We start from the raw sequence: 57671 nt of genomic DNA on the forward strand, positions 1-57671 counted from the left end.
CACCAGCGTCGGCAGGCGGCGTAATCCATTCTCGTCGCCCTTGCGCAGATAAAACTCAATCAGCTCGGTTACGCCCACAAACGACGTAACGGGGCCGCGCAAATCGTGCGCTACTACGGCGTAGAGGCGGTCTTTGGAGGCGGCTACTTCGCGCAGCTCGCGGGTGGCCTGGTGCAGCGCCACGTTGTTGGCGGCCAGAGCGGCCCGGCTTTGGCGCAGCTTCAAGTACAGAAAAAACACCCCGCCCAGGCCCAGCACCAACGCGCCTACCACCGCCCACAGCTCTTGGTTGCGCAGGTTCTGCAGCTCGCCCTGCTGCGTGAGCAGCCTGATCTGGTGCTCCTTGCCCTGGGTTTCGTAGCGGGTCTGCAGGGCGGCCAGGGTTTGCAGGCGCGAGCGGCTGTTGAGCGAGTCGTTGAGGTCCCGGAAACGGTTTTGCCATTCAAACGCCTGCTCATACTGGTGGCGGCTGGCGTTGATTTCGGCCATCAGGTTGTAGCCATCCAGAATGCGTTCCTGCGAGGCGGTCTGCCGGGCTAGGCGCATGGCGCGGCGGGTGAGGGTTTCGGCCTCGTCGAACTGGTCTTTCAGCAGCAGCACAATGGCCAGCATTTCCAGGTGGCCGGCCTCGATACGGTAGCTGCGCAGGGGCTCTACCAGCGTAATGGCTTCGCGCAGCAGGCCCTCGGCCAGATCGAGCTGGTTCTGCTGGTAGTAGTGCGTGCCCAGGTGCGCCAGGTACAGCGACTCGCCAGCCTTATCGCCGTTGGCGCGGGCTAGCTGCAGGGCCCGGCGCGTGTACAGCAGCGCCTGCGAGTAGCGGCCCAGGTAGGAGTAGAGGTTGCCCAGATTGCCGAACAGCATGAGCTGGGTGCGCGTCTTCACGCCTTTGCTGTAGACTTTCTCCAGCGCCCACTGATAGTTGCGCAGGGCATTCAGGGTGTCGTTGCGCTCGTGGTGGATGCCGCCGATACCGGTGTAGGCCCGCACAATACCGTCGGTGTCGCGCAGGCGCCGTGCCAGCGTGAGGGCCTGCTGCTGCAGGCGCAGCGCGTGCGGCCCGTCGGAGAGGTTGGCGTAGCAACTGCTCAGGTTAAGCAGGGCGTGCAGCTGGCCGGGCTGGTCGCGGAGGGTGGTGGCCAGGGCTACGGCCTGTTCGCCGTAGCGCAGCGCTCTGGTCGGGTCGGAGTCGTGCAGCTCGTAGCAGAGCGCGGCCAACAGCCGGATGCGGCCGGTATCGGGCGGCTGCACTACCAGGCGGCGGAGCAAAGTGGCTTCCGCTGAGCTCGGAGGTGCTTCGGCCGCCCACCCTGCGGCAGGCACCCCAAGACAAATCAGGAGCAGAAGACACGATGAGAAAAGCCGAATCACGACGAAATACAAAAATACTGTCAGCAAATATAGCTATTGAAAAACAATAGCCACGAAATCGTTTCCTGAGCAGAGGGGTAAAATACTGGATATACGCTTAAATAAAAGCTAATTATGGTAGTTTAGGACTTTTTTAAGGGTGAATCTTATAAAGCTCTGTTTCCGGGGCGTGCAATTCTTTATCGTTGGATTATACAAAACCACTTATCCCGGGTGCGGAAGTTGGTATTGCGCAAAAAGGCCGCCAAGGGGGCCAGTTTTAGCATCAGCGAGGAGAGCGTGAGCACCTGCCCGCTCCGCAGATGCAGCTGCAGGTATTCGTAATTGCTCCAGAACAGCCGCTGGGAGCTACAACGTACGTACTCCACCTGCAGTATGTCGGCGCGCTCGAACGGGATGCGCTGGCCGTGCTCGTATACTTCTAGCTGATTGTGCTTGGGCTCGAAAACCAGGGCCGTGGCGTGGTTGCGCAGGTAGTAGTGCAGGTGCAGCAACAGCGCTGGCGTGGCAAAGCCCAGTACCAGCGCCGAAAATACCAGCAGCAGCACCAACTCGAAGCCCGACAGAGTGCCCGCAAACAGGAAGGAGGCCAGAAATGGCAGCCCCATGCTCAGGCATAGCAGCGGCCAGAACAGCAGCGCCAGCTGCCGCCCAAACGTGACCTGATACGTGGCGCGCTTGGTGCCAAACAGCCCGGTAACCACGCGCAGACCCACGAGCAGCAACAGCAGGGCCCCGCCAAATTCCAGCAGGGGCCGCAGCAGCGAAATGGTTTTCATACAGTGTTACCGAACCTGAATCCAGGGCTCGTCGGCCGTGTGGGCGCGCAGGGTGCCAAACGGCTGCAGCGCCAGTCCGTGCTGCCCGAACACGGCTTCCACCTTGGCGCGGCCGGCTGGGTCAACGCACACCAGCAGGCCGCCCGAGGTTTGCGGGTCGCAGAGCCAGGCGCGCTGCTCGTCGGTGACGGGGCCGATTTTGTGGCCGTAGGAGTCCCAGTTGCGCACGGTGCCGCCCGGAATGGACTTCTGGGCGTAATACTCGGCTGCCTCTGGCAACAGCGGCACTTTGCTGAACTCGATTTCGGCCGTCAGACCGCTGCCTTCGCACACTTCGGCCAAGTGGCCCAGCAGCCCGAAGCCCGTCACGTCGGTCATGGCGCGTACGGCTTCTAGCCGGCCCAGCTCCTGCCCGATTTTGTTGAGCTGCATCATGCTGCGGGGCGCAATCTGCTCGTGCTCGGGGCGCAGAATGCCGCGCTTCTGGGCCGTGGTGAGCATGCCCACGCCCAGCGGCTTAGTCAGGTACAGCTCGCAGCCGGCGGTGGCAGTGTCGTTTTGCTTAAGGTTTTTGATGTCGAGCAGACCCGTGACGGCCAGCCCGAAGATGGGCTCCGGCGAGTCGATGCTGTGGCCGCCGGCCAGCGGGATACCGGCTTCGGCGCAGATGCTGCGGCTGCCTTCAATCACGCGGCGGGCCACTTCCGGCGCCAGCTTGTCGATGGGCCAGCCCAGCACGGCAATGGCCATGACGGGCCGCCCGCCCATGGCGTACACGTCGCTGATGGCGTTGGCCGAAGCAATACGCCCGAAGTCGTAGGCATCGTCCACGATGGGCATGAAGAAGTCGGTGGTGCTGATGATGGCCTGCCCGCCGCCGATGTCGTACACGGCCGCGTCGTCGCGAGAGGAGTTGCCGACGAGCAGCTGCGCATCGTGCGGCTGCGGGATGCTGGTGTGCAGAATCTGGTCGAGGACTTTGGGCGCGATTTTGCAGCCGCAGCCGGCGCCGTGGCTGTATTGGGTGAGGCGAATCTGGTCGGACATATCGTTGGAGAGTGGTTGCGCGCAGTGTACCGTGGAAAAACGGCCACCGCGAAGCACTACGTGAAAATTACAGGGAAGAAGCGGCCCGCAGCACCAGCTCGGCATTTACGGCCGGGTCGCAGGTGTCAGAAGGGACGCGGAGCGGGTTGCGCGGGCCGATGCCGTGAGTGTACGTTTTGTCATAATAGTCGAGCACAAGGCTGACCATCTTTTCCATGTCGTCTTCGGCAATGGCGGCCAGTGCCTCTTTGGTGGCCAGGCCGCCCAGCCGCTTACGGATGCGCAGAATGGAGGTGGCCAGCGCGCCGGCGTCTTCGCGGCCATACTCCGCAGCCAGCTTCTGCACCCGCACGGCTCTTGGGATTTCCAGCAGTACCAGCGGTGCGGCCTGCATCTGGGCAAAGAAGGGCGGCGGCACGTGCACGCTGCCGATAGTGCGGCTCTCGTCTTCCACCCACACCGGCGCACTGACGGGCAAATCCACCAGCAGCCAAGCAAGCTCGTTCTCGAACTGCTCCTGCGTGGGCTGAGCCGGCTGGCCGATGCTGCCAAAGGCCGAGCCTTTGTGGTGGGCCAGGCCTTCGAGGTCGAGCAGGGGCTGCTGACGGCGGGCCAGCTCGTGCAGCACGTCGGTTTTGCCGGAGCCGGTGAGGCCGCCCAGCACCAGCAGCGGCCGGGGCTGCGCAAACTCGGCCAGCGCGAAGTGGCGGTAGTCTTTGTAGCCTTTGTTGAGGAGCTGCACCTGGAAGCCGGCCAGCTCCAGCAGCCACTGCACGGCTCCGCTGCGCATGCCACCGCGCCAGCAATGCACCCGCACCTGCTTGGCCGGGGCCAGCTTCTGGGCCAGCTGCACCATGCGGCTCATCTTGGGCCCAAACATATCCAGGCCCATCAGCACCGCTTTGTCGGGGTTTACCTGCTTGTAGGTGGTGCCGATGCGGGCCCGCTCCTCATCCGAAAACAGCGGAAAGCTCACGGCCCCCGGAATGTGGCCCTGCGCATATTCCAGCGGGGCCCGCACGTCCAGCAAGGGAATATCGGGAGAGGTGTGCAGGAAGTCCTGAAGGGAAAGACGCGGCATGTAGCATAGGCTTCAGCCTGTGCCGCCAACCAGACGAGGCAGCGAGGGCGAAGCGTGAAATGAAAAATAGGAAAGCGGCGGGCGGCACAGGCTAACGCCTATGCTACACTACGCCAATTGCCGCCGATACAGCTGAATCGTGTTTTCCAGACCCAGGTACAGCGCGTCGCACACCAGCGCGTGCCCGATACTTACTTCAGCTAGGCCCGGCAGGTTTTGCTTGAGGTAGGCCAGGTTGTCGAGGTCGAGGTCGTGGCCGGCGTTGAGGCCCAGGCCGAGCTGCTGGGCCATTTCGGCGGCGGCGCGGTAGGGCCGCAGGGCGGCTTCCCGGTCGTGGTGGTAGAGGCGGGCGTAATCTTCGGTGTAGAGCTCAATCCGGTCGGTGCCGGTAGCCACGGCAGCCTTCACCATCTCGGGGCTGGGGTCGAGGAAAATGCTCACGCGGCAGCCCAGCGCTTTCAGCTCCTGCACCACGCCAATCAGGAAAATCTGGTGCTGCACCGTGTCCCAGCCGGCGTTGGAGGTAATAGCATCAGGCGCATCGGGCACCAGTGTCACCTGCTCGGGGCGCACCTCGCGCACCAAGTCCAGAAAGTCCGGGGTGGGGTTGCCTTCCACGTTCAGCTCGGTCGTGACGATGGCCTTCAGGTCGCGCACGTCCTGGTAGCGGATGTGGCGCTCGTCGGGGCGGGGGTGCACCGTAATGCCCTGTGCGCCGAACCGCTCACAGTCGCGGGCCACCTGCAGCAGGTCGGGGCGGTTGTGGCCGCGGGCGTTCCGCAGGGTGGCTATTTTGTTGATATTTACGCTGAGCTTGGTCATGCTGATCGGCTGGCTTGGGGGTGGGAAGGCAGAAAGTCAAAGATACACCCCCAAACCGCGTACTCCTTTTTCTGTTGCCGCCATGGCCCAATCCACTACCGTTAGTTTCCGGCCCGCGCTGCTGTTTGGCGGTCTGCTGCTGCTGGCGCTGCTGATCGAGTACACCATTATTCAGCAGCCCGCTTTCCGGCTGCGGCCCGAGCTGCCGGCGGCCGTTGCGCTGGATCTGCTGGTGGGGATTCCGCTGCTGTTTTACGGGCTGGTGGTGCGCCGCTACCGGCTGCCCGCTACCACGGTCGGGGCCGTGTTCAGCGCCATGCTGGCCGTGGGCTTCTGGCTGGTGCCGGCAGGCCAACAGCAGTACCTGCAGTGGGGCCGCCACCTGCTGGTGCTGCCCGAAGGCCTGGCCGTGGTGATGATGGCCGTCAATATCCGCCGCCTCCTGCGGGCCTACATCCACGCCACCCAGTACAGCGCCGACATCGTGGAAAACCTGCACGCGGCCTTCACGGCGGTGTTTCGGCGGGCGTGGGCGCCGCTGGTGTCCGAGCTGGCCATGTTCCGGTACGCGCTGCTGAGCTGGCGCGCCCGGCCCGAAGTAGGGCCGGGGCAGCAGGCGTTCAGCACCAGCCGCGAGTCGGGCTTCCGGGCGCTGCTCCTGACGGTAATGGGTGTATCGGTGGTGGAAATGGTGGTGGCGCACCTGCTGCTGAGCCGCTGGAATGCCACGGCGGCTCTGGTGGCGCTGCTGCTGAGTGCCTACACGCTGCTGTTTCTGCTGGCCCACCTGCGGGCCGTGCCGCTGCGTCCGGTGCTGCTGGATGGCCGCCGCCTTATCGTCCGGACGGGCTTTATGTGGCGGCTGGAAGTGCCGGCCGAAGCCGTGCTGCGGCTGCAGTTGCTCTCGGATACGCCCGCACCACGGCGGCATCTGCTCAACCTCGCCAAGCCGCTGCTGACCGCGCCCAACGTGCTGCTCACCTTCAGCCAGCCCGTAGCAGTGGCGGGCCTGTATGGGCTGCGGCGCACCGTGTGGCAGGTAGCGCTGTATGTAGATGACCGGGCGGCGTTTGCGCGGCAGTTGCAGGCTGCCACCCGCGCCGATTAGCCGTATACGCTCCGGCTAGCGCCAAAAACCGTAATCTTGCACCTCATTTCCCCTGAACTATGGCTCTCAAAGAAACCATCGACGCCGACATCAAAAAGGCCATGTTGGCCAAAGATAAAGTCCGTCTGACCACGCTGCGCAGCATCAAGTCGCAGATTCTGCTGGCCGAAACCGCCGAAGGCCAGCACGGCGCGGCCCTCACGCCCGACGCCGAAATCAAGCTCCTGACCAAGCAGGCCAAGCAGCGCCGCGAAGCCGCCGATACCTATAACAAGCAGTTCCGCTCCGACCTCGAAGAAGTGGAGCTCAACGAGCTGGCCATCATCGAGGAATACCTGCCCCAGCAGCTCACCGAAGCTGATATCGTGGAGCGCATCGTGGGCATCATCCAGCGCGTAGGCGCCACCGGCCCTTCCGACCTGGGCAAGGTGATGGGCGTAGCCGCCCGCGAGCTGGCCGGCCAGGCCGACGGCCGCGTGATTTCGCAGGTGGTTAGCAACCTGCTGAATAACACGAACTTGTAGTAGAACAATCGGAAAATACTGTTATCCTGAGCTTGCGAAGGACCTTGCCACGGTTGATGCTGACATTATTGTGCTGCCGTAATAAGGTCCTTCGCAAGCTCAGGATGACAGTATTTCCTCTAAGCCTCCTTCAACAATGTCCGCTTTCGATATTCTGCTGCTGATTCCGCTGGCGGTGGGGGCCGTGAAAGGCTTCCGGCGGGGGCTGGTGCTGGAAGTGGCGTCGTTGCTGGCCTTTGTGCTGGGGGCCATCGGCGGGCTGGTGCTGCTCAACGACGCCATTCCGCTGGTGCGGCACTACGTGGGGGAGGCCTTCGGGCTGCTGCCCCTGGTGTCGTTTATACTGGTGTTCGTGGCCATTGTGTGGGGCGTGCACCTGCTGGGCGGCTTCATCAAGAAAGCCGTGCACCTCACCCCGCTGGGCGTGCTCGACAACCTGGGCGGCGGGCTGGCCGGCGTGCTGAAGTGGGTGCTGGCCCTGAGTTTGCTGCTGCACGGCATCGGTATGGCCGGTCTGCAGCTGATTTCGCCCACGCTCGTGGCCGACTCGCAGGTCCTGCCGGTGGTGCGCCAGGCTACGCCGTTTGCGCTGGAAATCGTGGGGTTCGTAATGCCCTTCGCCAGCACGCTGCTCGATAAGCTGAAAACGGTGTTTTAAATGGTTGTATGGCTGCATTGTTGAATGGCTGAGTGGATGCAGTGCTGAGCAGGCCCGTAACGGGATGTTTCTGAAACAGCCGCTCAGCCCTCCAAAAATTCAGCCATCAAACCAGTCAATCATTCCCATATGCGCCTGCTGCTGCTCGACAACTTCGACTCGTTCACCTACAACCTGCTGGACTACTTTCGGCAGCTGGGGTGCGAGGTGGAGGTGGTGCGCAACGACGTGCCGGCAGCCGCCCTGCAGGAGCGGCAGTTTGATGCGCTGGTGTTGTCGCCGGGGCCGGGCACGCCGGCGGCGGCCGGCAATATGCCGGCCGTGCTGGCGCATTGGCACCAGCGTGTGCCTATCCTGGGCGTGTGTCTGGGGCATCAGGCGCTGGGCGAATTTTTCGGGGCCACGCTCGGCCGCGCCGTGCGGCCCATGCACGGCAAAGTCACGGAGCTGAACGTGGATACCACCGATCCGCTGTTTCGGGAGCTGCCGGCCCGGCTGCCCGTCACGCGCTACCACTCGCTGATAGTGAAGGACCTGCCCGCCACGCTCCGCCCGCTGGCCCACACCGCCGACGAGCACCACGAAATCATGGCCCTGCGCCATACCACGCTGCCGCTGGTGGGCGTTCAGTTTCACCCCGAAGCGCTGCTGACCCCGCACGGGCTGGCCATGCTGCGCAATTGGGTTCGGTATTGTATCATTGTAGAAGAGGGCCGGCCGGCTGTTGCCGGGCCGCCTGTCGCCTGAGCACATGGAATTGCAGATCAAACAACGCGGAGAGTTTCAGTACGTGGATGAAGGCACCGGCCCGGTGCTGCTGTTGCTGCATGGCCTTTTCGGCGCCCTCAGCAACTGGCACGACGTCGTGTCGGAGTTCCGCCAGGATTACCGGGTGATTATTCCGTTGCTGCCCATCTACGAAATGCCCCTGACCCAGGCCGGCGTGCCCGGCCTGGTGAAATACGTGGAAACCTTCGTGCACACGATGGGCCTGTCCGAGGCCTGCACCGTGCTGGGCAACTCGCTGGGCGGCCACGTAGGGCTGGAATACACGCTGCGTAACCCCGGCCGCGTGGCGCGGCTGGTACTCACGGGCAGCAGCGGCCTCTTCGAGGATGGCATGGGCGGCTCGTTTCCGAAGCGCGGCAACTACGGCTACGTGCAGGAACGGGTGGCCTACACCTTCTACGACCCCGCCGTGGCCACTCGCGAGCTGGTGGACGAGGTGTTCAACGTCACCAATTCCAACGCCAAATGCCTGCGCATCATCAGCATTGCCCGCTCGGCGCAGCGCCACAATATCGGCAAGGAGCTAAGCAAGATTGCCGTGCCCACGCTGCTGGTCTGGGGCCTCAACGATACCATCACGCCGCCGCTGGTAGCGCATGATTTCAACCGCCTCATCCGCAATTCCGAGCTGCGCTTCCTCGACCACTGCGGCCACGCCCCGATGATGGAGCGCCCGCGCGAATTCAACGTGCTGCTCCGCCAGTTCCTGCAACGGACTGCGCTGGTAGCCGTTTCGTAGCGGGCCGCCGGTAGCGGTTAGCACAGTTGTTGCGGGTCCTGCGGAACTGGCCTGATAGCCGGGCTGCAGGCTGCGTAAAACTTTTTGTCGTACAAGGCGCTTCCTACAGGCCAACGCGGCCCGCTTTTCGTACCTTATTTGCCAACTCGGGCTCTGTGGGGCTGCCAGCCGCGCAGATCCGGCCGCTGCTCCTCACTTTTCCTCACCTCCGCCGATGCATTCCATGATTGCTGAAGAACTGCTCAACCAGATGATTCCGCCCCTCAAGGTGTCGGATACTGTGGGCAAAGCGGCCAAGTGGCTGGAGGAATTCCACGTCGGCCAATTGCCTGTCCTCGACGACCGCCAGTACCGGGGCCTGGTCACGGAAGCCGACCTGCTCGACTACGAGCTTGCCGATAACAGCGGGCAGCTGCTGGCCGGCCTGCCCCTGGGCTACGCCGATGTGCACGTGCAGTCTGACCAGCACTTCTACAGCATCATGGAAGTAGCCATCCAGAACAAGGTGCAGCTGGTGCCGGTGCTGAACAAGGAGCGCGAGTACGTGGGCGTGGTAACAATAAGTGACACGCTGGCTGCTTTCGGCCAGCCGCCTATCGCGGCCGGCCAGGGCGCCGTGCTGGTACTCTCAATGGAGGAGCGGGACTACTCCTTGTCCACCATCAGCCGCTATATCGAGGAAAACGGCTCCAAGGTGCTGAGTGCACACGTCGCGCAGGACGAGCATGATCCGTACCGCATCCGCCTCACCATCAAAGTAAACACGCCCAGCCTGACGAGAATTGTCGCCACGCTGGAGCGTTTCGGCTATGCCATCACGGCCCAGTTCAGTGGAGTGGGCGAGCTGGGGGAAAACGAGCAGGAGCGCTACGACGCGCTGCTCAAGTACCTGAGTCTGTAAGGGCCGATCGGGTGAAAAAAAAGTACTGCTGGTGGCTGATGCTTCTGGTGCTGTGCGTAGTGCGGCCAGTTTTGTCGTGTTCCCAGCCGGCTTTGGTCGCCGGGCAATTCGCGCTGGATTCTGCGCGCCGTAGCGCGCCGGATAGCCTGTTGCGGGCACAGTGCCCCAACTATCCAGTGCTCCGCGTGGCTTCCCTGCTGTTTGTCGGCAACGATGTCACGAAGGAGCAGGTGCTGCGGGCCGAGCTGGATTTCCGCGAGGGCGACACGCTTAGTGCGGCCAACCTGAGCCGCCGCCTGGAGGCCAACCGCCGGCGGCTGTTCAACCTGCAGCTGTTTCACCAGGTGCTGGTGCAGCTGGCGTGCCGCAACGGCGAGCTCACCGTACTCTTCAGCGTGCAGGAGCGCTGGTACACCTTCCCCATTCCCATCTTCTCGCTGGCCGACCGCAACCTGCGCGCCTGGGCCGACCGCCCCGATAAGTGGCGCCGCGTCGACTACGGCCTGCACATCACCCGGCGCAATTTCCGGGGCCGCAACGAGGAGCTGATTGGCAATCTGCAGCTGGGCTTCAACCGCAAATATGAGCTGTTCTACGAAGCCCCAGGCTACGGCCCCCGGCGCCGCATCGGGGTAGGGGCCGGGCTGTCGTTCTACCGGGCCCGGGCCTTGGATTACGCTACGCAGCAGGACCGGCTGGTCACTTTTCGGCCGATTAACGGCGACCCTATCAGCCGCACCTACGCCACCGTAGGCCTGCGCTGGCGGCGCACGGTGCAGGCGCTGGCCGCCTTCGACGTGAGCTTTCATCAGGAGCAGATTTCCGATTCCGTCAACCTGCTGAACTCAGACTATTTTCTGGGCCGAACCCGGCGTCAGTTTCTGGATGCCGGCTTATCCGCTGTACTCAACCAGCGCAACACGTTTGCCTATCCGCTCACCGGGCGCTACGCCCGGGCCAGCATCGTCTACCGCCACTTCCTGACGCCCGGCGCTCCTCCTCAAGTGCTAGTGCGGGGGCGATACGCCCGGTACGTGGCGCTTGGCGGCCCCTTCTACTACAGTGCCGCAGCGCAGGGGCAAATGCGGTTCAGCCGCCGCCTCAGCTACGCCGACAACCGCGCCCTGGGCTACGAGTCGCTTGTGCGGGGCTACGACCCCTACGTAATCGATGGCCGCCATTACGCCCTGCTGCAGCAAGGCGTAAGCTACCGGCTCTTCGACGCGGGCAAGCTGCAGCTGCAGCCGCTGGACAACCCAAAAATTAATACCATTCCGTTGGTGCTCTATTTAAATACCTTTGCCGATGCCGGTTATGTAGGCGCGAACACCAGGGGCTTGCCCAATGAGCTGCCCGGGCGTCTGCTGGCATCAGTCGGGGTGGGCCTGCACCTTGTTACCTACTACGACCGGGTATTCACCTTGGAATACGCGCGTACCCTGCGGGGGCAGGGCGGGTTCTTTTTCCGCTCCGAATTTCCCATCTGACCTTATTCTCCGCTTCGGCGGATGCTGCCACACCTATGAAAATCGCCATTCTCGGAAAGCCTTTCCAAGATGATAACCTGTCTTTCGTGCAAGGTCTGCTTGATAACCTAAGCAATCGGCAAACCGAGATTATCATTGCCGAACCGTTCTACGAGTACCTCCACCCCCGCCTGCAGCTGCCTGAAGGCACCCAAACCTTCCAGCGTGGCGATGCGCTGCTTGGCGTCCAGTTTGTGCTCAGCATCGGGGGCGACGGCACGCTGCTGGACACGGTAACCTACGTGGGTAGTGCACAGATTCCGATTTTAGGCATCCATACCGGCCGGCTCGGGTTTCTGGCCACCATCACCCCCGACCAGATTACGCAGGCTCTGGATGCGCTTTTTAAAGGGCACTTCGTGATTGAGGAGCGCAGCCTGATTAGGGTGGATACCGATCCGGAGGCGTTCGGAGGCATCAATTTTGGCCTCAACGAGTTCAGCATCCTGAAGCGCGACACCTCTTCCATGATTGTGGTGCACACCTATATCGATGGAGAATACCTGAATTCCTACTGGGCCGATGGGCTGATAGTGGCCACGCCCACGGGCTCTACCGGCTACTCGCTCAGCTGTGGCGGGCCGGTTATGCTACCTCAAACAAACAATTTTATCATTGCTCCCGTATGTCCGCACAACCTCAATGTGCGACCCCTCATCGTCTCAGACCGCAGCGTGATTTCCTTCGAAATAGAAGGCCGGAGCAACCAGTTCCTGCTTTCTCTCGATTCGCGCTCAGTAGCCGTAGACGCCGGAATTCAGATTGCGGTTCGTCGGGAAAATTTCACAGTTCGCCTAGTAAAACTCAATCATGTTAACTTCCTGAGTACCTTGCGGAGTAAATTGAATTGGGGCCTTGACCGGCGTAACCCGTCCGGAATCCCAGTATAGTGGAAGTGCTTTTTTTGCCATAAGTTTTTTAAGTTCCCTTCCTCTCTTAATTTTGTCGCTGAGTGCGCCTGTCTCGTTTTCAGCACATTCGCTCATCAAACCCGTTGATATCCCTAAACCATTGCTCCATATGAAGCAGATCTTCACCTACACTCTGGCGCTGGCTTCTGTCCTGTCGCTGGTAGCCTCCGAGGCTAGCGCACAGCAGTTCAGCAAGCGAAAGCAGTACAATTCGGTGGGCGTTAGCGTCAACGCAATGAACTACTTCGGCGACATCACGCCGAAACCTAGCATTCCCAGCCTGCGTTTCGGAGCGACCCGTCCTAACATTGGAGTGAACTTCACGCACCGCTTTACGCCCCGTATTTCGGCTCGCGCTGCTCTGGCCTATGGTCGTATCACCGGCGACGATACCAAAGCAGCCGACAAGAACGATCAGGACGCGAAGTACCGCTACAACCGCAACATGAGCTTCCGCAATGATCTGGCGGAAATCTCCGTTGTTGGTATCTTCGACTTGATTCCAAACCGGAACACCTACATCAAGCGTCCTGACCTGGTACCTTACGTATTCGGTGGTATTGCTGCTTACTCGGGCAACCCTAAGGGCCTCGTAGGCGATAATGCTCCAAGCAGCCTGTCTAAAGGTTCGTACGTTGCGTTGCAGCCACTCAAAACCGAAGGTGTCGACTACAACAAAGCCGGCATTGCCATACCTTTCGGCGGTGGTGTTCGTTACAAGGTGAACAAGAGCTTCGACGTAGGTCTGGAAGTAGGTTTCCGCAAAACGTTCAACGACTACCTCGATGACGTAAGCACGAACTACATCAGCCAAGCCAGCCTTTCTTCCGATGCAGCCAAGTATTTTGGTGGCGGCAACGTACTGGTTGTCGGCGGTGAATTCCCTAACTTCAACGCGCCAGGCAGCCAGCGTGGCAAGTCTGACGAGGACGACTGGTACGTTACGACCGGTCTTACCGTAAACTACATCCTGGCTCCGAAAGTGAAGAGCCCGAAATTCCGCTAGTCAGCAGCCGCTGGCTAGTTTCATCCATAGCCAGTCGTAATGACCAAAGCGAATCTCATCAAAGCACTCCTTGTCTGCTCCGTGCAGGTAGGGAGTGTTTTTTTTGCCCAAAAGGCCACAGCTCAATACACCAGTGAAGTAGGAGTAGGCCTCGGGGGCCTGAGCTACCGCGGAGAACTTTCTCCTGGCTACCAGTTCAAGAATAATCGACCGGCCCTGACGGCTTTTTATCGCAAGGATATTTCGGCGCCTATCACGTTGCGTGGTGGGCTGATGGCGGGTCTGCTACGTGCTGATGACGGCAACGTGCAGGGCTTCAACGGGGCCGTGCCTCCGCTTGCTGCCTATCGCCAGGCTAACATGAAAGGCAGCCTTTACGAGGCTTCCGCGATAGTGGAATACAACTTCTTCAATTATCATTATCGCAAGGCTAAGGTGCATTTCACGCCTTATGTTTTCATTGGGCTGGCCGGATTTGTGGCCAACACTACCACCGCCACAGGTAACGCCGGCTTGCCTGCACTTGATAAGAAAGGCGCTATGCTAGGACTGGCTGTGCCGGCTGGCTTCGGGTTGAAATACGCCGTTTCCACCCATTGGAACTTGGGTTTGGAAGCAGGAGCGCGCAAAGCCTTCACCGACCAGATCGACCATATAGATGGCAAGACGGGCGGGCAGAATGACCGGGTAGGCAATCCGAATGACCAGGATTGGTACTTCTACAATGGGCTGAGCATTTCCTATACCTTCTATAAGATCAACTGCCCACCGCACTACAAAGACAATCCGAAGCTGCTGCGCTAGCAGATTGCGGGCGGAAAAGAGACGAATGCAACCATTTACGTACCTTGCAGCCTCTTTACGCAAAAAGCAGCAATGGCCGTCCGGTCCGAAATTGACCCCCAGAATATTCCCGCCCACGTTGCCGTAATCATGGACGGTAACGGCCGATGGGCCAAGCAGAAGGGCGGCCTCCGCATCTTCGGGCACCAGAGTGCCATTACGGCCGTGCGCGACACAGTGGAAGGCGCCGCCGAAATGGGCGTGCGCTTTCTGACGCTCTACGCCTTTTCCACGGAAAACTGGTCTCGGCCAGCCTATGAGGTGACGGCGCTGATGCAGCTGCTGGTGCACACCATCCGGCAGGAAACCCCCACGCTGCTGAAGAACAGCATCCGTCTGCAGGCTATCGGGCAGATTGAAAACCTGCCAGCCTCCTGCCAGCGGGAACTGGCCGAAGCCATTGAAATCACCAAGGCGGGCACCCGCATGACGCTGGTGCTGGCCCTGAGCTACAGTGGCCGGTGGGACCTGACTCAGGCCGCTAAGCGCATGGCCACCGACGTAGCAGCCGGGAAACTCCGGGCGGAAGACGTACAGGAAAACACCATTACTCAATACCTGGCTACTGCCGGTATTCCAGACCCCGAATTGCTGATCAGAACCAGCGGGGAGCAGCGGATCAGTAATTTCCTGCTGTGGCAGCTGGCTTATACCGAGTTATATATTACTGATCTGCTGTGGCCGGATTTTCGCCGGACGCACTTTGAAGAGGCAGTCCGGGCGTATCAGCGTCGGGAACGGCGTTTTGGGAAGACAAGTGAGCAGCTCACCGTTTCGTAAGGTTTCGACGACAGAATGAATTTTTCTTTGCACACAGTGGGCCGGGTTGCGGCCGTAGTACTGACTCTGGGCGTCGGGTTTCCGATAGCCGGTATGGCGCAGGTTGCGCCTGCGGCTGCCGGAGAAGAGCCGAAACGGTATGAGTTAGGCGGCATTACCATTAGCGGGGCCCGCTACCTGGATGCTAATACGCTGATTGGCCTTACTGGTTTGCGCGTAGGCGACCCTATTTCGGTGCCGGGCGAAGAAATTGGCAAAGCCATCCGCAAGCTTTGGGACCAGGGCATTCTGGGCGACGTTAGTGTGTCGATTGCGCGCACTGAAGGCAACCGCATCTTCCTGGACTTCAATCTGAAGGAACGCCCGCGGCTGTCGAAGTTCGAGTTCGTCGGCATCAGCAAGAGCCAGGCCGACGACCTGGGGAAAAAGATCAAGCTGATCCGGGGTAAGGTAGTGACGGATGCTCTGCTGAGTAACACGCGCACCCAGGTCCGGAAGTTTTATACCAACAAAGGCTTCCTCGACGCCAAAGTTAACATCACGCAGCAGCCGGACTCGAGCCTGTCGAACAGTGTGGTGCTGAAGATCAACGTAGACAAAGGCGGCAAGATCAAGGTGCGCGACATTGCTTTTGAAGGCAATGAGGCGTTCAAAGACAGCAAGCTGAAAGGCAAGCTCAAGAAAACCAAAGAGAAGAAGTTTCCTAAAATTCTCAACTCCGGTAAGTTTCAGCGCTTGGAGTTCGATGAGGACAAGAAGAAGCTGATTGAGTTCTACAACGCCGAAGGCTACCGCGACGCCATTGTGGTGTCGGATACCCTGATCCGGACGGAGGACGGGTTGGCGCTGCGCATCAAGCTGGACGAAGGCCCGAAGTACTACTTCCGCAACATCAGCTGGGCTGGCAACTACCTCTACGACGACAAAACGCTGGCTTCGGTGCTGGGTATTAAGGAGGGTAGTGTGTACAGCAAGGAGACGCTGGATAAGCGCCTCAACTACAACCCTACGGGCCAGGATATTACGTCGCTCTACATGAACGATGGCTACCTGTTCTTCTCCATTGACCCGGTGGAAACCAAAGTGGAAGGCGACTCGATTGATATCGAGATGCGCATCACGGAGGGTGTGCAGGCCCGCATCAAGGACGTGAACATTGCCGGCAACACCAAGACGTCGGACCATGTGCTGCGCCGCGAACTGCGCACGCTGCCTGGCGACAAGTTCAACCGGGAGCTGCTGATTCGCTCGCAGCGCGAAATAGCCACGCTGGGCTACTTCGACCCCGAAAAAGTAGGCATCAACCCGGTGCCAAACCCGGCTGATGGCACCGTAGACATCAACTACACGGTGGTGGAAAAGCCGTCGGACCAGATTACGCTGTCGGGCGGCTGGGGTGGCTACGCGGGCTTTATCGGGACCGTGGGCTTGGTGTTCAACAACTTCTCGCTGCGCAAAGCCAACGATTTCCGCAACTGGACGCCTGTGCCGGCCGGCGACGGCCAGCGGTTGGCTCTGAACGTGCAGGCCAACGGCACGCAGTACCAGGCCTATTCGTTCTCGTTCACGGAGCCGTGGCTGGGTGGCCGCAAGCCCAACTCGCTGTCGTTTAGCCTCAACAAGAGCATTCAGCGGGTAGGTCAGGCTTTTGACGCTAACAATGAGCAGTCGATTAAGGTGAACAGCGCCTCGCTGAGCCTGGGCCGCCGCCTGCGCTGGCCTGATGACTACTTCACGCTCAGCAATTCGCTGTCAGTGAGCCAGTACAAGCTGAGAAACTATCCGTTTATTCAGGCTTTCGCTGATGGTAACGGCACGGCCAACAACATCACGCTGAACACCACTTTGTCGCGCAACAGCATCGACAACCCGACCTACACGCGTCGAGGCTCGTCGCTGGCGCTGAGTGTGAACCTGACCCCACCATACTCGGTGTTCAAAGGCTCGCACCCGAACGTGAACGAGTGGGTGGAATTCCACAAATGGATGCTGGATGCCTCATGGTTTACGCCGATTGTGGGCAAGCTGGTGCTCAACACCCGCGCCCACTTCGGCTTCATCGGCACCTACAACAGCTCCCGGGCCATCGGGCCGTTTGAGCGCTTCAAGCTGGGCGGCTCTGGCTTGGCAGCCGGTGGCAGCAGCAACTTCTTGGTGGGTACCGAATACATCGGCCTGCGTGGCTACGCCGACCCACAGGACCCCAACGCCATTCCAACGGCCCGCCAGAACGATAACGGCGGCGTGGTGTACAATAAGTTTGTGATGGAGATGCGTTATCCGGTGTCGCTGAACCCCGCGGCTACGGTATACATCCTGAGTTTCGCGGAAGCCGGCAACTCTTTCAACAGCTACACCGACTACAATCCATATAAATTGTATCGTTCGGCTGGTTTTGGCGCCCGAATCTTCATGTCGGCATTTGGTTTGCTGGGCTTCGACTACGGCCGGGCGTTCGACCTGATTCCGCGTACGAGCGGGACGCAGACGGCGCAGGACCGCAACCAATTCCACTTCATCATCGGCCAGCAGATCCGCTAATACGGGCGGGAGCTGGCCAGTCATTCGATTCGTTAGGTATGAAAAAGCTGCTCTCCGCGCTGGCTGCTACGCTGGTGCTGCTGTGTGCCACCGGCACCACGGTTTCCGCTCAGAAATTCGGCTACGTCGATTCTGAGTTTATTATGGGCAAGATGCCAGCGTACGCGCAGGCCCAAACCGAAATCAACACACTGTCGGGCAACTGGCAGAAGGAAATCGAGGCCCAGAAGAAAGACCTCGACAAGCTTTACCGCACCTACCAGGCCGAGGAAGTGCTGCTGACCGAACCGATGAAGAAAAAGCGGCAGGACGAGATTTTGAAGAAGGAGCAGGACATCAAAACCTACCAGAACCGCATCTTCGGCTACGAAGGCCAGCTGTTCAAGAAGCGGCAGGAGCTGACCAAGCCGGTGCAGGACCAGGTGTTTGAGGCCATCGAGAAAGTGGCCAAGAAAAAGCAGCTGGCCATTGTATTTGACAAATCCGGCGACCTGACCATGCTCTACACCAACCCGGTGCACGACTACACGGAATTTGTACTGGAGGAATTGGGTTTGGCTAGTGAAGACCGCAACCAGACGCCGCAGCGGGGCGCCGTGAAAACGGTAGCCACGCCGCAGACGCCCGCTGGCGACGAGGCCGAAGCCGACACCGAGAAGCCGGCCGCCAAGCCCGCTACCCGCCCGGCGCGTCCGGCCGGCCGAAAAAACTAACTTTGTACTTCAAACAACCTCAGACGTTTCTCTTTTGATGACCACCATGAACCTATTCCGCGTTGCGTTGGCTGCGGCCGCCCTTACTTTCACTTCGGCCAGCGCTGCCCTGGCGCAGGCGCCTGCCACCACGGCAGCCACCAGCGGCCCGCTGAAAATCGGTTATACCAGCGTGGAGTACGTGCTGAGCCAGATGCCCGAGAGCCGCCAGATCGAGTCGGACCTGAAAGCCTTCAGCACCCAGCTCGAAAACCAGCTGAAAAGCAAATACCAGGAGTACCAGACCAAAGCCGAAGCCTACCAGAAAGGTGGCGCGGCTATGGCCGAAGCCGTGCGCGCCGACAAAGAGAAGGAGCTGACCAACCTGCAGCAGTCCATCCAGGAGTTCCAGCGCAGCGCCGACCAGAGCCTGCAGCAGAAGCAGCAAACCCTGCTGAAGCCCGCCCTCGACAAGCTTCAGAAGACCATTGACGTGGTGGCCGAAGAAAACGGCTATACCTACGTGCTGAACTCGGACGGTGCCAGCCCAGTGCTGTTGCACGGCCCGAAGGAAGGCGATATTTCGGATCTGGTGCTGAAGAAAATGGGCGTAACGCCCGGCGCTGCCCCGGCTGCTCCTAAAGCTGCTGCCCCAGCTGCCGCTCCGGCCACGCCGGCTGCATCCAAGACCAAAACCAAAACGAAGAAATAAGGTCGTTACCGCCTTATCTGTCTAGCAACGAAGCCGGAGCCGCTGTGCTCCGGCTTCGTTGTTTATAGAGGGGCTACAGGCCCTTCCCGTACCTTATGAATACCCCCGACGCAACCGACGACGATTTCGTAACCCCCTTGCCGCTGCTGTCCGCTCCCGAAGAAGTGGAGGACAACGTAGCTGAAGAGGGCGAAGACGAATTGTACGAGCACCACCGCATTCATGCCGATAAGCGGCAGGAGCTGATCCGGCTGGACAAGTTTCTGCTCAACCGCCTGCAGAATGCTTCCCGCACCAAAATCCAGAACGCCATCAAGGCCGAGGCGGTGCAGGTGAACGAGCGGGCCGTGAAGTCCAACTACCGCGTGAAGCCCGGCGACGTGATTACCATCACGCTGCCCGAGCCCCCGCGCGAAGTAGGCGTGCAGCCCGAGGAAATGGACTTGGACATTCGCTACGAAGACGAGTCGTTGCTGATGGTGAACAAGCCGGCGGGCATGGTAGTGCACCCGGCGTTCGGGCACTGGTGCGGTACGCTGGTAAATGGGCTATCGTATCACCTCAACAACCTGCCCACCGGCCGCAACGGCGACATCCGTCCCGGCCTGATTCACCGCATCGACAAGGACACGTCGGGCCTGCTGGTCATCGGCAAGACGGAATGGGCTATGACGCACCTCTCGCAGCAGTTCTTCCACCACACCATCGAGCGCACTTACCTAGCCTTGGTATGGGGTATTCCGAAGGAAACGGAGGGCACCATCAGCACCAACATCGGGCGCAGCCTGAAAGACCGCAAGGTGCAGACCGTATTCCCGCTCGGCGACGAGCACGGCAAGCACGCCGTAACGCACTACAAGGTGCTCCAGACCTTCGGCCACGTGGCCCTGGTGCAGTGCAACCTCGAAACCGGCCGCACTCACCAGATTCGGGTGCACATGAAGCACATCGGCCACCCGCTGTTCTCGGATGCTACGTATGGCGGCACCAAAGTGCTGTACGGGCAGCGCACGGGGGCCTACAAGGCCTTTGTGGAAAAGGCGTTTGAGCTGATGCCGCGCCAGGCATTGCACGCCAAATCCCTGGGATTCGTGCACCCGGTTACGGGCGAGCAGATGCAGTTCGAGGCCGAGCTGCCTGCTGATTTCACGGCGTTGCTGGAGCATTGGGCCGGCTTCGAGAAATAGCGCTTGTCAGCCCATATCAAGCAACAAAAAAAGGCCCGATACCTACGTAGCGGGCCTTTTCTATGCGGAGCGAAGTATTACTTCTTCTTAGGAGCAGCCTTGGCCGGAGCCTTGGCGGGGGCCTGCATCGACTTGATTACCGAATTGGCATTCTCGTTGGCAGGGTCCAGCGCCAGCACTTCCTTGTAGTAAGGAGCAGCAGCCGCTTTGTCGCCTTTCTGGTAGTAGTAGTAGCCGAGGTAGCTGTTGGCTTCTACCAGACCGTCCTTGTATTTGGTCGGGTCGGTCTTGGCCATCTCAATGTACTTCTCGTAGTGCGGCTTGGCCAAACCCTGCTTGGACTCGGGGTCCATGTAGTAGTTGGCTTTGGCGCGCATCAGGTAGCCAGGCACGTACGTTGGGCGAGCCACCAGAACCGCGTTGTAGAGGCTGTCGGCCTTGTCGTACTGCTTGTTGCCACCGTAAGCCACGGCCAGACGGATCTGGTCGGTAAGCTCTGGCGTACCGTCAGCTTTCATCTTGGCCTGGTAAGCCTTGATGGCAGCAGGGTAGTTTTTGGCGAGCATGTAGCTGGCAGCCAGCTCATTTTGCAGTTCAGCAGCCTTCTTGGGGTCGGCGGCAATGGCTTTCTGGATGGCAGCCGTGCCTTCATCGGAGCGACCAGCTTTCGAAAGCATCTTACCGTAGTACACGTAGTCTTCGGTGATGAGCTTGTCGGCAGGCTGCACCTTCATGTATGTTTCCATAGCCGTCAGTGCCTCGGCGTTCTTGCCGGTTTCAAACAGCGAGTAGGCCTTCAGACGGTTCATGGTCACGTTCTGCGGGTCACGGGCCAATACCTTGTCCACTTCCACCAGCGCCTCGGGGTACTTCTTGGTCAGGAACAGGAACGAAGCATACTTCGCGTCGGTGCCCGGCGACTTCTCAGCTACTCCCTGATACTTCTGGAAGGTCGAAAGAGCATCGTCGTACTTACCGGCGTAGAAATAGGTTTCAGCCAGGGCATTATAGGCAGGAGCGTAGTTAGCGTCGATGCTGATGGCCTGCTCGAAAGCCGTCCGGGCATCGTTATAGTTGCGCGAACGTACGTTCAGCTCACCTTTGCGGTAGCTGGCCTGGGCGCTTTTCGGGTCGGCCAGCAAGGCGCGCTCGTAGCTGTTCATGGCTTCGCCGCCACCGCTTTCCGACTTGGCGTAGATGTCGCCACGGGCAATCATCAGAGCCGCGTCGTCCTTGTTTTTGTTGAGCTTGTGGGCGGCGTCAACGTAGGCCAAGCCTTTCGACGCGTCCTTCAGATCCGACTCGCCGTAAGCCTGCGCAATCATCGTGTACACCTTGGCATCTTTGCCTTTGCTGGCTTTCACCGCATTGTCAAATTGCACCTGGGCTTCAGCGGCTTTGCCCTGTGCCAATGCGGCACGGCCAGCAGCCACCATGGTCATGGGGTTCTTGGGGTCGAGGCTGATGCGGTTGAAATAGTAAGCAGCCGAGTCAGGCATGTCGCGCATCTGATACAGGCGGCCCAGCTCGAACGAAGATTCGGCCGATTGGCCCTGACGCAACAAGGCGGCCCGGGCTTCACTATAACGCTCCAGTTCGATAGATTTCTGAGGAGTCTGAGCAAAAGCGGCAGAGCCGGAAACTGACAAGGCAACGAGGAACGAAAGATTCCAGGGCTTGAAGTTCATGAGCATAGGGTTGGTGAAAAAAGGTGTGTTGCTGTGGAAGAAAGAGGCAGACTACTTCTTGATCGTGACAATGCGGGTCTGCCCGGTGGCAGGCATCATGCCTGACTTGAGCACGATCAGCTGCCCTTTGGTACCTGCTACAAAGGATGCAAAACCGGTGCCAAGTCCGGCCCGCCCTTCGCGGCTGATGATGTAGACTTCACGCCGGAGCGGGTAGGTTTTCAGGGCCAGATATGCCTGGTACGGCTGCAGATAGTCTTCTTCAGATTTGGGGCTGGCTGAGCGGCTGATGCCTGCTACCCGTACCTGCTTCAAAAACCGCTGCACCGCCGCGTCGTCCCGGTCACTGATCCAGTTGGCACCTACAATGCCAATAGCGTTTGGATGAGTAGCAACGTAATCGAGCAGCGCCGGGTTCGATTTTGCGGCGAATACCTGCTTGGTGAGGGCCGCACCCCGCGTGATGGAGTCCTGCACGTAGCGGGTGGTGCTGGAGCGGTTGGCATCAAACACCACATTGATCTGGTCGAGCTTGCTCTTGCCGCTGATCTGCTTCCAGCTGCTGGTCTGCCCCGTGAAGATAGCCTTAAGCTGGGCCATCGTCAGCAGAGAATCAGGGTTAGACGGATGCAGAATGATGGCCAAGCCATCGGTGGCAATCTTGGTGGTGCGTGGAAACAGCTTTTGCTTCTCCAGATCCGCCTGCTCCTCGGTAGTTAGGGGCCGCGAAAGCACTACCGCCCGCACCTTGCCCGTGAGCAGATCGTTGGCTACGTAGTCCTCGGCCTTATACGCCGCGTCGATGTGGGCGTAGGTGTAGAGCTTCTGAAACGTATCAACCTGTGACTTCACGATAGGAGCGAAGGTTTCGTCCACGCTGATCTGGATGCGGCCGCTGGTGGCCGTATCATCGTTCGGGCCCGTGTTGGCATTGGGATTCTGGTTGCAGCCGGCCAGCAGCAGGGCGCTTGCGGCCAGCGGCAGGCCCAGGCGCTGCAGATTAACGAATGGTACGGTCATGCTTGGAAGTCTGAAAATGTTCCCGGTAGATGCGGACAAATCTAATGATTCCATACAGCACGAATACACCCCCCAGAATCCGCCGAACAGTGGGCGTCAGATTGAGCGCAATAGGTGCCACCCAGAGGCAAATGCCCAGCCCGATGTAGATGATAGTCATCAGCAGCAGGAAGTACCGTAGCAGCAGCTTGGGCGCCGTCTGGTTGAGTCGTTCTTCGGTGGTGGGTCGGTTGATCATGCTTGCCAGCCCGGTGAAAATGCCGGACGCATCTATAACATTTTTTTTTCCGGCACTGGTTCGCCTAAACGAAAAGAGCACCGGGTTATTGCCACAAAAAAAGTCAAAAATCAGCCGGTTTAACGTAAACCGGCTGATTTTTGACTTTCTAAAAATCAATTCAGCGTAACTGACTGATAATTAGCGCCCGCGAATATTGCCTGCTACTATTCATAGCGGAAGGTAATCGGCAGCGTGTAGCGCACCGCTACCGAGCGGTTGTTCTGCTGGCCCGGCACCCAGGCCGGCATGTTCTTCACCACGCGGGTGGCCTCCTCGTCGGTGCCGTAGCCCAGGCCTTTCAGCACCTGCACGTCGGCAATGTCGCCGCTGGCCAGCACCGTGAAGGAGATGAAGACCCGGCCATCCACGTTGTTGCGCAGGGCCTGGGGCGGGTAGCGCAGGTTTTTCTGCATGTAGCGCATCAGGGCTTCCTGGCCGCCCACAAACTGCGGCATCACCTCCGCCGTGATAAACGGCTTGGGCGGGCCCGTCGTCTTGGTCGAGCCGGAGTCCTTGGTGCCGGTAGGGCTGCCAATGAGGCTGCCGGTTTCGGAGCCGGCAATGGCCACCGGACCCGTTGGGCCCACCTCATCCACCACCGGGCCGACTTCCTTAATCTCGGGCTTGGCGATTTCCGGCTTTGCCAGCTCGTCCTTCACCACCTTGGTAGGCGTGGTAGCCTGCGGAGGCCTGACCGTGACGGCCACTTGCTTGACGGGTTCCACCTCGCGATGTTCAATTACAGGCGGATCAATCAGTACTACGCCTGGGTCCGGCAATACAAAGACATCCGGAGCTACCACCATCGGCGGAAACAGGTAGCGGAATGCCAGCGGCGAGCTGATGAAGAGCAAGCTCAGCACAATGGCCGTGGCGGAAGCCCGGGCCAGGTGTTGGTTGTAGAGGCGCCGGAGCAGGAAGGCGCCGTACGCCTTGTTGCGCCCTTCGAAGACCATGTCATCGAGAGTGGCGGTTCGCAGATCGAGGGTGCTGTTGGTCATGGGGCATAAGGGCTAAAGGTGAAACGGATACACGCAGCGCACTCCCAAACCCGGCTTCCCACTTCCCACATCCACTTATTCCGCCTGGCTTTCAGGGGTATAACGCATGCCTGATTCCATATAGTATGCAAGCCGTATATATTTTTTGCAAAAAAAAGTCCCGTACCCGGCCTTAGCCAGATGCGGGACTCTTACGTGAGCCTGACCGAAGTCAAACGCGGTATGCTTACTTGATAGCGAAGGTCACCGGTACGGTGTAGGATACGCTCACGGCACGGCCGTTCTGCTTACCTGGTGCAAACTTCGGCAGGGTTTTGATTACGCGGCTAGCTTCTTCGTCGCAGCCGGCGCCAATACCCTTCTGAACCTTCACATCCGACACCTGGCCATCCGGACCAACTACGAAAGCAATAAATACTTTGCCTTCTACCTGGTTGCGCAGAGCCAGCGCTGGATACTTAATGTTCTTGCCAATGTATTGCAGCAAAGCTTCCTGTCCACCAGGGAATACGGGCATTTGCTCCACGTACTGGTAAACTTTCTGCTCCACTACCTCTTCCACCACTTTGTTGCCTTCACCTTCCAGCCCGTTCAGGTCGATTGGGTTGTCGGTGTTGCCTTTTACCGTGACGGTCGAGACTACCTTGTCTTCCAGTTCCTTCTGATCTGGAATCTCCTCCTGCTTCTGTACTTCCTCATCTTTCTTCACGACCGGAGGCGTGAATTTGATTGTAGAAAGCTTCGGCGGTGGCGGTGGTGGCGCCTCCGGTGGCGGTGGCGGTGGCGGTGGTTTGGTCTGGTCCAATGGAGGGGCATCCATCAGGACGTTTTCCTTCAGCATCTTGTCTTCTTCCACTACCGTGTTATCGCTGAAGATCCGCGCAATCAGCGGGAAGCTTACGAGCAGGGCAAAGAAGGCAACTGCGATGAGAAGGGCGCGCGTGACGTGCTTGCTGTACAAGCGCCGCAGCACATACGCTCCGTAGGCCTTGTTACGGCCTTCGAATACGATGTCGTTGAGGCTTGCCCGCGCTATTTGAGCGTTATCCATCATAGCCCGGAGGTTTTAATGAGGTCTAAGTCAGCCTGCGAAATGTCTACCAACGCATATTTCTTCTGGTCGGTTATGTTCATCTCATCCAAGATGTCTACCATGTTCTGGTAGTTGGACTTATCGTCCGGCTTGATGAGTACCACCAGATCCGGATTCCGACGACGGGCCAGCAGCTCCTTACGGATGCCGTCGGCCGAGTAGTTGGTGAGTTTCAGCTCGGGCTTCACGTCGTCGGCCAGCAGGCCGTCGTAGAAGTACACCTTATTGGCCTCACCCATCAGAATCGTGAAAGCATTGGATGCCTTGATCTGGGATTGTTCTTCAGGATTTTTCTCCTTAACCGGCATCGTCAGCTGCATCACGTTCGGCTTATTGAACGTCGTGGTCAGCATAAAGAAGGTCAGAAGCAGGAAGGCCAAGTCCACCATCGGTGTCATGTCGATTTTGGTCGACATTTTTTTAGCCCGCTTCTTTCCTCCTTTACCGGAGTCGGCTTGTTGTTGTATTTCTGCCATGTCGCTGCTGGTTTAACGGCTCACTACCGGCTTGTTCTCCAAATCGGTAACGAGGTTGAAACGGTTGATGTTCTTGTTTTGCATCAGCTGGATGACACGCTTCACTGTAGCAACGTCCGCGTTGTTGTCGCCTTTGATGGCGATGAACGTGGGTTTGCCCACAGCTTCCTGGTTGGCCTTACGGGCTTCCATCACCCAGTCCATCAGCTGCACCGTATCGGTAACAGACAACAGGCCGGGCTGCTTCACTTCTTTGCGCGCTTCAGTAGACATGCTCAGGAGTGAGCCAAGCTGCTGAATCGGCACGCCAAAGCTGTTGAGGCCACCAAAGGCTTTCTTCTGCTTGTCGGTGAAGGTGACGCCGTATTTGGCAGCCATCTTATCGAGCAGTACCGGGCGGGCTTTGTCGCTTTCCAGACCGAAGAAGACGCGCTTGTCTTTGTCGATCAGGAGGCGGATTACATTGCTCTCCGGCAGTTTGAAGTCAGAAGTAGAAGAAGGCGTGTCAACCACCACCACTTCCTCCGGGGAGAACTTGGTGGTCAGCATGAAGAATGTCACCAGCAGGAAGGCCAGATCCACCATCGGGGTCATATCCAGCGAAGGGCCGGTTCTATGAGGCTTTACTTTACCCATTTCGTGCGTGGTTGAGAATATTCAGAGAAACGAAAAGTACTTGCTGCTATTGCGTTAACCGCAACTTAGGCCGAGTAAGTTTCCGTTGGCTTCTCACCGTGCTGAGCGGCGAAGGTCTGAATGATGCTGAAACCAGCTTCGTCGATGCTGTAGGTCAGCTCGTCAATCTTGCTGGTGAAGTAGTTGTAGGCGATAATGGCGATGGCCGAGCCGGCGATACCAATAGCCGTGTTGATCAGTGCTTCCGAGATACCTTCAGCCAGGGCTACTGCATCGGGGTTACCAGCTTGTGCCAGAGCCGAGAAGGCCTTGATCATACCGAATACCGTACCCAGCAGACCTACCAGCGTCGATACCGAAGCAATGGTGGAGAGGATAACGAGGTTTTTCTCCAGCATGGGCAGCTCCAGAGTCGTCGACTCTTCGATTTCCTTCTGGATAGCCAGGATCTTCTGGTCTTTGTCGAGGCCACGCTCGCGGGCCATCTCTTGGTACTTCAGCAGGCCCGACTTCACTACGGCGGCTACCGAACCTTTCTGCTGGTCGCAGGCGGCGATGGCACCAGTGATGTCGTTCACGTTCAGTTTCTGACGTACGGTCCGTACGAACGACTCAACACCTTTCGAGCCTTTGGCTTTGCTGATGGTCAGGAAACGCTCGATCGAGAAGGTCAGTACGAGCAGGAAAAGCGTCATCAGGATCGGTACGATCACACCGCCTTTGTATACCGTGCCGAGGTAATTGCCGGGCAGGGCTGCATTGGCGTTGTCATTACCCACAAAGTTGCCGGGGTTACCCAACACGAAGTTGAAGATGATAATGCTTACAACGAAGGCCAGCGGAATCACGATGGCGGCAAACGCGGATCCGCCTTTCGCCTCACCCTTGGGCGCGGCAGGAGCGGCAGGCCGCACGTTCTTGTTCAGGGCATTCTTTTGTTCCATTGTTCCGGAGAATTAGGGGTGTTGGTGGTGAAAGGTAAACTGGGTAAACTGGGTAAATGAACGATGAACAGGCCTAAATACAGCGGTGCCCCGCTCACCCGCACGCTTTGCCGGGGCAAAAAACGTGGGTCTGCTCGTGTGCGGGGCCCATCCGAAATTCGGTCTATCCTTGGCAAACCTAATTAAAAAATCGGAGTGTCGCCAAATGAAATCGGGGTTTAAACGCTTTAAAGCAGGTCAAAACCCGAAAAAAGGCTATTTCGTGGGCGAGTTCTGGCTGGGAGGAAGCGCCTGTTGTTTGGCTTCTTCCCAATACACGTCCATTTGGGCAAGACTCAGATCGGCGAGGCGCTGGCCATTGCGGGCCGCCTGGGTTTCCAGGTGTTGAAAGCGGTGAATGAATTTGCGGTTGGTGCGTTCGAGGGCTTCTTCCGGGTTGATGCCGGCATGGCGGGCAAAGTTGATAAGCGAAAACAGCAAGTCACCAAATTCGGCGGCAGCCCGCTCAGGGTTGATGGCAGCCGGATCGGCGTGCGCAAATTCATCTTTGAACTCACCCAGCTCCTCCTGCACTTTCTCCCACACCTGCTCAGGCTTCTCCCAATCGAATCCTGCTCCGCGCGCTTTTTCCTGGATACGCATTGCCTTTACCAGCGCCGGCAGTGAGGTAGGTACGCCGCCAAGCACCGACGTGTTGCCTTTTTCCTGGAGTTTGAGCTGCTCCCAGTTCTTTTTAACCTCTTCTTCCGTGTCGGCCTGGGCGTTGCCGTAGATGTGCGGGTGCCGAAAAATCAGCTTTTCACACTGGGCATTCAGCACGTCGGCAATATCGAAGTGGCCGGTTTCGGAGGCTATTTTGGCGTAGAAGATAAGGTGCAGAAACACGTCGCCCAGCTCTTTTTTCAGGTCGGGCAGGTCGTTGCGGATGATGGCGTCGCTGAGCTCGTAGGTTTCCTCAATGGTCAGGTGGCGCAGGCTTTCCAGCGTCTGTTTCCGGTCCCAGGGGCATTCGGCGCGCAGGCGCTCCAGTACGTCGAGCAGGCGGCCGAAGGCGGCCAGCTGGGCCGGGCGGCGGTCGGGAGAAGTGGTTTCCATTATTCCAAAGATACACTGCGGGGCCCGCACTCCGGCACACCGGGCGCTGCCGCCAGCCGGGCCGGCGGGGCCGGCAAGCTCAACTATAGCCGCAGCCGCAGGCAGTAGCGTAGCGAAAGCAGGGGCGTTTGCCTACTTTTGCGTATTCAAAAAACAGACTTGGCTTGTGGCACTAATTAAATCCATTTCGGGCATCCGGGGTACCATCGGCGGCGCTGCCGGCGACGGCCTGACACCTATCGACGTTGTGAAGTACGCCGCGGCCTTTGGCACGTGGGTACTGGCCAATACGCAAAACAACACCATCATCATTGGCCGCGACGCCCGCATTTCGGGCGAGATGGTGAGCAAGCTGGTGGCGGCCACGCTGCAGGGCCTGGGCATCAACGTCATCGACCTGGGACTGAGCACCACGCCCACGGTGGAAATGGCGGTGCCGGCCAAAAACGCGGGCGGCGGCATCATCCTCACGGCGTCGCACAATCCCAAGCAGTGGAACGCGCTGAAATTGCTCAACAACAAGGGCGAATTCATCTCCGACCAGGAAGGGCAGCAGGTGTTGGCGCTCGGCGACTCCGAGTCGTTTGACTTTGCGCCCGTGACCAAGCTGGGCCAGTACAGCACCGACGATACGTTCCTGCAGACCCACATCGACGCCATTCTGGCCCTGCCGCTGGTAGACAAGGCGGCCATCAAGGCCAAGAACTTCCGGGTGGTGGTAGATGCTGTGAACTCCACCGGGGGCTTCGCGGTGCCGATGCTGCTGGAGCAGCTGGGCGTGGAAATCATTGAGAAGCTGTTCTGCGAGCCCACCGGCGACTTCGCCCACAACCCCGAGCCGCTGCCCGAAAACCTGCGCGAAATTGCCAAGACGATGGAGAAAGGTTCCTTCGACCTGGGTATTGTGGTGGACCCCGACGTGGACCGCCTGGCGCTGGTGAACGAAGACGGCACCATGTTCGGCGAGGAGTACACGCTAGTGGCCGTGGCCGACTACGTGCTGCAGCAGAACGGCGGCGGCAACACCGTGAGCAATCTGAGCAGCACCCGCGCCCTGCGCGACGTGACCGAGAAGCAGGGCGGCCAGTACGCCGCTGCCGCCGTAGGCGAGGTGAACGTGGTAACCAAGATGAAGGAAACCAACGCCGTCATCGGGGGCGAGGGCAACGGGGGTATCATCTACCCCGAGCTGCACTACGGCCGCGACTCGCTGGTGGGCATTGCGCTGTTTTTGAGCCATCTGGCCAAAACCGGCCTCACCATGACCCGCCTGCGCAACTCGTATCCGAACTACTTCATCTCGAAAAACAAGATCGAGCTGACGCCGGAAATCAACACCGACGAGGTGCTGAAGCAGATGGCCGCGCGCTACGCCAAGCAGCCCGTAAACACGATAGACGGCGTGAAGATTGAGTTCGACAAGGAGTGGGTGCACCTGCGCAAGTCCAACACCGAGCCTATCATCCGGATCTACGCTGAGTCGGAGTCCAACGCCACGGCCGACCATCTGGCTAACAAGATCATCGGCGACATTCGGGAAATTATCAGCAAGTAATTTTCGGAAGGGAGCTACCCGATAGAAGAGGGGTGATTTTTGCCGGGCGGACCGCTGCCGGGGCAAAAGTCACCCCTCTTTGCTGCGGTATGTGGCGGGGCAGAAAAGCCAGCCCGGCGGAATCCCTTATTTTTGTGGCCGTTGCTTTCATTTATTTCGTTGCCGCCCATGACTGTTTACTTCGATAACGCCGCTACTACGCCTCTGGACCCGGAAGTGCTGGACGCCATGCTGCCGTTTTTGCGGGACCATTTTGGAAACCCCAGCAGCATTCATGGGCACGGGCGGCAGGTGCGGGCGGCAATTGAGAATGCGCGCAAAACGGTGGCTCACCTGATTAATGCCGCGCCTGCCGAAATCGTGTTTACCTCGTGCGGGACGGAAGCCGACAACTACGCTGCCTTCGGGAGCGTGCGGACGCTAGGCCTGAAGCACATGATTACGTCGCGGCTGGAGCACCACGCGGTGCTGCACACTACGCAGGCCCTGGAAAAGGCCGGCGACGCCACCCTGAGCTATCTGCAGCACGATGCGCAGGGGCGCTTCGATCTGGCGCAGCTGGAAGAGCTACTGGCCACCAATCCCCGCTCGTTTGTGAGCTTGATGCACGCCAACAACGAAATCGGCAACCTCAACGACATTGTGGCCATCGGCGACATCTGCGCCCGCTACGACGCCGTGTTTCACACGGACACGGTGCAGACCATGGGCCACTACAAGCACGACGTGCAGCAGCTGAAAACCCACTTCCTGGTGGGCTCGGCGCATAAATTCCACGGGCCGAAAGGCGTGGGCTTCCTGTACCGCCGCTCGGGCCAGACCATGGACGCCCTGATTCATGGCGGCTCGCAGGAGCGCAACCAGCGCGCCGGTACCGAAAACGTGTACGGCATCGTAGGGCTGGCCAAAGCGCTGGAAATAGCCTACCGCGGCATGGCCGACCACCAGCGCCACATTCAGGGCCTGAAAGACCGGTTCATTGAGAAGCTGCAGGCCGAAATTGAGGGCGTGGCGTTCAACGGCACCTCCGCCGAAGCCGACCAAAGCCTCTATACGGTGCTGAGCGTGAGCTTGCCGCCGTCGGCGATGAACGAGATGCTGCTGTTCAACCTCGATATCAACCGCATTTCGGTGTCCGGGGGCTCGGCCTGTACCAGCGGCGCCAATGCCGGCTCGCACGTGCTCAATGCTCTGAACTGCGACCCGGACCGCGGCACCATCCGCTTCTCCATGAGCAAGTACAACACCGAAGCCGAGGTAGACTACGCTGTGGAGCAACTGGCCAAAATGTATCGCCGGGAGCCGCTGAAAGTGTAGTAGCAAGAAGTGCCTGACGTATGAAAAAGCCGCCGATGCATCTGCAACGGCGGCTTTTTTGCGCTTGGCGGGCGGCACTAGCTCAATACGAGCCATCGGCGCCGCCGCCACCGGAGTGGCCCCCGCCAAACTCGAAGCCGGGCGTGGGCGCGGTTGGGGCTTGGGCCGTTTGGGCCACTACCAACGACTCCAGGTTGAAGGACGTGGGCTGGTCGGCGTCGGCCAGGGCAGTAAGGCCGTGGCGAGCGGGGCGCAGGTAGCGGGCGGCCCATACGGCCAGCACCAGCAGGAAGGTGCCCGCCAGCACGGCCGCCATTTCGGGGGGCAGCACCGAGCGGTAGTAGCGCAGCGTGAACAGCGAAAAGGCCACGGCGGCCAGCCCCGTCAGCAGCCAGAGGCGGCTGCGTTTGCGCAGGCCCACGGTTATGTAGACCAGCGGAATGATGGCCGTGAACAGGTAAAACAGCGGCGCCAGCGGCACCTGCACCGACTGATAGAGGCCACTGATTTCGGCGTTGCCTTCGCGCACCACGTAGTAGTTGCCGGCTAGGTAGAAGGTTGCCAGCGCAAGCACTTCCAGCACAATCAGGCAAGCGCGGTAATACAGATAATCGGGCCGCTGGCGCCAGCGCTGCAAGATCTGGTAGACGGCAACCGCCATTAGCATAAGCGCGAAAGGCAGCAGCAAACGCCCAATAGACAGTTGCAGCAGCCAGTTGGCCAATAGCGCCAGCAGAACCAGGTAGGTAGCTGCTGCCACCAGCCGGTCGGCGTAGCGCAGGGTAGCCAGTAGCAGCAGACCCAGCATCGGTAATAGCAGCAGCGCGTAGTGAGGACTACCAAAACCCGACGCGTAGGTGGTGCCTGAAGGCAGCAGGTGGTCGGCCGCCTCGGCCAGCAGCAGCGCCAGCACGAATAACCCGATGTACAGCAGCGCGCTGTCGGTGCCGGAACGGTAGTGCCGAAACTCGCGGATAATTACTTCCTGCGTGCCCAGACAGCCCAGTGCCACCGCCCAACCCAGCAGCCGGAAATCTTCGAGCCGCGCTGCTGCTCCGAATAAGGCCAGAAACGCCGCCGCGCCGGCCACGCCCACGCATGTAAACAGCACCAGCCCGATGCGCAGCAGCAGCCCTGGCCGGTAGAAGTCGGGCTGGTAAGCGGCTCTGATGGCCTGATACTGAGCGTCGGTGAGCAGCTGGCGCCGAAACCAGCGGGGGGCGGCGGCCTCCATAGCTTCCTGCGTGGTCCACAACAACGGATAAGCTTTCACCTTCATACCCGACGGAGAAATTCTTTGCTGCGCATAAACAGTAGGATAACGCCTGCTGTCGATAGCATAAAGTAAAACGAAACCAGCAGCCCGCCCTCGTCGCCATTGCTAAAATCAAGTAGCCGGATAAACGAGTAAGTCAGGGCGATGTAGCCGTACACTGTCCCCATCAGCAGAAACAGATACGACCGGGTATGCCGAGCATACCAGACCAGGCCGGCGCTCATCAGCAGCACCAGTAGCACGGCCACCCACTTGGGCAGCCAGGGCTGCGGGTAGTAGTTGAAGAGGACGGCGGTGGCCGCCAGCAGCGCCACGTTGGCCCCCAGCGAGATATACGTGAAGGCGAAGTGCGGCTTGCGCCGGGTAAACTCGGCGTACAGGCCTGCCCCCGTCAGGGCCAGACCCAACAGCACGCCCGCTATGCCCAGCCGCGAAGTGAACAGGGCGTTGGCCGTGAATACCGACAGCGGCGCCACGCTCACGCCCACCCACGCGCCCAGCGCCGTGAGGCCCATGGCCAGCACGCCCCGGTGGTCGAGGCGGTAAGCCAGGGCCAGAAACAGCACGGCGGGCAGCAGCGTGGCCAGCCCGTAGCGGCTGCCAAATACGCTGAATACTGTCTGTACGTAGGTTTCTAGGGCCAGAAACAGCAGGCAGCCCAGCAGCAGCGCGTAGTCGGGCACGAAGCTGGGGATATTGGCCTGGCCCCACGTAAATGGCTGCCGGTGCCGCCAGGCATAGCCGAAGCTGGCCAGCATCAGCAGCGCCATTGCCCCGATAACCGCGCCATGCCCGATATCGTCGAGGTGCTGATAGAGCAGTGTGCCCAGCCCGCCGGTAAGCAGCATAATGCCCAAATACAGCGCTGCCCGCAGCTCTTGGTGCAGCGACATGGGCCGGGTGCGTTCATCGTCGGCAATGGCTTGGGTCTGGGCGGGCGGCAGCAGGCCCCGCGCCTGCAAATCGGCCAGAAGGTGAGAGGTGCGCATAAGCCGGGTAGGGGAGAGGTACGCAGCGAATGTAGCAGAATGCCCGAAACCCGGTTACGCATCGTATTTTGGCTGGCATCCGTATGGAATGCCCATACCCCCAGCCCGCTACCTTATGGCCGACATCAACATTCAGCGCAAGAAAAACTCTCCTAGCCCCTGGCTACTCATCCTGCTGGTGCTGGCCGTAGTAGGGGCCGCCGCCTGGTTTCTGTTCCGCTCCGATACGCCGGCTTCCACCGAGCCGGTAGCCTCGCCCACCGCCGAGCCGGCCCCTACCCGCACGGATAGCACCGCCGGCGCCGAAACCGGCCCGCGCCCCAATGATGCTGCCGTAGCCGACATGGCGCCCGAAGCCGCGCCTGTTACGCCGGAAGTGCTGGCCGCCTTTGCCCGCACCGACGCCACCCAACCCACCTACGCCCTGGAAGGCCTGCGCCTGCTCACGGCCGCGCTGGTAGACCTAGCCGACCGCGACGACCTGCGGACGGCCGCCATCAGCGAGAAGCGCGACAACCTGACCAGCGCTACTGCCCGCCTCGATGAGCCCAACGCCAGCCTGCGCCCCGGCTTCGTGGCCGCCACCGGCCTCATGCAGGCCATGCAGCAGCAGGCCTACCCCGGCCAGGAAGCTGCCGTAGCCGACCTCATCACCCGGGCCACCCAGCTTTCCGGCCGCAACGCCACCGCCCTCGACCATCAGCAGCTGCAGGAGTTCTTCACCCGCGCCGCCAGTCTGGTGCGCATCCTCAGCTCGTCGGCTACCGTGTAGGCGGGCCGCCTGTTTTCTTCTTCTAATCCGCCTTTTTCCTGTGGAACCAACGCCTATTCCATCCGCCCAGGGCATGCACCTGCGCCGCCTCCGCGACCTGACCGAGTACGAAGTAGCCGACGGCAACCCCGACGTGCGCGGCTGGGCAGTGCGCGGCGGCGACGGCCGGCAGTTCGGCACCGTTGCCGAGTTGATTGTGGAAGAACAAACCCTGAAAGTGCGCTACCTCGATGTAGAACTGGACGCTGCCCTGCGCATAAACGAGCAGGAGCGGCACATTCTGGTGCCCATTGGGGTGGCGGCGCTTGACGAGGACGGCGACAACCTCTTCGTGCCTTCCCTCACCCTGGACTCGGTGCTGGACTACCCGCCCTACCAGGAGTTCCAGATCAGCCGCGAATACGAGCAGGCCATGCTGCGCGCCCTGCGTCTGCAGCTCCCCGAAAACACCACCGATACCTTCTACGAGCAGCCCTCCTTCGACGAGCAAAGCTTCTACGGAGCCCGCCGCCCCACCGACACGCCGACCACCTTCCGGCGCAGGTTGGAGTAGAAACAATACAGCCCGTCATGCAGAGCGGAGCGAAGCATCTCGTCAGTGTAGTAATTCACCACCCTAGCGAAATGCTTCGCTCCGCTCTGCATGACGGGCTATTTAGTCTGTTCTGCGCTTTAGTTGCGCTGAATCATGCCGGCCACGGCGTCCACCCACTGCGGGTGGGTGTTCAGGCTGGGTACCAGCTGCCAGTGCTTTCCACCGGCTTCCTCAAACATCTCCTTGAATTCCTCGCCCACTTCAATCGTGGTTTCCAGGCAGTCGGCCACGAAGGCGGGGGAGAAGGCCAGCACGCTGTTGATGCCTTTGGCTGGATATTCCTTGATAACCTCGTCGGTGTAAGGCTGCAGCCACGGGTCGCGGAGGCGGCTTTGCAGGCGGCTCTGGAAGGTGGTGGTGTACTGCTCCGGCGTCAGGCCCAGGGCCTTGCCCAGCTGCCGTGAGGTTTCAAAGCACTGCGCACGGTAGCAGTAGCGGTTGTTTTTGTTGTAGCTGGCGCAGCAGCTACCCAGCTTGCAGTGGCCATTGAGGCTGCCCTTGAGCACGTGCCGCTCCGGAATGCCGTGGTAGCTGAATACCACGTGGTCGTAGTCGTGCTTTTCCATCTCGGCTTTGCCCAGGGTGGCAAACGTCTCAATAAAGCCCGGCTCGTCCACAAAGTTGCTGATGAAGCTGATGCTGGGCACCACCCACCACTTGCTCACAATCTCCATCACCTTTTCCTGCACCGAGCCCGTGCTGGCCGAGGCATACTGCGGAAACAGCGGCAGCACAATAATGCGCTCCACGGCCGCGTCGCGCAGTTCTTCCAGCGCCTTCTCAATGCTGGGGTTCTGGTAGCGCATCCCGAAGGCCACGAGGTAGTCTTTGCCCAGCTTCTCCTGCACCAGCTTCTGCAGATCGAGGCCGTGGAAGAGCAGCGGCGAGCCCCGGTCGGTCCAGAGCTGCTGGTAGATTTTGGCCGACTTGGGCGCCCGCAGCGGCACCACCAGCCCCCGGAACAGCGGGTAGCGGATGGCGGCCGGCATGTCTACCACGCGGCCATCTGTCAGAAACTCATTGAGGTAGCGGCGCACGTCGCCGGTCTGGGGCGAGTCGGGCGTGCCGAGGTTGACGAGCAGGACGCCGATGCGGCCTTTGTTAGGGGAGGAGGGCATATAGAGAGCGTGTAACGCGAAGCGGCGCTCCGCGGCTGGCCGGGGCTGGGCGGCCGGTTTGTAGGCTTGACGTAGGAGTGCGCCTTCTGCAAAGGTCGCACAACCAGACGCGAAGTAAAACTTCGCGTTACAAGCAATGTTTCGGCAGGCAGGGGCCGGGCCGCCGAAAACCCGTACCTTTGCAGGCCAAATTTCAGACCCTGAAGTGAATACCGACCCCAAACCGCACCGCGCTGGCTTCGTGAGCATCATCGGCAAGCCCAACGTGGGCAAGTCCACGCTCATGAACGCCCTGATGGGCGAACGGCTCAGCATCGTAACTAGCAAAGCCCAGACCACGCGCCACCGTATTCTGGGCATCCTCAACGGCGAGGATTTCCAGCTGGTGTACTCCGATACGCCCGGCATCATCCAGCCCAAATACGAACTGCACAACGCCATGATGTCGTTTGTGTACTCGTCCCTGGAAGATGCCGACGTGATTCTGTTCGTGACGGATATCTACGAAAAGCACGACGAAGAGCCCGTAGTAGAGCGCCTGCGCAAGATGGTGGACACGCCCATTCTGCTGCTCGTCAACAAAATCGACCAGGCCGACCAGGCCGAGGTGGAAGCCAAGGTGGAGTACTGGCGCGAGCACCTGCCCAATGCGGCCCGCGTGCTGCCCATTTCGGCGCTGGAGAAGTTCGGGACCGGCGAGCTGCTGGATCTAGTGCTCGGCTACCTGCCCGTGCACCCGCCCTACTACCCCAAAGACGAGCTGACCGACAAGCCCGAGCGGTTTTTTGCGGCCGAGATGATCCGCGAGAAAATCTTCAAACTCTACAAGAAAGAGGTTCCGTACAGCTGCGAGGTGGAAATTGAGGAGTTCAAGGAAGACGAAGACATCATCCGGATGCGCTCCGTGATTTACGTGGAGCGTGCCAGCCAGAAAGGCATCATCATTGGTCAGCAGGGCACGGCCCTCAAGAAAGTAGGCACTTGGGCCCGAGAGGAAATGGAGAAGTTCTTCCAGAAAAAAGTGTTCCTCGAAATTTACGTCAAGGTGAACGAGAACTGGCGCACCGACCCGAAGGCCCTGAGCCGTTTCGGCTACCAATAACGACAATAGAACGTCATGCAGAGCCGCAGGCGAAGCATCTCGCTAGTGTGGAAATCTCTCCTAGTTAGCACACTAGCGAGATTCCTCGCTCCGCTCGGAATGACGTTCTTCTACCCAACGTCAGTATGCGAGATTCACCGCTCGGAATGACGTTCTAATACTTCCGACCTCACATTCACTTAACTACTCCGGGCACTGCCGAACTTGGTCGGGCCGGCGGCTGGAGTCAGACAATATGAAAAACACCATTGCCATTGTGGGCCGCCCGAACGTGGGCAAATCCACCCTGTTCAATCGCCTCGTGGGCCAGCGCAAGGCCATCATGGACGACGAAAGCGGCGTTACGCGTGACCGGCACTACGGCTACGGCGACTGGACCGGCAAGTATTACACCGTGATTGACACGGGTGGCTACGTGCACAACTCCGACGATATCTTCGAAGGCGAAATCAACAAGCAGGTGAAGCTGGCCATCGACGAGGCCGACGTGGTGCTGTTCATGGTAGACGCCATGGCCGGCGTGCATAGCCTCGACGAGGAGTTTGCCAACGTGCTGCGCCGCTACCAGGGCAAAAAGCCCATCTATATCGTCGCCAACAAGGCCGATACCAACTCCCGCATCCACTCCTCCGGCGAGTTCTACGCTCTGGGCGTGGGCGACGGCGAAATCTTCCCGATTTCCTCGGCCAGCGGCTCCGGCACCGGCGATTTGCTGGATGCCGTCATCAGCCACTTCGAGGAAGAGGGCGTGGAAGAGCCCGATCTGGGCATTCCAAAAATTGCTGTGGTGGGCCGCCCCAACGTGGGCAAGTCCAGCTTCGTGAACCTGCTGCTGGGCACCGAGCGCAGCATCGTGACGGACATTGCCGGTACCACCCGCGACTCCATCCAGGCGCGCTACAACGCCTTCGGCCACGAGTTCATGCTGGTGGATACCGCCGGCCTGCGCCGCAAAACCAAGGTGCACGAAGACGTGGAGTTTTACTCCGTGCTGCGCTCCATCCGGGCGCTGGAAGAAGCCGACGTGTGTGTGGTGATGCTGGACGCCACCCGCGGCATTGAGGCCCAGGACGTGAACATCATCGGCTTGGCCGACAAGAACCGCAAGGGCATCGTGATTCTGGTGAACAAGTGGGACCTGATCGAGAACAAGGAAACCAACACGGCCAAGGAGTTCGAGCAAAAGATCTACGAGAAGATTGCCCCAATTTCCTACCCGCCCATCATCTTCACGTCGGTGCTCACCAAGCAGCGCGTGCACAAGGCCATCGAAACGGCCATTGATGTGTATGGCAACAAGCGCCGCAAGATCCCGACTTCGGAGCTGAACGAAACCATGCTCAAAGAAATCGAGAAGTACCCGCCGCCCATCCAGAAGGGCAAAACGGTGCGCATCAAATACGCCACGCAGCTCCCCACGCACAACCCGGTATTCGCGTTCTTCTGCAACCTGCCGCAGTACGTGAAAGAGAGCTACACCCGCTACCTCGAAAACCGCATGCGCGAGCATTTCGATTTCACGGGTGTGCCAATCGGCATCGTGTTCCGCAAAAAGTAGCCGGTAGCCGGGGGCTGGAAAAAATATTTTTCAGGCCCCGGGTTACCTTCTGCCAGACCGGGTATAAAGCCCCGAAACCAGCCGGTAGCCTTCGGGTGCCGGCGGATTTCAACCCAAAAAGACTTTCCAAATTTCCTCAACAACCCCCATCATGAAAAAAGTACTGTTCCTCGCCCTGGCCGCTGCTTCGTTCACCTTCGCTTCGTGCGACAGCCAGAAAGAAAACAACATGGAGCAAGCTGCTGACAACGTAGAAGCTGCTGGCGAAGAGAAAGCCGACGCTATGGAAGCTGCTGGCAACGAAGCTGGTGCTGACTCGGTAGAAAACGCTACCGAAGCTAAAGCTGATGCTATGGAAGATGCTGCTGACGCTCTGCCAAGCCAGGCTACCCCAGCTCCTGCTACGACTCCTGCCCAGTAATTACGGCAGCGTCTAGGACGCAAAAAAAAGAGGCTCTCCGCACGCGGAGAGCCTCTTTTTTTATGCTCAATGTTGAAGAGAAGAAAACGAGCTTACGGTATTAGCCCAGCCGGCGCTGCAGCATGCTGTCGACTACCTCAAACAGCCGCCGGGGCTCGTAGGTGCGCCAGGGCAGCTCGTCGAGCTGGCCGCCGAAGTTTACGTAGTTGTCGATGTTGTACTGGCGCATTTCGCGCACCACGTGCTCCTGGAAGTTTACGGCCGCAATCCAGCCGTCTTCCACGTCTTCAAACCACTCTTCGTAGTAATCGTCTTCGGAGCCGTGAAAGTTGAAGACGTTTTCGCCGATGAGGATGAATTTGCGGATGCCCTCGTGCGTCATCAGGTCGATGATGTTGCGCTTGAGGTGCATGATGTCGTTTTCGATGGCGTCGTTCCACTCGCCGATCAGCTCGATGATGCCGATGCCCTCGTCGTAATCCACGAACAGGATTTTCAGAAACAGCGTCTCCGAATCCAGGCTGTCCCACTGCGGATGAATGTAGTAACCGTAGATGGTATTGACGTAGCTGTCGAGGCTGTTTTCGGCTTCGTAAAGCGGGGAGCGGGGGTCTTCGGAGGCGGTATACTGGTCTAGCCAGGCGTAGTGTGGCTCAAGGGTGTGCATAGAAAGGGAAGTGTAGCATAGGCTTCAGCCTGTGCCGGGCCTGGTGAATCCCCGCAGGGTGTCTGCTGTACTAACTGTGCCCAAACGCGCAGGGTTTCCTGCACCGTCACAAAATCCCCCAGCCGACGGCCGACACCTGTGCCGTCGCCAGTTAAGCCCGCGCCGCCAGCGCCGCCCGCACGGAGCCGTGCCGCTGGAGCAGCTCCGCCGCTTCCGGCTGCCCGATCTGCAGCTCGTCCATCAGCATCTTTTCGCCCCGGTCTACCAGCTTGGCGTTGCTGAGCTGCATGTCCACCATCTTATTGCCTTTCACCCGGCCCAGCCGGATGAATGTGGCCGTGGTGAGCATGTTGAGGGCCAGTTTCTGGCCGGTACCGGCCTTCAGGCGCGTGCTGCCCGTCACGAACTCCGGGCCCGTCACCACTTCCACCGGAAACTCGGCTACAGCCGCTACCTGGGAACCGGCATTGCACACGATGCAGCCCGTGGCCAGTCCGTGCTTTCGGGCTTGCTCCAAGCCGCCAATTACGTAGGGCGTGCGGCCGGAAGCGGCAATACCCACCACAATGTCCTTGTCGTTGATGTCGTGGGCCTGCAGATCCAGCCAGGCCTGCTGCGCGTCATCCTCGGCGTTTTCCACGGCCTTGCGGATGGCTTTGTCGCCGCCCGCAATCAGGCCCACCACCAGCCCGTGCGGCACGCCAAACGTGGGCGGGCACTCCGAGGCATCCAGCACGCCCAGCCGCCCACTAGTGCCCGCCCCAATGTAGAACAGCCGCCCGCCCGCGCCCAGCCGGGCCACGGTAGCCTCCACCAGCGCCTCCAGTTGCGGCAGCGCCTTCGCCACCGCCTGCGGCACCGTCTGATCGACGCTGTTCATGCCCGCCAGCAGCTCCTGCGTGGAAAGGGTTTCCAGATGGTTGAAGAGCGAAGGGCTTTCGGTGGTGCTCATAAATTAGGTGATGGGGTAATGGGGTGATGAAGGGATGAGGTAATGAGGTGATGAAGTGATGGGGTGATGAAGTGATGGGGTGATGAAGCAATGGGGGATTAGGTGGTGGGGGGACGAAGCTGCTATAATGGCTCAACTACCTCTTCACTCCATCACCTCATTACTTCATCACCTCTTTCACACCAACTGCCCGATAACGGAGAATTTATCGAATACGTTGGGCGTGTGGGGCGCGTCTTGGTCTAGTTCCTTTGTTAGGTCCTGGCCGGCCCAGTGTTCGTAGTGGTTGCCGCGCTTCCAGAGGCGCGAGCGGGTCACGTCGTAGATCAGGCCGCGGTAGGCCACCCAGATTTCGTCCCGGTCCTGGCCGTTGCGGAGGGCCAGCTGGCCTTTGGTGTACGTGGGCAGGGGTTCGTTTTCCGGTTCCCGTTTTTCGTTGTTCGGATTACTAGCAAATGTGGGGTTATCCATGACGCGAACAACAAAAAACGAAGTGCGAAAAACGAATCAGCCCAGCAGCGCCTGCGTCAGAATCCAGCGGTTGGGCAGGTCACCCTGGGCGGCGCGGAAGTAGTCTTCGTAGCTGCAGGGCACAATGCGCTTGATGTCGCTGTCGGCCATGCTTTCCACCTCCAACCACCACTTCTCGGTGTGGCGGCTTTTGTAGAAAACCAGCTTGCCTGGGGTGCCGGGCAGGCCCACGGCGTAGCGCAGGAAGCGGCGGCTCTGGAAGTCGGTTTCGCGGCGGCGGTGGTAGTATCCTTCCACAAAGTACCACAGCATAGTGGCCAGCGTGGAAGCAGCCAGGCCGTGCAGGTCGTAGTCGGGGCGGTAGCCGTAGAGGCCGAAGGAGCTGAGCTGGTCGTTGTGGCCGGCGTACCAGGCCAGCTTGGCGGCTTCCTCGTTGGTGAGGCCGAAGGGGTTGGCCGGGTAGTAACCGGGTGCATCGTTCCAGCGCAGCGCGGCAATGTCGAAGCTCACGAAGTCGGCTTGGCGCAGCAGCGGCTCGGCCTGCCGGATATCGTCGCGCACCTGGCCGACGCGCAGGGTTTCGAAGTGCAGCTTTTCCAAGGCTGCCAGCACGTCGGGCGCCACCAGATACTGCTGGTGGGCCAACTGCGCGAAGTTGAACAAGAAGCTGGGCTCGTGCAGCAGCATGCGGCGCAGGTGGCTTTCTTCGGGCACCGCGCAGTCCTGCTCGGCCATGTCCACGCGTGCGTCCACCGTGGCAAAGCTTACGGGGCGGTCCAGGGTTTCGTAGGCCAGAAACTGCCCGTAGTCGAGGTCGTGGGAGCCGCCCAGCAGAATCGGGACGGTGCCGTGCTCGAGCAGCGCCGCGATGATTTCGCGCAGGCGCTGGTAGGTGTCTTCCAGCGTGAGGCCAGGCCGCAGGTTGCCCAAATCGACGATGCGAGCCGGGCCGGTGCCTTTCTGCAGCTGATAGAAGCGCCGCCGCACTTCGTCGGCGCCCTGGGTAGCGGGGGCGCCGGCAGCACTGCCGCGCCACTCGTCCAGGCCAATCAGCGCAAGGTCGGCGGCCCGCCAGTCCGGGAAAGTATCCAGGAAAGGCGTGGCATACGCGGCCAGAATAGTAGCGCTGACCGAAGAGGGAACAAGCTCTTCGCGGAGCGGATCAAAAAAGATGGCCAGATTCATCGGGCGCGGGAGGGTGCAGACTCGTACAAAGCTACAGAAATAGCCGCCAAGGGCCTATCATTGGAGGCATAAGGGCATACCGGAGTTAGGCAATAACCGGAAAAAAGTGCTTATTTAAGCAGCATTTTCGGTATTCCCTGCCTAGCAAGGCAGTATCCGATGCATTGTTGCCTCTTTCTCTATTCGACCAACCCCACCAGTGTCCGCTCCCCGCATGGATATCCGCCGTACGTTCGATTTGCTGCCCCAGCTGCAGCAGAAGTATAACAAGCCCGACTGCTTCGCCCACAAGCTAAACGGCCAGTACACCCCCATCAGCACCGATACCGTCATCGAGAAAGTCAACCAGGTGAGCCTGGGTCTGCGCAGCCTCGGCATCGGCAAAGACGATAAAGTGGCCATCATTTCGATGAACCGGCCGGAGTGGATGTTTGCCGATTTCGGCATTGCCCAGCTGGGTGCCACCAGCGTGCCCATGTACCCCAGCATCACGGTGGAAGACTACAAGTATATCTTCACCGATGCCGGCGTAAAGGCCGTTTTCGTGTCGGATAAGAAGCTGTACGACAAGGTGAAGGAAGCCACCGAGGGCCTGGATATTCCGGCCCAAAACGTCTTTACCTTCGATGAGGTAGCCGGTGCCCGCCACTTCAACGAGCTACTGGAACTGGGCAAAAAGGGCAACCCCGCCGACCTGGAGCCCCTCAAAGCCGCCGTAGAGCCCCACGACCTGCTCACGCTGATTTACACCTCGGGCACCACCGGCCAGCCCAAAGGTGTAATGCTGAGCCACAACAACATTCTCAGCAACTGTCGCAACGCTCAGCCCTTCGTGCCCGTCACGGAAAACGACAAGGCCCTGAGCTTCTTGCCGCTCTGCCATATCTTCGAGCGGATGGTGACGCACATCTACCTGCTCAACGGCGTGAGCATCTACTACGCCGAGAGCATGGAAAGCATTGCCGAAAACCTGCGCGAAGTGAAGCCCGAAATCTTCACCACGGTGCCGCGCCTGCTGGAAAAAGTCTACGACAAGATTGTGGCCAAAGGCCATGAGCAGACCGGCGTCAAGAAAAGCCTGTTCTTCTGGGCCCTCAACTTGGGCCTGAAGTACGACAACCAGAAGGACGGCGGCTTCCTGTACAACACGCAGCTGGCCCTGGCCAACAAGCTCATCTTCAGCAAGTGGCGCGAGGCGCTGGGCGGCAACTTGCGCTGCATCGTGAGTGGCGGCGGGGCTTTGCAGCCGCGTTTGGCCCGTGTGTTCTGGGCTGGTGGCATCCGGGTGATGGAAGGCTACGGCCTCACGGAAACCTCCCCGGTAATTGCCGTGGGCGGCTACGAGCCCGAAAACAACATGATTGGCACCGTGGGTCCCATCATCGACAACACCCAGGTGAAATTCGCCCCCGACGGCGAAATCCTCACCAAATCGGAGTCGGTGATGCTGGGCTATTATAACAAGCCCGAGCTGACGGCCAAGGAGTTCGACGCCGACGGCTGGTTCCACACCGGCGACATCGGCGAGCTGGTGGATGGCAAGTTCCTGAAAATTACGGACCGCAAAAAGGAGATGTTCAAGACCTCGGGCGGCAAGTACATTGCCCCGCAGGTGATTGAAGGCAAGCTCAAGGAGTCGCCGTTGGTGGAGCAGTGCATGGTGGTCGGCGACGGCCAGAAGTTCGCCTCCGCCCTCGTCATTCCCGCCTTCGACGACCTGAAGGGCTGGTGCAAGCGCAACGGCGTGGACTGCAACTGCTCCAACGAGGAGCTGGTGAAGAACGAGAAGGTGGTGAAGATGTACAACGAGCTGGTAAACAAGTACAACACCGGCTTCGCGCAGTGGGAGCAAGTGAAGCGCATTGCGCTGCTGCCCCAGCTCTGGACCGTGGAAACCGGCGAGATGACGCCCACCATGAAGGTGAAGCGCAAAATCATCACCCAGAACAACCAGGAGCTCATCGAGAGCCTGTACCAGAACGCAGAGAAGCCGGCCGATGCCGGCAGCCACTAAGTCCGGCGGCCGCAACTGCCTGGCCCCGAACGGCCCGCCTACCGCGTTGCGGTGGGCGGGCCGTTTGCTTTGGCGGCAATTGGCATGGTGTTAGATAAGCGAAAAATAGTTCCTTAACCTCTCACTTTATTTTTTATGTCGCCCATGTTTCGCCCCCTCGTTACTCTGTCAGTGCTAGTTATCGGTGGTCTGCTGACTGCCTGCAACAATGAAAAAGAAGTGCCCGCGCCCACCCTCGCGACGCTGACGGGCCAAGTGAGCGTAGTTGATGAGCTTGCCCAGCCCACGACGGCCGCGGGCGTCATCGTCACCGTCGGGAGCGGCGCGCAGCAGCGCACGACCACCACGGACGCCACCGGCGCCTACAGGCTGGCCGATCTGCCCGCGGCCAAGTACACGCTGGTCTTCACCCGCCCCGACGTCGGGACTCTCTATGCGCCGGTAGAGCTAAGCGAGAGGCAGCTCAGCGCAACGCGCAATGTGGAACTGGGGCAAACGTCCAGCACCCGGGTCAACTCCCTGACGTTTCAGGGCATGAGCACCATCGGCGCATCGCAGGCAGTGGAGCTGGAAAATAGTGTGACGTATGACGCCCGCCTGTACCCAGACGGCTATTTCGCAAATATGTATTTCGGGGATTCCCCCACCGTTAGCTCTTCCAACTATAAAATCAAATTCGGGAGCGGGGCCAACGTCAACCCGGCGCGTTCCGCCTTCTCCGTCAGCTCGCTGCGCGCGGCCGGCTTTGCCAGCGGCACTACCGTATACGCCATATCCTACGGCGCTGCTAAACGCGACATCCGCTATGAGGCTACAGTGCCAGCCAACGCTCCGAATGGTGTTACGTCCAACCTCAACGTCACGCCTTCCAACGTCGTGAGCTTCACGATGCCGTAAGCCCGGCTGCCGCCGCCCGATCCGGCCCGCCTACCGCCCTGCGGTGGGCGGGCCGCTTGCTGGATAGGGGAGTGCCAAATTTTTTTGGGTAACTTAGTATGCAAGCATAACAGTTTTCTGTATGTTTACCGGACTTGCAGTACCCTCCCATGACTCCCGAAGAAACCGTCGATTATAACATCAAGGTTGCTTGGCACGCCATTTCGCGTATGTACAATACGCAGGCCGCCAAGCACGACATCACCACGAGCATTGGCTTCGTGCTGCTGAATATCGACCAGGAAAACGGCACGCCCGCTACCAAAATTGCGCCGCTGCTGGGCCTCGAAACCCGCTCCCTGACGCGCATTCTGCGCTCGATGGAGGAGAAAGGCCTAATATACAAACAGGCCGACACCCAGGACAAACGCTCGGTGCGCATCTTCCTGACCGAGGAAGGCCTGCGCGGCAAGGAAATTTCCCGCCAGACGGTGCGCCACTTCAACCTGAAGGTACGCGAGAAAATCCCGCAGAGCGAACTGAACGTGTTCTTTAAGGTAGTAGCCCAGATTACGGGCATGATTGAGGGCAAAACGCTCTACGACGACTTCAAACTAAAACCCCTGCGTTCCGAGTCGCCGGCCTAGCCGGGCGGTTAGCTATTGGCCCTTGGCTGATAGCTTTCTTGTTTTCCACCGGTACTGCCCGTGGAAACGTAGAACCAACAACTCGGCATGACGAGTACTTTCAACCAGATGCTGGCGGCTTGTAGCTGACAGCCTAGAGCTTACATACAACTTATTTCTTCCCACCTCATTCCCCTCCACGAATGAACCGTACCATCAAAAAAGTAGCCGTATTGGGCTCCGGGGTGATGGGCTCGCGCATTGCGTGCCACTTCGCCAACATCGGTGTGCAGGTACTGCTGCTCGACATTGCGCCCAAGGAGCTGCTGCCCGCCGAGGAGGCCAAAGGCCTGAAGCTGGACAACCCGGCTGTGAAGAACCGCATCGTGAATGCCTCGCTGCAGGCAGCCGTGGCGGCCAATCCGTCGCCGCTGTACCGCAAGGCCGATGCCGCGCGCATCAAGACCGGCAACTTCGACGATAACCTCAAGGACATTGCCGGCTGCGACTGGACGATTGAGGTGGTAGTGGAACGTCTCGACATCAAAAAGAGCCTGTTTGAGCGCGTAGAGCAGTATCGCAAGCCCGGTACGCTCATCACCTCGAACACCTCGGGCATTCCAATTCACATGATGACGGAAGGTCGTTCCGACGACTTCCGCAAGCACTTCTGCGGCACGCACTTCTTCAACCCGCCGCGCTACCTGAAGCTGCTCGAAATCATCCCGACGCCGGAAACCGACAAGTCGGTGGTGGACTTCCTGATGCACTACGGCGACCTGTACCTGGGCAAAACCACGGTACTGGCCAAGGATACCCCGGCCTTCATTGCCAACCGCGTGGGCGTTTTCGCCATCATGGACGTGGTGCAGGTGATGAGCGAGCTGGGCCTGACGGTGGAGGAAGTGGACAAGCTGACCGGCCCGGTTATCGGCCACGCCAAGTCGGCCACGTTCCGCACCTCCGACGTAGTAGGTCTGGATACGATGATCAACGTGGCCAACGGCCTCGCCCAGAATCTGCCCAACGACGAAGCCAAGCACGTGTTCCAGCTGCCCGACTTCATCAAGAAGATGGCCGAGAACAAGTGGCTGGGCGACAAAACCGCCCAGGGCTTCTACAAGAAAGTGAAGGGCGCCGGCGGTAAGTCGGAAATTCAGGCCCTCGACCTGAACACGCTGGAGTACAAGCCCAGCCAGAAGGTGAAGTTTGCCACTCTGGAAGCCACCAAGCCGATTGAGAAGCTGGCGGACCGCTTCAAGGTGCTGGCCGCCGGCAAAGACAAGGCCGGGGACTTCTACCGCAAGACGTTTGCAGGCCTGTTTGCCTACGTGAGCAACCGGATTCCGGAAATCACCGACTCGCTCTACAAGATTGACGACGCCCTGCGCGCCGGCTTCGGCTGGGACCTGGGCCCCTTCGAAACCTGGGATGCCCTGGGCGTGCAGAAGGGCCTGGAGCTGGCCAAGGCCGAAGGTAAAACCGTAGCGCCGTGGGTAGAGGAGATGGTAGCCGCCGGCCACACCGCCTTCTACAAAGTGAGCGAAGCGGGCGTGAAGCAGTTCTACGACATCGAGTCGAAGAGCTACCAGGCCATTCCGGGCATGGAGAACTTCATCATTCTGGATAACCTGCGCGCCACGGGCAAAGTGCTGTGGAAAAACGCCGGGGCCTCGGTGCTCGACATGGGCGACGGTATCCTGAACGTGGAGTTCCACTCGAAGATGAACGCGCTGGGTTCCGACGTCATCCAGGGCCTGCTGAAAGGTGTGGAGCTGGCTGAAAAGGACTTCCGCGGCCTCGTGGTGGGCAACGACGCGCCGAACTTCTCGGCCGGGGCCAACCTGGGCCTCGTGTACATGTTCGCGCTGGACCAGGAGTACGACGAACTGAACCTGATGATTGCCCAGTTCCAGCAGGCCATGATGCGGATGCGCTACAGCAGCATTCCGGTGGTGGGCGCGCCCCACGGCCTGGCCCTGGGCGGCGGCTGCGAGCTGAACCTGCACTGCGACCGGGTGGTGGCAGCGGCCGAAACCTACATGGGCCTCGTGGAATTCGGCGTGGGCCTGATTCCGGGCGGCGGCGGCACCAAGGAAATGACGTTGCGCACCGCCCTCAAGTACGAGGAAGGCGAGCCGGAGTACAACCTGCTGCGCAATGCCTTCATGACGGTGAGCACCGCCAAGGTATCCACCTCGGCCCACGAAGCCTTCGACCTGGGCTTCCTGCGCCGCGGCGACGAAGTGGTGGTGAACTCCAACCGCGTACTGGCCCAGGCCAAAGCCGCCGCCATTGAGCTGGCTGAGGATGGCTACACCCAGCCGCTGCAGAAAACCAATATCAAGGTGCAGGGCAAAGGCGCTCTGGGCATGTTCCTGACCGGCGTGCACGCCATGAAGGAAGGCCGCTACATCTCCGACCACGACGTGAAAATTGCCAACAAGCTGGCCTACATCATGTGCGGCGGCGACCTGAGCAGCCCCACCGAGGTATCGGAGCAGTACCTGCTGGACCTGGAGCGCGAAGCCTTCCTCAGCCTCACCGGCGAACGGAAAACGCTGGAGCGGATTCAGTCGATTCTGACGACCGGCAAACCCTTGAGAAACTAGAGCTAGAAGTTAGTTCCCCTCCTTGGAAAGGAGGGGCTAGGGGTGGTTGAATGACGCCAGAACAATGCTAGAGCTAACTCTAACTATCGTTCAACCAATCAACCACCCCCAACCCCTCCTTTCCAAGGAGGGGAGCTAGCCAACCTCTACTTCCCCACCTTCTCTTAGACTTGAAACCATGAACGCATATATCGTAGCCGGTTACCGTACGGCCGTTGGCAAAGCCAACCGTGGCGGTTTCCGCTTCACCCGCCCCGATGACCTCGCCGCCGATGTCATCAAGCACCTGGTGGCCTCGGTGCCCCAGCTGGACCCTACCCGCATCGACGACGTGATTGTGGGCAACGCCGTACCGGAGGCCGAGCAGGGCCTGCAGATGGGCCGCCTGATTTCGTTGCTGGCGCTGCCGATGAACGTGTCGGGCCTCATCGTGAACCGCTACTGCGGTTCTGGTGTGGAAACCATTGCCATGGCCGCCGGTAAAATTGCGGCCGGCATGGCCGACTGCATCGTGGCCGGTGGTACCGAGAGCATGAGCCTGGTGCCCACCGTGGGCTGGAAAACCGTGCCCAACTACAACCTGGCCCAGAAGCACCCCGACTACTACCTCGGCATGGGCCTCACCGCCGAAGCCGTGGCCCAGGATTACGGCATCACCCGCGAAGACCAGGACCAATTTGCCTACAACTCGCACCAGAAGGCCATCAAAGCCATTCAGGAAGGCAAGTTCAAAGACCAGATTGTGCCCGTGACCGTGGAGGAAACCTACCTCGACCAGGCCACCGGCAAGAAGAAAAACCGCTCGTTCGTAGTCGATACCGACGAAGGCCCCCGCGCTGATACGTCGATGGAGGCGCTGGGCAAGCTGCGCCCTGTGTTTGCTGCCAACGGCTCGGTAACGGCCGGTAACTCCTCGCAGACTTCCGACGGTGCTGCTTTCGTCATTGTGATGTCGGAGCGCATGGTGAAGGAGCTGAACCTGGAGCCGATTGCCCGCATGGTGACCTACGCCACCGAAGGCATCGACCCACGCATCATGGGCATGGGACCCATCAAGGCCGTGCCGAAGGCGCTGCGCCAGGCCGGCATGAAGCTCCAGGATATCGACCTGTTCGAGCTGAACGAGGCCTTCGCCTCCCAGAGCCTGGCCGTAATGCGCGAGCTGGACATGGACCAGAGCAAAGTGAACGTGAATGGCGGTGCCATTGCCCTCGGCCACCCGCTGGGCTGCTCCGGCGCCAAGCTCAGCATCCAGCTGTTCCACGAGCTGCGCGCCCGGGGCCAGAAGTACGGCATGGTAACCGCCTGCGTAGGCGGCGGCCAGGGCGTAGCCGGCATCTACGAGCTACTGAAGTAGCAGTGTAGCATACGCTTTAGCTTGTGCCGTGGGCGGCCCGGAGCCAAGCTTCGGACGGAAAACTCAGCCGCTCACGGCACAAGCCAAAGTTCCGGTAACTGGTTTGTCATCCTGAGCGGAGCGAAGGACCTTATCACGCCAGCGCGAATCGTTACAACGCGATAAGGTCCTTCGCTCCGCTCAGGATGACGGACGGTTGACGAAGATTTCCCCGCTGATCCGGGGTTTTCTTTTCGTGAACTAGTCGGCAAGCATAACAAATTTTTGTATCTTTCGGTACGACAAAACAACGGGGCTTACTTGCCGGTAAATAGTAGGTAAGCCGAGTAGTTTCTCTTCTTTTTGACTTCGAATTTTCCCACATCAACCCTCACCCGGTCATGGAAGTAACCAACCAACTTGTGAAAGGCGGCGAGTTTATCATCAAGGAAACCGACGCCCAGGACGTATTCACGCCCGCCGATTTTTCGGAGGAGCAGAACATGATGCACCAGACCGCTCTCGACTTCGTGGAGAAGGAGGTGACGCCGCTGCTGGACCGCCTCGATAACCACGAGGAAGGCCTCATGCGCGGCCTGATGGAAAAGGCCGGCGAGCTGGGCCTGTTCGGCGTGAGCGTACCCGAGCAATATGGCGGACTGGACATGGACTTCCCCACGTCGCTGCGCGTGACGGAGGGTGTGGGTGGTGGCCACTCGTTCCCGGTGGCCTTCGCGGCCCACACCGGCATTGCCATGCTGCCCATTCTGTACTTCGGCAACGAGGAGCAGAAAGCCAAGTACCTGCCCGGCCTCACCAACGGCGAGCTGATGGGTGCCTACTGCCTCACCGAGCCCGGCTCCGGTTCCGACGCTCTGGGCGCAAAAACCAAAGCCATGCCCACCGAGGACGGCGAGCATTACGTGCTCAACGGCCAGAAGATGTGGATTACGAACGGTGGTTTCGCCGACGTATTCATCGTGTTTGCTCAGGTGGACGGTGACAAGTTCACCGGCTTCATCATCGAGAAAGAAACGCCCGGTCTGAGCCTCGGCAACGAGGAGCACAAAATGGGCATCAAGGGTTCTTCGACCCGCCAGGTGTTCCTGTCCGACGTGAAAGTGCCGAAATCGGCGGTGCTGGGCGAGATTGGCAAAGGCCACCTCATTGCCTTCAACATCCTGAACATCGGCCGCATCAAGCTGGCCGCGGCTTGCCTGGGTGCTACCAAAATGGCTTCCACGCTGAGCGTGAAGTACGCCAACGAGCGGGTGCAGTTCAAGCTGCCCATCAGCAAGTTCGGCGCTATCAAGTACAAGCTGGCCCAGCAGGCCGTGCGTATCTACGCCGTAGAATCGGCTATTTACCGCGCCGGCATGGACATCTACCGCATGGAGCAGGAGCTGCTCGGCAAAGGCCAGAGCCACAACGAGGCCCTGCTGGGTGCCGCCCGCGAGTTTGCCGTGGAGTGCGCCCTGCTGAAAGTGGAAGGCTCGGAAGTGCTCGACTACGTGGTGGACGAAGGTGTGCAGATCTACGGTGGCTACGGCTTCTCGGCCGACTACCCGATGGACCGCGCTTACCGGGATTCGCGCATCAACCGCATCTTCGAGGGCACCAACGAAATCAACCGCATGCTGCTCGTGGACATGATCCTGAAGAAGGGTCTGAAAGGCGAGCTGGACCTGATGGGCCCGGCCCAGGCCGTGCAGCAGGAGCTGATGGCTATTCCGGACTTCAACCTGGAAGAAGAAACCGGCCTGTTCGCCGCCGAGAAAAAGACTATTGCCAAGCTGAAGAAGGCCATTCTGATGGTAGCCGGTACGGCCGTGCAGAAGTACATGAACTCGCTCGCCAAAGAGCAGGAAGTACTGATGAACATTGCCGACATGGCCATCAAGGTGTACACCGCCGAAAGCACCCTGCTGCGCGTGGAGAAAGAAGCCGCCGCCAAAGGCGAAGAGGCCGTTTCGACGCAGATCGACATTGCCCGCGTGTACCTCTACGACACCGTGGATCAGGTAAACAAGTTCGGCAAAGACGCCATCGGCACCATGACCGAGGGCGACGAGCAGCGCCTGCTGGCCATGGGCCTGAAGCGCTTTACCAAAGCCGACCTCTACAACGCCAAGGAAGCCCGTCGTCGCATCGCCGACAAGCTGATTGCCGCCAACGAGTACGCCTACTAAATCACGGATTTAGCCGGATTCATCGGATTTCACGGATTTTGTAGACGGTGCTGGCAGGCGCTTTCTGCGGGTCGTGAAGCCGATGAGAATCTGAGAAACCGCAAGCCGCTCCCGTTTCGGGGGCGGCTTGCTGCGTTTTAGTCCGGTTGTCATTCCAACCGAAGGGAGGAATCTGGGTGAAGCTACCCGAACGGTGTATAGACGCAATATTTTGCGTCTCATCGTTGAACGGTACCGTCAAACGATTGACATAGCAACATCAGCAACGACGAGACGCAAAATGTCGCGTCTCTACCTCGTTCTGGCGGCCTGAAAAACACGACTCAGCACAACGCCGACGGCCGGGCTGCCGTTTGCTGATACATCTCCCACCTTCAACTCCCTCCAGCTATGGCTAACGAACAGGTACAGGGTAAAGACTTTTACGAGAGCGTGCTGCGGTTTTACGACCACGCGGCCAGCTTCTCCAAGCTCGACCCCGGCATCATCGCCCAGATCCGGGCCTGCAACAGCATTTACAAGGTCAACTTCCCGGTGGAAGTGGATGGCCACGTGCAGGTGTTCGAGGGCATCCGGGTGCAGCACAGCCACCACAAGCTGCCCAGCAAGGGCGGCATCCGCTACAGCGTGTACGTGGATGAGGAGGAAGTAATGGCCCTGGCAACCCTGATGACCTTCAAGTGTGCCCTGGTGGACGTGCCCTTTGGCGGCGCGAAAGGCGGCGTGAAAATCAACCCGCGTACTACGCCCGTCAACATCCTGGAGCGCGTGACGCGGCGCTACGCCACGGAGCTGATCAAAAAGAACCTCATCGGCCCCGGCATGGACGTGCCGGCCCCCGACTACGGCACCGGCAGCCGCGAAATGGCCTGGATTGCCGATACCTACCAGACCTTCAAATACGGCGACACCAATGCCCTGGGCTGCGTAACCGGCAAGCCGGTAGGGCAGGGAGGCATCCGGGGGCGGACCGAGGCCACGGGCCTGGGCGTGTTCTACGGCCTGCGCGAGCTGCTGCTGGATGAGCCGATGTTGGCCAAAGTGGGCCTGAGCAGCGGCGTGGCCGGCAAGCGTATCATCGTGCAGGGGCTGGGCAACGTGGGCTACTATGCGGCCAAGTTCTGCCAGGAAGCCGGCGCCCTTATCATCGGCATTGCCGAGCGGGAAGGCGGCGTATTCAGCGAAGCCGGCCTCGACGTGGAAGCCCTGTTTCAGCACCGTCAACAAACGGGCTCGGTGCTGGGCTTCGCCGGGGCCGAGGACGTGGCCGAGTCGCTGGATTTGCTGGAGCGGGAATGCGACGTGCTGATTCCGGCCGCCCTGGAAAACCAGATCCACGAAGGCAATGCCGACCGGATTAAGGCCAAAATCATTGCCGAAGGTGCCAATGGCCCCACCACCCAGGCCGCCGAGAAAATCCTGCTGGCCAAAGGCGTCATCATCCTGCCCGACCTTTACCTCAACGCCGGCGGCGTAACGGTGTCGTACTTCGAGTGGCTGAAAAACCTATCGAACGTGCGCTTCGGGCGCATGGGCAAGCGGGCCGAAGAAGGTGCCATGCGCCGGCTGGTGGAAACCATTGAGCGCACCACCGGTAAAACCATAAGCCCCCAAGAACGCCAGCTCATCGTGCACGGTGCCGACGAAATCGACCTGGTGCATTCCGGCCTCGAGGACACCATGATTACCGCCTACCAATCCATCCGCAAGGTGATGGACGACGTGCAAGGCATCACCGACCTGCGCACCGCCGCCTTTTACAGCGCCATCGAGAAAATCGGCGTCAGCTACCAGTCCCTCGGCATCTTCCCGTAAGCCAACTGGAATATTCGCCCACAAAAAAGCCGCTTCTGAGCAATCAGAAGCGGCTTTTTTGTGCAATAACCTTGTCATCCTGAGCGGAGCGAAGGACCTTATCACTACCGCACGAACCGTTGCAACGTGATGAGGTCTTTCGCTCCGCTCAGGATGACAGAGGAGAGAGGTTACTTCACCACAATCTTATTCAGCATGAGGGCTGCTGATTTTTTGCTGGGGCGGCTTACGCCGATGAGGGTCTTGGCATCCAGCCAGGCCGTGAAATCTTTCACGTAGGACGGGTTCTGGTCTGAGGCCACGTTCAGACCCAGGCCTTTCGGCTCCGATACCACGCCCGTCTGCACGTTCACGCGGCGCAGGTACAGGTCCGACTTGCTCTTGAGCTTCTCCCAGGTTACCACCTGCACCTCGGGCCCAAACACGGCCGCCCGGTAGCCAATGCTGCTGTAGCCTTCGGTGGCGGGGGCCACCTGGTCCTTGCCGATGATGCTGTGCCAGGTGGGCGACTGAAACTCGTTGTAGCCGAACAGGTGCAGCTCGCGGGTGTGGCCGGGCGAGTCGTCGCCGCCCTCCTCGTACTTCTTCTCGGCCGCCACCACCAGCTGCTTGTCGTCGGTGAGGAGCAGGTCGGTGAGATACACGTCTTCCAGACGCTTGGCCGCGCTGCCGTTGGCCTTGTTGACTTCGGCCAGGTACTCGGGCGTGAACTTGAACTCGGGCGCGAACTTCATGTCGCCCTCAGCCGAAAAGTCGAACTTCACCACCTTCAGGCTGTGGTACACGCCCGTTTCCCGCTCATTGCAGATGGCGGCGGCGTACAGCGTGTTATCGGGCAGCAGGCGGAAGCGGGCATCAAACACGTTCACCACCTTGCCCCCAAACACCCCGCCCACGGCCACCGACATCACCTTGATGTCCTTGGTATCGTTGCGGTAGCGGCGGACAGCCAGCTTCTTCATCTCGTCGCTCACCAGCATCACGTACTGCGTACCGTCGTTGCCGACGCGCACCGTGGTGGAAAACAACGCGCCCTGGTCGCTGAAATCGTAGAGGCGGTCTTTAAGCTTGGTGAGCTTTTCGTCGTAGATGCTGGCGTTGATGCTCTTGATCTGGGTTTCGCGGGTGAGGTAGCGCCACGCCACCAGCTTGGTGCCATCCGGGGAGAAGGCCAGACCGGGGCGCCGGTCGCGGGCGCCGGTTTCGGTGAGCTTCTTCAGCGGGGCTTTCTGGCCATTACTCAACTCTATAGTCTGGGCCGACAGCGACTGTGCCGCTGCGGTCTTCTGGTAGATAACCACCGTCGCCTGCGAAGCGCCGCTGGTAAAGCCGTCGACGGCCTGGTCGGCAGTGAGGGGTAGCGAGGTGCTCCAGAGGCGCTTGAGGTCAGCATCGTAGCGCTCCACGGCGTACTCCGTAGCCGATTTGTGCGCCAGAATCAGGAAGCCCCCAGTGGCAAGGGCCAGGGTTTTTTGCGGGATCCGCTGGGTGTAACGGTCTTCGCTCTGCTCGGGTAAGTAGCTGAACGCCGCCGACTTTACCTTCTGCGCGTACCCTGTTTCCGGGCGTAGCAGGCTGCTGGCAGCAAGCAGGCTGGTTATCAGCGCGTATTTCAAATCCACGGAAAAGTTGGGTTAAATGAAGAAATGAATGAAAGCCTGAAATATGTACTCTCCAAAGGTATCCAACTCCAGGCGCATGCCGTACACGCCCCACAATCAGAAAAGCAGCCGGCTACCTGATAACGATTTGGTCATGCATCCATAACGCTGAGGTGGTCATTTACCGCACGTTTGTTTGTTTCCTTTGCGGAGTCGTCGGCCGGATCTTACGGTCGCCGGAAAAAAATAACCAGGTAGCAGAAACAAAAAAATGTGTTACCAGTCATTCACTCAACGGCTTTTAGAAATAACAGGCTAATTGAATTCTTTGAATATGTGGCAGATACGCGCTGCTGCTTAGCCTAATCGAGAATTTGGCCCTAACTTTGTCACGCCGCGCTCTTACCAGCCGGAAAGCTACCCGTCAATATGAAATCTTTACTCCGTTTCTTTCTTCTCTTTGCACTCATCATCATTGGGAAATTTGCCAAAGAGCCCGCCGGCTTCTCTGACCTGACCAAAGCCATGCAGGCAATGGAAGGGGCTCCTATCAGCCCGGTATTGCTGCTGCAGAAGCCCAATGTCCAGACCGGTTCCCCGGCGGGGGAATTTGAGCTGTGGCAACCCACTTCCTCGACTGCTAATGCAGCAACCAGCTTTCAATAGAATTCGGTAAGCGACTTCAACAGTCGCTTTTTTTATGCCCGTGCTGTTGGTTGTGGCTGCCAGCTAGCTGATTCGGCTCCAGTTCACGGCCGTAGCCGGCAGGCTCTCAATGTGGCGGCGGATGGCCTGGTTTTCGGGCTTCACCAAGTCGGGGTCTTCGGCCAGGATGGCCTGGGCGGCGGCGCGGCTTTCGCTCAGGATGCGGCCGTCTTTGGCCAGATCGGCAATCAGCAGGTCCAGCACACCGCTCTGCTGGGTGCCCATCAGGTCGCCGGGGCCGCGCAGTTTGAGGTCGATGTCGGCAATTTCGAAGCCGTTGTTGGTGCGCACCATTGTTTCGATGCGGGTGCGTGAATCCTTGCTGAGCTTGTAGCCACTCATCAGGATGCAGTAGCTCTGGTCGGCACCCCGGCCCACGCGGCCGCGCAGCTGGTGCAGCTGCGAGAGGCCGAACCGCTCGGTGCTTTCAATCACCATCACGGAGGCGTTGGGCACGTTCACGCCCACCTCAATTACGGTGGTGGCCACCATAATCTGGGTTTCGTTTTTTACGAACCGCTGCATCTCGGCATCCTTCTCGGCCGCGCTCATGCGGCCGTGCACGATGCTGATCTGGAACTCGGGGAAGGCGCGGGCCACGCTTTCGTAGCCGTCCATGAGGTCTTTGTAGTCGGCCATGGTTTCGCTTTCCTCGATGAGCGGGTACACGATGTACACCTGCCGGCCCAGCTTGATCTGGTCGCGCAGAAAACCGAATACCTTGAGGCGGTTGCTGTCGAAGCGGTGCACCGTCACGATGGGCTTGCGGCCGGCTGGCAGCTCATCAATCACCGACACGTCCAGGTCGCCGTAGAGCGTCATGGCCAGGGTGCGCGGGATGGGCGTGGCCGTCATTACCAGCACGTGCGGAATCACGTGGGGGTTTTTCTGCCAGAGCTTGGAGCGCTGCGCCACCCCGAAACGGTGCTGCTCATCCATGATGGTGAGGCCCAGGTTCTTGAACTGCACCACGTCTTCGAGCAACGCGTGGGTGCCCACCAGCATGTGCATCTCGCCGGAGCGCAGCTGCTCGTGCAGCACGCGCCGCTCGGCGGTGCGGCTGCTGCCCGTGAGCTTCCCGATTTTCAGCCCCAGCAAATCAGCAAAGCCCTTCAGCCCCACGTAGTGCTGGTCGGCCAGGATTTCGGTGGGCGCCATCAGGCAGCTTTGCGCGCCGTTGTCGGCGGCCATGAGCATGCTGATGAAGGCCACGATGGTTTTGCCCGAGCCCACGTCGCCCTGCAGTAGCCGGTTCATCTGCTGGCCTGCGCAGAAGTCCTTGTAGATGTCATGGATGACGCGCTTCTGGGCCCCGGTGAGGTCGAAGGGCATCACGTTCTTGTAGAAATGCACCAGCGTGGGCACCTCTTTGAAGATCTGGCCGGCCAGCGTGACTTTGCGCTGGTCGCGCTGGCGCAGCAGCTTGAGCTGCACATAAAACAGCTCCTCGAACTTGAGGCGGAAGCGGGCTGTTTGCAACAGCTCGGTGCTCTGCGGAAAGTGAATCTGCTGGATGGCCGTGGCCTTGTCCATCAGCCCGAACTGCTGAATCAGGGCCGGCGACAGGGTTTCCTGCACGTGGGGCAGGGCAATCTTCAGCAAGTCGGCCACCATGCGCATGATGGCCTTGCTATCGACGCGGTGGTAATTCTTGAGCTTCTCGGAGGTG

53 protein-coding genes (2 of these 53 cut by a window edge) are annotated in these 57671 nt (G+C 59.8%); 30 read left to right on the plus strand and 23 right to left on the minus strand.

What is annotated here, in order from left to right:
- The 5 genes from O9Z63_RS19410 to O9Z63_RS19430 form a co-directional block, all read right to left on the minus strand.
- A protein-coding gene (locus tag O9Z63_RS19410; RefSeq protein ID WP_270127066.1) for an ATP-binding protein crosses the window boundary here: on the minus strand, positions 1-1269 show its 5' portion. It extends 561 nt beyond the left edge of the window; the window shows 1269 of its 1830 coding nt (coding positions 1-1269); its start codon is at positions 1267-1269; the stop codon falls past the left edge of the window.
- A 281-nt stretch (positions 1270-1550) separates the two neighbouring features.
- Complete coding sequence (locus tag O9Z63_RS19415; protein WP_270127067.1) at positions 1551-2150, minus strand: hypothetical protein; 600 nt, start codon at positions 2148-2150, stop codon at positions 1551-1553.
- A gap of 6 nt (positions 2151-2156) precedes the next feature.
- Positions 2157-3197 (minus strand): selenide, water dikinase SelD, encoded by a 1041-nt coding sequence (gene selD, locus O9Z63_RS19420; RefSeq protein WP_270127069.1) that lies wholly within the window; start codon positions 3195-3197, stop codon positions 2157-2159.
- A gap of 67 nt (positions 3198-3264) precedes the next feature.
- Positions 3265-4278, minus strand: coding sequence for a tRNA 2-selenouridine(34) synthase MnmH (gene mnmH / locus O9Z63_RS19425; protein ID WP_270127070.1), 1014 nt, complete (start codon positions 4276-4278; stop codon positions 3265-3267).
- A 108-nt stretch (positions 4279-4386) separates the two neighbouring features.
- Positions 4387-5100 carry a pyridoxine 5'-phosphate synthase gene (locus tag O9Z63_RS19430; RefSeq protein WP_270127071.1) on the minus strand — a complete coding sequence of 238 codons (714 nt, stop codon included), beginning with the start codon at positions 5098-5100 and terminating at the stop codon, positions 4387-4389.
- Between the two features lie 82 nt (positions 5101-5182).
- Between O9Z63_RS19430 and O9Z63_RS19435 the strand changes: the two genes are divergently transcribed.
- The 15 genes from O9Z63_RS19435 (at position 5183) to O9Z63_RS19505 (ending at position 20017) form a co-directional block, all read left to right on the plus strand.
- On the plus strand, positions 5183-6208 hold the full coding sequence (locus tag O9Z63_RS19435) for a hypothetical protein (RefSeq protein WP_270127072.1): 1026 nt from the start codon (positions 5183-5185) through the stop codon (positions 6206-6208).
- 59 nt (positions 6209-6267) lie between these two features.
- Entirely contained in the window at positions 6268-6732 is a 465-nt protein-coding gene (locus tag O9Z63_RS19440; RefSeq protein WP_270127073.1) for a GatB/YqeY domain-containing protein, read from the plus strand.
- A gap of 136 nt (positions 6733-6868) precedes the next feature.
- Positions 6869-7390: a CvpA family protein gene (locus tag O9Z63_RS19445; RefSeq protein ID WP_270127074.1), complete on the plus strand. Its 522-nt coding sequence runs from the start codon at positions 6869-6871 to the stop codon at positions 7388-7390.
- 129 nt (positions 7391-7519) lie between these two features.
- Positions 7520-8137 carry an anthranilate synthase component II gene (locus O9Z63_RS19450; RefSeq protein ID WP_044014538.1) on the plus strand — a complete coding sequence of 206 codons (618 nt, stop codon included), beginning with the start codon at positions 7520-7522 and terminating at the stop codon, positions 8135-8137.
- A 4-nt stretch (positions 8138-8141) separates the two neighbouring features.
- On the plus strand, positions 8142-8918 hold the full coding sequence (locus O9Z63_RS19455; RefSeq protein WP_044014536.1) for an alpha/beta fold hydrolase: 777 nt from the start codon (positions 8142-8144) through the stop codon (positions 8916-8918).
- A 223-nt stretch (positions 8919-9141) separates the two neighbouring features.
- Positions 9142-9819: a CBS domain-containing protein gene (locus tag O9Z63_RS19460; protein ID WP_270127075.1), complete on the plus strand. Its 678-nt coding sequence runs from the start codon at positions 9142-9144 to the stop codon at positions 9817-9819.
- A gap of 185 nt (positions 9820-10004) precedes the next feature.
- A complete protein-coding gene (locus O9Z63_RS19465) occupies positions 10005-11306 on the plus strand; it encodes a POTRA domain-containing protein (RefSeq protein ID WP_270127076.1) in 1302 nt (433 codons plus the stop codon).
- Between the two features lie 35 nt (positions 11307-11341).
- A complete protein-coding gene (locus O9Z63_RS19470; protein ID WP_270127077.1) occupies positions 11342-12235 on the plus strand; it encodes an NAD kinase in 894 nt (297 codons plus the stop codon).
- A gap of 130 nt (positions 12236-12365) precedes the next feature.
- The gene (locus O9Z63_RS19475) at positions 12366-13262 is read left to right on the plus strand and encodes a DUF6089 family protein (RefSeq protein ID WP_270127078.1); all 897 of its coding nucleotides are present in this window, start codon (positions 12366-12368) and stop codon (positions 13260-13262) included.
- Between the two features lie 39 nt (positions 13263-13301).
- A complete protein-coding gene (porG, locus tag O9Z63_RS19480) occupies positions 13302-14066 on the plus strand; it encodes a type IX secretion system protein PorG (RefSeq protein ID WP_270127079.1) in 765 nt (254 codons plus the stop codon).
- A 72-nt stretch (positions 14067-14138) separates the two neighbouring features.
- A complete protein-coding gene (locus tag O9Z63_RS19485) occupies positions 14139-14885 on the plus strand; it encodes an isoprenyl transferase (protein WP_044014527.1) in 747 nt (248 codons plus the stop codon).
- Between the two features lie 15 nt (positions 14886-14900).
- Positions 14901-17426 carry an outer membrane protein assembly factor BamA gene (gene bamA / locus O9Z63_RS19490; RefSeq protein WP_270127080.1) on the plus strand — a complete coding sequence of 842 codons (2526 nt, stop codon included), beginning with the start codon at positions 14901-14903 and terminating at the stop codon, positions 17424-17426.
- Positions 17427-17464: 38 nt separating this feature from the next.
- A complete protein-coding gene (locus O9Z63_RS19495) occupies positions 17465-18139 on the plus strand; it encodes an OmpH family outer membrane protein (RefSeq protein WP_044014523.1) in 675 nt (224 codons plus the stop codon).
- 46 nt (positions 18140-18185) lie between these two features.
- Positions 18186-18830, plus strand: a complete 645-nt coding sequence (locus O9Z63_RS19500; protein ID WP_044018380.1) for an OmpH family outer membrane protein — start codon at positions 18186-18188, stop codon at positions 18828-18830.
- Positions 18831-18925: 95 nt separating this feature from the next.
- Positions 18926-20017 carry an RluA family pseudouridine synthase gene (locus O9Z63_RS19505; RefSeq protein WP_270127082.1) on the plus strand — a complete coding sequence of 364 codons (1092 nt, stop codon included), beginning with the start codon at positions 18926-18928 and terminating at the stop codon, positions 20015-20017.
- A 77-nt stretch (positions 20018-20094) separates the two neighbouring features.
- Here the strand turns inward: O9Z63_RS19505 and O9Z63_RS19510 are convergent, their stop codons facing one another.
- The 9 genes from O9Z63_RS19510 to mazG all read right to left on the minus strand — a co-directional run bounded on the left by O9Z63_RS19510 (position 20095) and on the right by mazG (position 28250).
- The gene (locus tag O9Z63_RS19510) at positions 20095-21579 is read right to left on the minus strand and encodes a tetratricopeptide repeat protein (RefSeq protein ID WP_270127083.1); all 1485 of its coding nucleotides are present in this window, start codon (positions 21577-21579) and stop codon (positions 20095-20097) included.
- Positions 21580-21756: 177 nt separating this feature from the next.
- Positions 21757-22725, minus strand: a complete 969-nt coding sequence (locus O9Z63_RS19515; protein WP_270127084.1) for a PstS family phosphate ABC transporter substrate-binding protein — start codon at positions 22723-22725, stop codon at positions 21757-21759.
- Entirely contained in the window at positions 22706-22963 is a 258-nt protein-coding gene (locus O9Z63_RS19520) for a hypothetical protein (protein WP_270127086.1), read from the minus strand. Before O9Z63_RS19520 ends, O9Z63_RS19515 begins: the two co-directional genes overlap by 20 nt.
- A 206-nt stretch (positions 22964-23169) precedes the next feature.
- A complete protein-coding gene (locus O9Z63_RS19525) occupies positions 23170-24006 on the minus strand; it encodes an energy transducer TonB (protein ID WP_270127087.1) in 837 nt (278 codons plus the stop codon).
- 226 nt (positions 24007-24232) lie between these two features.
- Entirely contained in the window at positions 24233-25060 is an 828-nt protein-coding gene (locus O9Z63_RS19530) for an energy transducer TonB (protein WP_270127088.1), read from the minus strand.
- A complete protein-coding gene (locus tag O9Z63_RS19535; RefSeq protein ID WP_316963306.1) occupies positions 25057-25515 on the minus strand; it encodes an ExbD/TolR family protein in 459 nt (152 codons plus the stop codon). Before O9Z63_RS19535 ends, O9Z63_RS19530 begins: the two co-directional genes overlap by 4 nt.
- Positions 25516-25587: 72 nt before the next feature.
- Positions 25588-26211: an ExbD/TolR family protein gene (locus tag O9Z63_RS19540; RefSeq protein WP_044014511.1), complete on the minus strand. Its 624-nt coding sequence runs from the start codon at positions 26209-26211 to the stop codon at positions 25588-25590.
- Positions 26212-26276: 65 nt separating this feature from the next.
- The gene (locus O9Z63_RS19545) at positions 26277-27155 is read right to left on the minus strand and encodes a MotA/TolQ/ExbB proton channel family protein (protein WP_052381252.1); all 879 of its coding nucleotides are present in this window, start codon (positions 27153-27155) and stop codon (positions 26277-26279) included.
- A 255-nt stretch (positions 27156-27410) separates the two neighbouring features.
- Positions 27411-28250, minus strand: coding sequence for a nucleoside triphosphate pyrophosphohydrolase (mazG, locus tag O9Z63_RS19550; RefSeq protein WP_270127092.1), 840 nt, complete (start codon positions 28248-28250; stop codon positions 27411-27413).
- A gap of 166 nt (positions 28251-28416) precedes the next feature.
- On the opposite strand from mazG, the gene glmM reads away from it, so the two are divergent.
- Both glmM and O9Z63_RS19560 read left to right on the plus strand, forming a co-directional pair.
- Complete coding sequence (gene glmM, locus O9Z63_RS19555) at positions 28417-29805, plus strand: phosphoglucosamine mutase (RefSeq protein WP_270127095.1); 1389 nt, start codon at positions 28417-28419, stop codon at positions 29803-29805.
- 168 nt (positions 29806-29973) lie between these two features.
- Positions 29974-31122 carry a cysteine desulfurase family protein gene (locus O9Z63_RS19560; RefSeq protein WP_270127096.1) on the plus strand — a complete coding sequence of 383 codons (1149 nt, stop codon included), beginning with the start codon at positions 29974-29976 and terminating at the stop codon, positions 31120-31122.
- An 82-nt stretch (positions 31123-31204) separates the two neighbouring features.
- Here O9Z63_RS19560 and O9Z63_RS19565 read toward each other — a convergent pair whose 3' ends face one another.
- A complete protein-coding gene (locus tag O9Z63_RS19565; RefSeq protein ID WP_270127097.1) occupies positions 31205-32401 on the minus strand; it encodes a hypothetical protein in 1197 nt (398 codons plus the stop codon).
- Positions 32398-33387 carry a DUF2157 domain-containing protein gene (locus O9Z63_RS19570; RefSeq protein ID WP_270127099.1) on the minus strand — a complete coding sequence of 330 codons (990 nt, stop codon included), beginning with the start codon at positions 33385-33387 and terminating at the stop codon, positions 32398-32400. Before O9Z63_RS19570 ends, O9Z63_RS19565 begins: the two co-directional genes overlap by 4 nt.
- Positions 33388-33475: 88 nt before the next feature.
- On the opposite strand from O9Z63_RS19570, the gene O9Z63_RS19575 reads away from it, so the two are divergent.
- Together O9Z63_RS19575 and O9Z63_RS19580 are read left to right on the plus strand one after the other, a co-directional pair.
- Entirely contained in the window at positions 33476-34159 is a 684-nt protein-coding gene (locus tag O9Z63_RS19575) for a hypothetical protein (protein ID WP_270127101.1), read from the plus strand.
- A 40-nt stretch (positions 34160-34199) separates the two neighbouring features.
- Positions 34200-34712, plus strand: coding sequence for a PRC-barrel domain-containing protein (locus O9Z63_RS19580; protein ID WP_270127102.1), 513 nt, complete (start codon positions 34200-34202; stop codon positions 34710-34712).
- 119 nt (positions 34713-34831) lie between these two features.
- Here O9Z63_RS19580 and hemH read toward each other — a convergent pair whose 3' ends face one another.
- Complete coding sequence (hemH, locus tag O9Z63_RS19585; protein ID WP_270127103.1) at positions 34832-35872, minus strand: ferrochelatase; 1041 nt, start codon at positions 35870-35872, stop codon at positions 34832-34834.
- 205 nt (positions 35873-36077) lie between these two features.
- On the opposite strand from hemH, the gene era reads away from it, so the two are divergent.
- From era to O9Z63_RS19600, 3 genes are all read left to right on the plus strand, one after another.
- Positions 36078-36974, plus strand: a complete 897-nt coding sequence (gene era, locus O9Z63_RS19590) for a GTPase Era (RefSeq protein ID WP_044018375.1) — start codon at positions 36078-36080, stop codon at positions 36972-36974.
- 235 nt (positions 36975-37209) lie between these two features.
- On the plus strand, positions 37210-38532 hold the full coding sequence (der, locus tag O9Z63_RS19595; RefSeq protein WP_270127104.1) for a ribosome biogenesis GTPase Der: 1323 nt from the start codon (positions 37210-37212) through the stop codon (positions 38530-38532).
- 151 nt (positions 38533-38683) lie between these two features.
- Positions 38684-38953 carry a hypothetical protein gene (locus O9Z63_RS19600; RefSeq protein ID WP_270127106.1) on the plus strand — a complete coding sequence of 90 codons (270 nt, stop codon included), beginning with the start codon at positions 38684-38686 and terminating at the stop codon, positions 38951-38953.
- A gap of 100 nt (positions 38954-39053) precedes the next feature.
- On the opposite strand, the gene O9Z63_RS19605 is transcribed toward O9Z63_RS19600, so the two are convergent.
- The 4 genes from O9Z63_RS19605 to O9Z63_RS19620 all read right to left on the minus strand — a co-directional run bounded on the left by O9Z63_RS19605 (position 39054) and on the right by O9Z63_RS19620 (position 42228).
- Complete coding sequence (locus O9Z63_RS19605) at positions 39054-39620, minus strand: hypothetical protein (protein ID WP_270127107.1); 567 nt, start codon at positions 39618-39620, stop codon at positions 39054-39056.
- Positions 39621-39771: 151 nt separating this feature from the next.
- Entirely contained in the window at positions 39772-40572 is an 801-nt protein-coding gene (gene murQ, locus O9Z63_RS19610) for an N-acetylmuramic acid 6-phosphate etherase (RefSeq protein WP_270127109.1), read from the minus strand.
- Positions 40573-40749: 177 nt separating this feature from the next.
- Positions 40750-41043, minus strand: a complete 294-nt coding sequence (locus O9Z63_RS19615) for a cytochrome b5 domain-containing protein (protein WP_408613554.1) — start codon at positions 41041-41043, stop codon at positions 40750-40752.
- Positions 41044-41079: 36 nt separating this feature from the next.
- A complete protein-coding gene (locus tag O9Z63_RS19620; RefSeq protein WP_270127111.1) occupies positions 41080-42228 on the minus strand; it encodes a formimidoylglutamase in 1149 nt (382 codons plus the stop codon).
- A 214-nt stretch (positions 42229-42442) separates the two neighbouring features.
- Between O9Z63_RS19620 and O9Z63_RS19625 the strand changes: the two genes are divergently transcribed.
- The 7 genes from O9Z63_RS19625 to O9Z63_RS19655 all read left to right on the plus strand — a co-directional run bounded on the left by O9Z63_RS19625 (position 42443) and on the right by O9Z63_RS19655 (position 53696).
- Positions 42443-44242: an AMP-dependent synthetase/ligase gene (locus O9Z63_RS19625; RefSeq protein ID WP_270127113.1), complete on the plus strand. Its 1800-nt coding sequence runs from the start codon at positions 42443-42445 to the stop codon at positions 44240-44242.
- A gap of 144 nt (positions 44243-44386) precedes the next feature.
- On the plus strand, positions 44387-45139 hold the full coding sequence (locus O9Z63_RS19630) for a carboxypeptidase-like regulatory domain-containing protein (protein WP_270127114.1): 753 nt from the start codon (positions 44387-44389) through the stop codon (positions 45137-45139).
- 149 nt (positions 45140-45288) lie between these two features.
- Positions 45289-45765 (plus strand): MarR family winged helix-turn-helix transcriptional regulator, encoded by a 477-nt coding sequence (locus O9Z63_RS19635; RefSeq protein ID WP_044014483.1) that lies wholly within the window; start codon positions 45289-45291, stop codon positions 45763-45765.
- Between the two features lie 182 nt (positions 45766-45947).
- On the plus strand, positions 45948-48356 hold the full coding sequence (locus tag O9Z63_RS19640; protein WP_270127116.1) for a 3-hydroxyacyl-CoA dehydrogenase/enoyl-CoA hydratase family protein: 2409 nt from the start codon (positions 45948-45950) through the stop codon (positions 48354-48356).
- Between the two features lie 178 nt (positions 48357-48534).
- Complete coding sequence (locus tag O9Z63_RS19645) at positions 48535-49713, plus strand: acetyl-CoA C-acyltransferase (protein ID WP_187316699.1); 1179 nt, start codon at positions 48535-48537, stop codon at positions 49711-49713.
- Positions 49714-50093: 380 nt separating this feature from the next.
- Positions 50094-51881, plus strand: a complete 1788-nt coding sequence (locus O9Z63_RS19650) for an acyl-CoA dehydrogenase family protein (protein WP_270127117.1) — start codon at positions 50094-50096, stop codon at positions 51879-51881.
- Between the two features lie 390 nt (positions 51882-52271).
- Entirely contained in the window at positions 52272-53696 is a 1425-nt protein-coding gene (locus tag O9Z63_RS19655; protein ID WP_270127118.1) for a Glu/Leu/Phe/Val family dehydrogenase, read from the plus strand.
- A 170-nt stretch (positions 53697-53866) separates the two neighbouring features.
- On the opposite strand, the gene O9Z63_RS19660 is transcribed toward O9Z63_RS19655, so the two are convergent.
- Positions 53867-55312: a hypothetical protein gene (locus tag O9Z63_RS19660; RefSeq protein ID WP_270127119.1), complete on the minus strand. Its 1446-nt coding sequence runs from the start codon at positions 55310-55312 to the stop codon at positions 53867-53869.
- 414 nt (positions 55313-55726) lie between these two features.
- Here O9Z63_RS19660 and O9Z63_RS19665 point away from each other — a divergent pair, with 414 nt between their 5' ends.
- On the plus strand, positions 55727-55963 hold the full coding sequence (locus O9Z63_RS19665; protein WP_044014470.1) for a hypothetical protein: 237 nt from the start codon (positions 55727-55729) through the stop codon (positions 55961-55963).
- 63 nt (positions 55964-56026) lie between these two features.
- Here the strand turns inward: O9Z63_RS19665 and recG are convergent, their stop codons facing one another.
- Positions 56027-57671 carry the 3' portion of an ATP-dependent DNA helicase RecG gene (gene recG, locus O9Z63_RS19670; protein ID WP_270127120.1) on the minus strand. It continues 455 nt past the right edge of the window, so the window shows 1645 of its 2100 coding nt (coding positions 456-2100); its start codon lies off the right edge, out of view — the gene reads right to left on this strand; the stop codon is at positions 56027-56029.

Origin of the sequence: Hymenobacter yonginensis, from assembly GCF_027625995.1 — a bacterium.
In the GTDB taxonomy this organism is placed as follows: Bacteria; Bacteroidota; Bacteroidia; order Cytophagales; family Hymenobacteraceae; genus Hymenobacter; species Hymenobacter yonginensis.

Bases quoted from the DNA above. Each gene is read 5' to 3' on its own strand.
- O9Z63_RS19535 (WP_316963306.1), bottom strand. From the start codon at position 25,515: ATGTCGACCAAAATCGACATGACACCGATGGTGGACTTGGCCTTCCTG.
- O9Z63_RS19545 (WP_052381252.1), bottom strand. From the start codon at position 27,155: ATGGAACAAAAGAATGCCCTGAACAAGAACGTGCGGCCTGCCGCTCCT.
- O9Z63_RS19470 (WP_270127077.1), top strand. From the start codon at position 11,342: ATGAAAATCGCCATTCTCGGAAAGCCTTTCCAAGATGATAACCTGTCT.
- mnmH (WP_270127070.1), bottom strand. From the start codon at position 4,278: ATGCCGCGTCTTTCCCTTCAGGACTTCCTGCACACCTCTCCCGATATT.
- porG (WP_270127079.1), top strand. From the start codon at position 13,302: ATGACCAAAGCGAATCTCATCAAAGCACTCCTTGTCTGCTCCGTGCAG.
- O9Z63_RS19515 (WP_270127084.1), bottom strand. From the start codon at position 22,725: ATGACCGTACCATTCGTTAATCTGCAGCGCCTGGGCCTGCCGCTGGCC.
- O9Z63_RS19640 (WP_270127116.1), top strand. From the start codon at position 45,948: ATGAACCGTACCATCAAAAAAGTAGCCGTATTGGGCTCCGGGGTGATG.
- der (WP_270127104.1), top strand. From the start codon at position 37,210: ATGAAAAACACCATTGCCATTGTGGGCCGCCCGAACGTGGGCAAATCC.
- selD (WP_270127069.1), bottom strand. From the start codon at position 3,197: ATGTCCGACCAGATTCGCCTCACCCAATACAGCCACGGCGCCGGCTGC.
- O9Z63_RS19600 (WP_270127106.1), top strand. From the start codon at position 38,684: ATGAAAAAAGTACTGTTCCTCGCCCTGGCCGCTGCTTCGTTCACCTTC.
- O9Z63_RS19500 (WP_044018380.1), top strand. From the start codon at position 18,186: ATGAACCTATTCCGCGTTGCGTTGGCTGCGGCCGCCCTTACTTTCACT.
- bamA (WP_270127080.1), top strand. From the start codon at position 14,901: ATGAATTTTTCTTTGCACACAGTGGGCCGGGTTGCGGCCGTAGTACTG.
- O9Z63_RS19440 (WP_270127073.1), top strand. From the start codon at position 6,268: ATGGCTCTCAAAGAAACCATCGACGCCGACATCAAAAAGGCCATGTTG.
- O9Z63_RS19460 (WP_270127075.1), top strand. From the start codon at position 9,142: ATGATTGCTGAAGAACTGCTCAACCAGATGATTCCGCCCCTCAAGGTG.
- O9Z63_RS19435 (WP_270127072.1), top strand. From the start codon at position 5,183: ATGGCCCAATCCACTACCGTTAGTTTCCGGCCCGCGCTGCTGTTTGGC.
- O9Z63_RS19505 (WP_270127082.1), top strand. From the start codon at position 18,926: ATGAATACCCCCGACGCAACCGACGACGATTTCGTAACCCCCTTGCCG.
- O9Z63_RS19655 (WP_270127118.1), top strand. From the start codon at position 52,272: ATGGCTAACGAACAGGTACAGGGTAAAGACTTTTACGAGAGCGTGCTG.
- O9Z63_RS19665 (WP_044014470.1), top strand. From the start codon at position 55,727: ATGAAATCTTTACTCCGTTTCTTTCTTCTCTTTGCACTCATCATCATT.
- O9Z63_RS19445 (WP_270127074.1), top strand. From the start codon at position 6,869: ATGTCCGCTTTCGATATTCTGCTGCTGATTCCGCTGGCGGTGGGGGCC.
- O9Z63_RS19645 (WP_187316699.1), top strand. From the start codon at position 48,535: ATGAACGCATATATCGTAGCCGGTTACCGTACGGCCGTTGGCAAAGCC.
- O9Z63_RS19650 (WP_270127117.1), top strand. From the start codon at position 50,094: ATGGAAGTAACCAACCAACTTGTGAAAGGCGGCGAGTTTATCATCAAG.
- O9Z63_RS19560 (WP_270127096.1), top strand. From the start codon at position 29,974: ATGACTGTTTACTTCGATAACGCCGCTACTACGCCTCTGGACCCGGAA.
- O9Z63_RS19530 (WP_270127088.1), bottom strand. From the start codon at position 25,060: ATGATGGATAACGCTCAAATAGCGCGGGCAAGCCTCAACGACATCGTA.
- O9Z63_RS19615 (WP_408613554.1), bottom strand. From the start codon at position 41,043: ATGGATAACCCCACATTTGCTAGTAATCCGAACAACGAAAAACGGGAA.
- O9Z63_RS19565 (WP_270127097.1), bottom strand. From the start codon at position 32,401: ATGAAGGTGAAAGCTTATCCGTTGTTGTGGACCACGCAGGAAGCTATG.
- O9Z63_RS19570 (WP_270127099.1), bottom strand. From the start codon at position 33,387: ATGCGCACCTCTCACCTTCTGGCCGATTTGCAGGCGCGGGGCCTGCTG.
- O9Z63_RS19575 (WP_270127101.1), top strand. From the start codon at position 33,476: ATGCCCATACCCCCAGCCCGCTACCTTATGGCCGACATCAACATTCAG.
- O9Z63_RS19625 (WP_270127113.1), top strand. From the start codon at position 42,443: ATGGATATCCGCCGTACGTTCGATTTGCTGCCCCAGCTGCAGCAGAAG.
- O9Z63_RS19485 (WP_044014527.1), top strand. From the start codon at position 14,139: ATGGCCGTCCGGTCCGAAATTGACCCCCAGAATATTCCCGCCCACGTT.
- O9Z63_RS19495 (WP_044014523.1), top strand. From the start codon at position 17,465: ATGAAAAAGCTGCTCTCCGCGCTGGCTGCTACGCTGGTGCTGCTGTGT.
- O9Z63_RS19455 (WP_044014536.1), top strand. From the start codon at position 8,142: ATGGAATTGCAGATCAAACAACGCGGAGAGTTTCAGTACGTGGATGAA.
- O9Z63_RS19415 (WP_270127067.1), bottom strand. From the start codon at position 2,150: ATGAAAACCATTTCGCTGCTGCGGCCCCTGCTGGAATTTGGCGGGGCC.
- hemH (WP_270127103.1), bottom strand. From the start codon at position 35,872: ATGCCCTCCTCCCCTAACAAAGGCCGCATCGGCGTCCTGCTCGTCAAC.
- O9Z63_RS19630 (WP_270127114.1), top strand. From the start codon at position 44,387: ATGTTTCGCCCCCTCGTTACTCTGTCAGTGCTAGTTATCGGTGGTCTG.
- O9Z63_RS19620 (WP_270127111.1), bottom strand. From the start codon at position 42,228: ATGAATCTGGCCATCTTTTTTGATCCGCTCCGCGAAGAGCTTGTTCCC.
- O9Z63_RS19525 (WP_270127087.1), bottom strand. From the start codon at position 24,006: ATGACCAACAGCACCCTCGATCTGCGAACCGCCACTCTCGATGACATG.
- O9Z63_RS19605 (WP_270127107.1), bottom strand. From the start codon at position 39,620: ATGCACACCCTTGAGCCACACTACGCCTGGCTAGACCAGTATACCGCC.
- mazG (WP_270127092.1), bottom strand. From the start codon at position 28,250: ATGGAAACCACTTCTCCCGACCGCCGCCCGGCCCAGCTGGCCGCCTTC.
- O9Z63_RS19450 (WP_044014538.1), top strand. From the start codon at position 7,520: ATGCGCCTGCTGCTGCTCGACAACTTCGACTCGTTCACCTACAACCTG.
- O9Z63_RS19635 (WP_044014483.1), top strand. From the start codon at position 45,289: ATGACTCCCGAAGAAACCGTCGATTATAACATCAAGGTTGCTTGGCAC.
- murQ (WP_270127109.1), bottom strand. From the start codon at position 40,572: ATGAGCACCACCGAAAGCCCTTCGCTCTTCAACCATCTGGAAACCCTT.
- O9Z63_RS19540 (WP_044014511.1), bottom strand. From the start codon at position 26,211: ATGGGTAAAGTAAAGCCTCATAGAACCGGCCCTTCGCTGGATATGACC.
- O9Z63_RS19475 (WP_270127078.1), top strand. From the start codon at position 12,366: ATGAAGCAGATCTTCACCTACACTCTGGCGCTGGCTTCTGTCCTGTCG.
- O9Z63_RS19520 (WP_270127086.1), bottom strand. From the start codon at position 22,963: ATGATCAACCGACCCACCACCGAAGAACGACTCAACCAGACGGCGCCC.
- O9Z63_RS19430 (WP_270127071.1), bottom strand. From the start codon at position 5,100: ATGACCAAGCTCAGCGTAAATATCAACAAAATAGCCACCCTGCGGAAC.